This is a genomic window from Chitinophaga sp. YR573 (assembly GCF_900110995.1).
GTDB lineage: Bacteria > Bacteroidota > Bacteroidia > Chitinophagales > Chitinophagaceae > Chitinophaga.
Genome location: NZ_FOJF01000001.1, coordinates 2,736,417 through 2,794,087, shown reverse-complemented (window position 1 = coordinate 2,794,087; position 57,671 = coordinate 2,736,417). Strand labels below are relative to the sequence as shown.

At 42.7% G+C, this 57,671-nt stretch carries 52 protein-coding genes (2 of these 52 cut by a window edge); 20 read left to right on the top strand and 32 right to left on the bottom strand.

Features of this window, described 5'->3' with window-relative positions; translation table 11 throughout:
• From BMW86_RS11785 to BMW86_RS11730, 12 genes are all read right to left on the bottom strand, one after another.
• Positions 1-620, bottom strand: the 5' portion of a protein-coding gene (locus BMW86_RS11785) for an amidohydrolase (RefSeq protein ID WP_089781965.1). 175 nt of this gene lie to the left of the window's left edge; 620 of the gene's 795 nt are visible here — the first part of the coding sequence; it begins with the start codon at positions 618-620; its stop codon lies beyond the left edge, outside the window.
• 69 nt (positions 621-689) lie between these two features.
• Positions 690-1,151: a regulatory protein RecX gene (locus tag BMW86_RS11780; protein WP_089781964.1), complete on the bottom strand. Its 462-nt coding sequence runs from the start codon at positions 1,149-1,151 to the stop codon at positions 690-692.
• 56 nt (positions 1,152-1,207) lie between these two features.
• Complete coding sequence (locus tag BMW86_RS11775; protein WP_089781963.1) at positions 1,208-3,550, bottom strand: ATP-dependent helicase; 2,343 nt, start codon at positions 3,548-3,550, stop codon at positions 1,208-1,210.
• A gap of 85 nt (positions 3,551-3,635) precedes the next feature.
• The gene (locus BMW86_RS11770; protein WP_089781962.1) at positions 3,636-4,136 is read right to left on the bottom strand and encodes an RNA polymerase sigma factor; all 501 of its coding nucleotides are present in this window, start codon (positions 4,134-4,136) and stop codon (positions 3,636-3,638) included.
• Between the two features lie 563 nt (positions 4,137-4,699).
• Positions 4,700-5,158, bottom strand: coding sequence for a ribose 5-phosphate isomerase B (gene rpiB / locus BMW86_RS11765; RefSeq protein ID WP_089781961.1), 459 nt, complete (start codon positions 5,156-5,158; stop codon positions 4,700-4,702).
• A gap of 24 nt (positions 5,159-5,182) precedes the next feature.
• Positions 5,183-6,040 (bottom strand): twin-arginine translocase subunit TatC, encoded by an 858-nt coding sequence (tatC, locus tag BMW86_RS11760; protein ID WP_089781960.1) that lies wholly within the window; start codon positions 6,038-6,040, stop codon positions 5,183-5,185.
• A 687-nt stretch (positions 6,041-6,727) separates the two neighbouring features.
• Positions 6,728-7,996: a hemolysin family protein gene (locus BMW86_RS11755; RefSeq protein WP_089781959.1), complete on the bottom strand. Its 1,269-nt coding sequence runs from the start codon at positions 7,994-7,996 to the stop codon at positions 6,728-6,730.
• 78 nt (positions 7,997-8,074) lie between these two features.
• On the bottom strand, positions 8,075-8,641 hold the full coding sequence (gene gmk, locus BMW86_RS11750; protein ID WP_089781958.1) for a guanylate kinase: 567 nt from the start codon (positions 8,639-8,641) through the stop codon (positions 8,075-8,077).
• A gap of 74 nt (positions 8,642-8,715) precedes the next feature.
• Complete coding sequence (gene murA, locus BMW86_RS11745) at positions 8,716-10,023, bottom strand: UDP-N-acetylglucosamine 1-carboxyvinyltransferase (RefSeq protein WP_089781957.1); 1,308 nt, start codon at positions 10,021-10,023, stop codon at positions 8,716-8,718.
• Positions 10,020-10,751, bottom strand: coding sequence for a DUF4290 domain-containing protein (locus tag BMW86_RS11740; RefSeq protein ID WP_089781956.1), 732 nt, complete (start codon positions 10,749-10,751; stop codon positions 10,020-10,022). The genes murA and BMW86_RS11740 overlap by 4 nt, the downstream gene beginning before the upstream one ends.
• Positions 10,752-10,979: 228 nt before the next feature.
• Positions 10,980-11,906 (bottom strand): tryptophan 2,3-dioxygenase family protein, encoded by a 927-nt coding sequence (locus BMW86_RS11735; RefSeq protein WP_089781955.1) that lies wholly within the window; start codon positions 11,904-11,906, stop codon positions 10,980-10,982.
• Between the two features lie 79 nt (positions 11,907-11,985).
• Positions 11,986-12,453, bottom strand: coding sequence for an Lrp/AsnC ligand binding domain-containing protein (locus BMW86_RS11730; protein ID WP_012788686.1), 468 nt, complete (start codon positions 12,451-12,453; stop codon positions 11,986-11,988).
• Positions 12,454-12,860: 407 nt separating this feature from the next.
• On the opposite strand from BMW86_RS11730, the gene trmB reads away from it, so the two are divergent.
• The 6 genes from trmB (at position 12,861) to BMW86_RS11700 (ending at position 17,420) form a co-directional block, all read left to right on the top strand.
• Complete coding sequence (trmB, locus tag BMW86_RS11725; RefSeq protein ID WP_089781954.1) at positions 12,861-13,568, top strand: tRNA (guanosine(46)-N7)-methyltransferase TrmB; 708 nt, start codon at positions 12,861-12,863, stop codon at positions 13,566-13,568.
• Positions 13,540-13,728 carry a DUF5522 domain-containing protein gene (locus BMW86_RS11720; RefSeq protein WP_089781953.1) on the top strand — a complete coding sequence of 63 codons (189 nt, stop codon included), beginning with the start codon at positions 13,540-13,542 and terminating at the stop codon, positions 13,726-13,728. The genes trmB and BMW86_RS11720 overlap by 29 nt, the downstream gene beginning before the upstream one ends.
• Before the next feature lie 57 nt (positions 13,729-13,785).
• On the top strand, positions 13,786-14,229 hold the full coding sequence (locus tag BMW86_RS11715) for an IPExxxVDY family protein (RefSeq protein WP_089781952.1): 444 nt from the start codon (positions 13,786-13,788) through the stop codon (positions 14,227-14,229).
• A gap of 81 nt (positions 14,230-14,310) precedes the next feature.
• A complete protein-coding gene (locus tag BMW86_RS11710) occupies positions 14,311-14,541 on the top strand; it encodes a 4a-hydroxytetrahydrobiopterin dehydratase (protein WP_089781951.1) in 231 nt (76 codons plus the stop codon).
• A gap of 98 nt (positions 14,542-14,639) precedes the next feature.
• Complete coding sequence (locus BMW86_RS11705; protein ID WP_177189230.1) at positions 14,640-16,637, top strand: histidine kinase; 1,998 nt, start codon at positions 14,640-14,642, stop codon at positions 16,635-16,637.
• A gap of 27 nt (positions 16,638-16,664) precedes the next feature.
• Complete coding sequence (locus BMW86_RS11700) at positions 16,665-17,420, top strand: LytR/AlgR family response regulator transcription factor (protein ID WP_089781949.1); 756 nt, start codon at positions 16,665-16,667, stop codon at positions 17,418-17,420.
• 36 nt (positions 17,421-17,456) lie between these two features.
• Here the strand turns inward: BMW86_RS11700 and rho are convergent, their stop codons facing one another.
• Entirely contained in the window at positions 17,457-19,142 is a 1,686-nt protein-coding gene (rho, locus tag BMW86_RS11695; protein ID WP_410492556.1) for a transcription termination factor Rho, read from the bottom strand.
• Positions 19,143-19,646: 504 nt separating this feature from the next.
• Here rho and asnS point away from each other — a divergent pair.
• From asnS to BMW86_RS11680, 3 genes are all read left to right on the top strand, one after another.
• Positions 19,647-21,086 (top strand): asparagine--tRNA ligase, encoded by a 1,440-nt coding sequence (gene asnS / locus BMW86_RS11690; RefSeq protein ID WP_089783646.1) that lies wholly within the window; start codon positions 19,647-19,649, stop codon positions 21,084-21,086.
• A gap of 159 nt (positions 21,087-21,245) precedes the next feature.
• Entirely contained in the window at positions 21,246-21,782 is a 537-nt protein-coding gene (locus BMW86_RS11685) for a biopolymer transporter ExbD (RefSeq protein WP_089781948.1), read from the top strand.
• 28 nt (positions 21,783-21,810) lie between these two features.
• On the top strand, positions 21,811-22,767 hold the full coding sequence (locus BMW86_RS11680) for an isopenicillin N synthase family dioxygenase (protein ID WP_089781947.1): 957 nt from the start codon (positions 21,811-21,813) through the stop codon (positions 22,765-22,767).
• A gap of 31 nt (positions 22,768-22,798) precedes the next feature.
• On the opposite strand, the gene BMW86_RS11675 is transcribed toward BMW86_RS11680, so the two are convergent.
• On the bottom strand, positions 22,799-23,821 hold the full coding sequence (locus tag BMW86_RS11675; protein ID WP_089781946.1) for an alpha/beta hydrolase: 1,023 nt from the start codon (positions 23,819-23,821) through the stop codon (positions 22,799-22,801).
• Between the two features lie 179 nt (positions 23,822-24,000).
• Here BMW86_RS11675 and chrA point away from each other — a divergent pair, with 179 nt between their 5' ends.
• On the top strand, positions 24,001-25,155 hold the full coding sequence (chrA, locus tag BMW86_RS11670) for a chromate efflux transporter (protein ID WP_255372905.1): 1,155 nt from the start codon (positions 24,001-24,003) through the stop codon (positions 25,153-25,155).
• On the opposite strand, the gene BMW86_RS33330 is transcribed toward chrA, so the two are convergent.
• On the bottom strand, positions 25,135-25,314 hold the full coding sequence (locus BMW86_RS33330) for a Ku protein (protein WP_410492545.1): 180 nt from the start codon (positions 25,312-25,314) through the stop codon (positions 25,135-25,137). The two genes, chrA and BMW86_RS33330, sit on opposite strands and share 21 nt — an antisense overlap.
• Positions 25,315-25,352: 38 nt before the next feature.
• Between BMW86_RS33330 and BMW86_RS11660 the strand changes: the two genes are divergently transcribed.
• Positions 25,353-25,700, top strand: coding sequence for a hypothetical protein (locus BMW86_RS11660; protein ID WP_089781944.1), 348 nt, complete (start codon positions 25,353-25,355; stop codon positions 25,698-25,700).
• 522 nt (positions 25,701-26,222) lie between these two features.
• On the opposite strand, the gene BMW86_RS11655 is transcribed toward BMW86_RS11660, so the two are convergent.
• Positions 26,223-26,849, bottom strand: a complete 627-nt coding sequence (locus BMW86_RS11655) for a YciE/YciF ferroxidase family protein (protein WP_089781943.1) — start codon at positions 26,847-26,849, stop codon at positions 26,223-26,225.
• Between the two features lie 28 nt (positions 26,850-26,877).
• A complete protein-coding gene (locus BMW86_RS11650) occupies positions 26,878-27,093 on the bottom strand; it encodes a hypothetical protein (protein WP_089781942.1) in 216 nt (71 codons plus the stop codon).
• Positions 27,094-27,443: 350 nt separating this feature from the next.
• Between BMW86_RS11650 and BMW86_RS11645 the strand changes: the two genes are divergently transcribed.
• From BMW86_RS11645 to BMW86_RS11635, 3 genes are read left to right on the top strand one after another with little or no spacing between them, the layout of a single operon-like run.
• A complete protein-coding gene (locus BMW86_RS11645; RefSeq protein WP_089781941.1) occupies positions 27,444-28,883 on the top strand; it encodes a sensor histidine kinase in 1,440 nt (479 codons plus the stop codon).
• Positions 28,870-29,325 (top strand): response regulator, encoded by a 456-nt coding sequence (locus BMW86_RS11640; protein ID WP_089781940.1) that lies wholly within the window; start codon positions 28,870-28,872, stop codon positions 29,323-29,325. The genes BMW86_RS11645 and BMW86_RS11640 overlap by 14 nt, the downstream gene beginning before the upstream one ends.
• Before the next feature lie 5 nt (positions 29,326-29,330).
• The gene (locus BMW86_RS11635) at positions 29,331-30,767 is read left to right on the top strand and encodes a hybrid sensor histidine kinase/response regulator (RefSeq protein WP_089781939.1); all 1,437 of its coding nucleotides are present in this window, start codon (positions 29,331-29,333) and stop codon (positions 30,765-30,767) included.
• A gap of 55 nt (positions 30,768-30,822) precedes the next feature.
• Here the strand turns inward: BMW86_RS11635 and BMW86_RS11630 are convergent, their stop codons facing one another.
• From BMW86_RS11630 to BMW86_RS11620, 3 genes are read right to left on the bottom strand one after another with little or no spacing between them, the layout of a single operon-like run.
• Positions 30,823-31,326 carry a low affinity iron permease family protein gene (locus BMW86_RS11630; RefSeq protein WP_089781938.1) on the bottom strand — a complete coding sequence of 168 codons (504 nt, stop codon included), beginning with the start codon at positions 31,324-31,326 and terminating at the stop codon, positions 30,823-30,825.
• A 12-nt stretch (positions 31,327-31,338) separates the two neighbouring features.
• On the bottom strand, positions 31,339-32,802 hold the full coding sequence (locus tag BMW86_RS11625) for a sigma-54-dependent transcriptional regulator (RefSeq protein ID WP_089781937.1): 1,464 nt from the start codon (positions 32,800-32,802) through the stop codon (positions 31,339-31,341).
• Between the two features lie 51 nt (positions 32,803-32,853).
• Positions 32,854-33,288 (bottom strand): response regulator transcription factor, encoded by a 435-nt coding sequence (locus BMW86_RS11620; RefSeq protein WP_089783645.1) that lies wholly within the window; start codon positions 33,286-33,288, stop codon positions 32,854-32,856.
• Between the two features lie 529 nt (positions 33,289-33,817).
• On the opposite strand from BMW86_RS11620, the gene BMW86_RS11615 reads away from it, so the two are divergent.
• On the top strand, positions 33,818-34,057 hold the full coding sequence (locus BMW86_RS11615) for a hypothetical protein (RefSeq protein WP_089781936.1): 240 nt from the start codon (positions 33,818-33,820) through the stop codon (positions 34,055-34,057).
• 47 nt (positions 34,058-34,104) lie between these two features.
• Positions 34,105-35,427 (top strand): DEAD/DEAH box helicase, encoded by a 1,323-nt coding sequence (locus BMW86_RS11610; protein WP_089781935.1) that lies wholly within the window; start codon positions 34,105-34,107, stop codon positions 35,425-35,427.
• A 50-nt stretch (positions 35,428-35,477) separates the two neighbouring features.
• Here BMW86_RS11610 and BMW86_RS11605 read toward each other — a convergent pair whose 3' ends face one another.
• The 4 genes from BMW86_RS11605 to BMW86_RS11590 all read right to left on the bottom strand — a co-directional run bounded on the left by BMW86_RS11605 (position 35,478) and on the right by BMW86_RS11590 (position 41,797).
• Positions 35,478-37,004 carry a SusD/RagB family nutrient-binding outer membrane lipoprotein gene (locus BMW86_RS11605; RefSeq protein ID WP_089781934.1) on the bottom strand — a complete coding sequence of 509 codons (1,527 nt, stop codon included), beginning with the start codon at positions 37,002-37,004 and terminating at the stop codon, positions 35,478-35,480.
• Positions 37,005-37,033: 29 nt separating this feature from the next.
• Positions 37,034-40,306: a SusC/RagA family TonB-linked outer membrane protein gene (locus BMW86_RS11600; RefSeq protein WP_089781933.1), complete on the bottom strand. Its 3,273-nt coding sequence runs from the start codon at positions 40,304-40,306 to the stop codon at positions 37,034-37,036.
• Positions 40,307-40,404: 98 nt separating this feature from the next.
• Entirely contained in the window at positions 40,405-41,409 is a 1,005-nt protein-coding gene (locus tag BMW86_RS11595) for an NAD(P)H-dependent glycerol-3-phosphate dehydrogenase (RefSeq protein WP_089781932.1), read from the bottom strand.
• 112 nt (positions 41,410-41,521) lie between these two features.
• The gene (locus BMW86_RS11590; RefSeq protein WP_089781931.1) at positions 41,522-41,797 is read right to left on the bottom strand and encodes a hypothetical protein; all 276 of its coding nucleotides are present in this window, start codon (positions 41,795-41,797) and stop codon (positions 41,522-41,524) included.
• 261 nt (positions 41,798-42,058) lie between these two features.
• Here BMW86_RS11590 and BMW86_RS11585 point away from each other — a divergent pair, with 261 nt between their 5' ends.
• Positions 42,059-42,568, top strand: a complete 510-nt coding sequence (locus BMW86_RS11585) for an RNA polymerase sigma factor (protein ID WP_177189229.1) — start codon at positions 42,059-42,061, stop codon at positions 42,566-42,568.
• A gap of 176 nt (positions 42,569-42,744) precedes the next feature.
• Here BMW86_RS11585 and BMW86_RS11580 read toward each other — a convergent pair whose 3' ends face one another.
• The 8 genes from BMW86_RS11580 to BMW86_RS11545 all read right to left on the bottom strand — a co-directional run bounded on the left by BMW86_RS11580 (position 42,745) and on the right by BMW86_RS11545 (position 55,715).
• On the bottom strand, positions 42,745-44,118 hold the full coding sequence (locus BMW86_RS11580) for an efflux RND transporter periplasmic adaptor subunit (protein WP_089781929.1): 1,374 nt from the start codon (positions 44,116-44,118) through the stop codon (positions 42,745-42,747).
• A gap of 28 nt (positions 44,119-44,146) precedes the next feature.
• Positions 44,147-45,517 carry a TolC family protein gene (locus BMW86_RS11575; RefSeq protein WP_177189228.1) on the bottom strand — a complete coding sequence of 457 codons (1,371 nt, stop codon included), beginning with the start codon at positions 45,515-45,517 and terminating at the stop codon, positions 44,147-44,149.
• A gap of 179 nt (positions 45,518-45,696) precedes the next feature.
• Positions 45,697-46,359 carry an ABC transporter ATP-binding protein gene (locus BMW86_RS11570; protein ID WP_089781927.1) on the bottom strand — a complete coding sequence of 221 codons (663 nt, stop codon included), beginning with the start codon at positions 46,357-46,359 and terminating at the stop codon, positions 45,697-45,699.
• A 4-nt stretch (positions 46,360-46,363) separates the two neighbouring features.
• Complete coding sequence (locus BMW86_RS11565; protein WP_089781926.1) at positions 46,364-48,775, bottom strand: ABC transporter permease; 2,412 nt, start codon at positions 48,773-48,775, stop codon at positions 46,364-46,366.
• A 107-nt stretch (positions 48,776-48,882) separates the two neighbouring features.
• Entirely contained in the window at positions 48,883-51,285 is a 2,403-nt protein-coding gene (locus BMW86_RS11560) for an ABC transporter permease (protein ID WP_089781925.1), read from the bottom strand.
• Between the two features lie 7 nt (positions 51,286-51,292).
• The gene (locus BMW86_RS11555) at positions 51,293-53,656 is read right to left on the bottom strand and encodes an ABC transporter permease (RefSeq protein ID WP_089781924.1); all 2,364 of its coding nucleotides are present in this window, start codon (positions 53,654-53,656) and stop codon (positions 51,293-51,295) included.
• Between the two features lie 25 nt (positions 53,657-53,681).
• The gene (locus BMW86_RS11550; protein ID WP_089781923.1) at positions 53,682-54,371 is read right to left on the bottom strand and encodes an ABC transporter ATP-binding protein; all 690 of its coding nucleotides are present in this window, start codon (positions 54,369-54,371) and stop codon (positions 53,682-53,684) included.
• 96 nt (positions 54,372-54,467) lie between these two features.
• A complete protein-coding gene (locus BMW86_RS11545; protein WP_089781922.1) occupies positions 54,468-55,715 on the bottom strand; it encodes an efflux RND transporter periplasmic adaptor subunit in 1,248 nt (415 codons plus the stop codon).
• A 17-nt stretch (positions 55,716-55,732) separates the two neighbouring features.
• Here BMW86_RS11545 and BMW86_RS32500 point away from each other — a divergent pair, with 17 nt between their 5' ends.
• The 3 genes in view from BMW86_RS32500 to BMW86_RS11535 are tightly spaced (at most 9 nt apart) and all read left to right on the top strand, a layout consistent with a single transcriptional unit that may run on beyond the window.
• Entirely contained in the window at positions 55,733-55,993 is a 261-nt protein-coding gene (locus tag BMW86_RS32500; RefSeq protein WP_143056557.1) for a hypothetical protein, read from the top strand.
• A gap of 9 nt (positions 55,994-56,002) precedes the next feature.
• Positions 56,003-57,355: a sigma-54-dependent transcriptional regulator gene (locus tag BMW86_RS11540; RefSeq protein ID WP_089781921.1), complete on the top strand. Its 1,353-nt coding sequence runs from the start codon at positions 56,003-56,005 to the stop codon at positions 57,353-57,355.
• A 6-nt stretch (positions 57,356-57,361) separates the two neighbouring features.
• On the top strand, positions 57,362-57,671 hold the beginning of the coding sequence (locus BMW86_RS11535) for a sensor histidine kinase (RefSeq protein WP_089781920.1). 1,028 nt of this gene lie beyond the right edge of the window; only the first 310 of its 1,338 coding nucleotides appear in the window; its start codon is at positions 57,362-57,364; its stop codon lies off the right edge, out of view.

Below are 57,671 nucleotides of genomic sequence, written 5' to 3'. Positions count from 1 at the left end.
CCATCATTGCCCACTCTGTTCACACCAATCATGTAACACTGGTTTTCAATGGCACGCGCCTGTAACAGCGTCTTCCAGGCAATACTGCGCCTTTCCGGCCAGTTAGCCACATTGATGAGTACATCGTAAGCAGGAGCCCCTGTCTCCGGAGTAATCACATTACGTGACCATACAGGGAAACGCAGGTCGTAACAGATGGTCAGACATATCTTCCAGCCCTTCACCTGTGCTATCAGGCGGCGATCGCCTGCATGATAATGCTCATGTTCACCGGCATACCCGAACAGGTGGCGCTTGTCATAAGTTCCCGCTACACCATTGGGCTGCATCCAGATCAGGCGATTCAGGTATTCCCCGTTCTCCTCAATAATCAGACTTCCTGTAAGGATGATATTCTTCTCGGCAGCCTTCTTCCTCATCCATTGTACGGCACTGCCTTCCATTGTTTCAGCCAGCGTCTCAGGCTTCATGCTGAAACCGGTGCTGAACATTTCCGGTAATACAACTACTTCTGTACGTTCAGTAATGGCATCAATCTTTTCGTCGAACATGCGCAGATTAGCTGCGATGTCTTCCCAATGTAAGTTGGCCTGGATGAGTGTAACCTTCAGATCTGACATAAATATCTATCGATTAATAAAAAAGAAAGCCCATAAATTTACGACGACTTGGCTTAGAAACTTTTAAAATTATGCAGCGTCTTTTGCGATTTGTTCAACTATTGGCTGTGCAAGCTCTGGTTCATACCCTTTTTGCATCAGGTACTGCACCACTTTGTACTTCCTTTTGAACGACTCTTCCCCTCTCAGCGACTCATATTTCTTAGTAGCCAGCGTGGTCAATGCCTGCTCATAATCATCGGCATCTATCTCTTCCATCCCCTTTTTAATGCAGTAAGCAGATACCTGCCGCTGCTTTAATTCCGCCAATATCTTTTTACGCCCCCATTGTTTAGACCGGAATTTCCCACCCACAAAGGCCCTGGCAAAGCGTTCCTCATTCAGGAAGTTCTCAGATACCAGCGCTGCTATCGCTTCGTCTACTTCCTCTCCTCTAAGTCCCAGCTCCAGGCATTTGTATTTCACTTCGCTATGGCTACGCTCCTGATAGGCACAATAGTGCTGTAATTTTGCTATGTACGAACTACTCATATATAAAACAAAAAGGAAGAGACCGTGGCCTCTTCCTTTTTCTATTTGTGCCTTAATTATTTTTTTACAATCATTAAACGGGCATAATTCAGCATGATCTTCTTTTCACCGCCTCCTTTGGGGAATACCACATTGGCAATACGGTTATTAGGCGCCCCTTCCATTTGCAGGATGGTGCCAAACCCAAACTTCTGATGCTCTACTTCCATACCTGCTTCCATCAATGCCGGGTCATCCGGTGTAAAGTTTGGCGAAGGCACATGTGTACTGGCGGGTCCTGCTGTTCCTGCGGGTTTTGCCATAGGACGCGGAGATGCTGCCGGTGCCGGCGCTTTCTTCTGCATTTTGTCGAACATATTTCCACCACCGCCACCAGTGCTGCTGTTGCCCCATAAGCCACTACCAGGAGAGTTCCTTACAGATCCTCCACCGGCATAACTGCGGTCTATGTACTTCTCAGGCATTTCTTCCAGGAAACGGCTGGACTCATTATTCACCAGTTGTCCAAAGCGATAACGGCTATTGGCATATGTCAGCCACAAACGTGCTTTTGCACGGGTAATGGCCACATAAAACAGGCGGCGTTCCTCCTCCAGTTCTTCCCTGGAATTGATAGACATCCCACTTGGGAATAAACTTTCTTCCAGTCCTACGGTAAACACTACCGGAAACTCCAGTCCTTTCGCAGCGTGAATAGTCATCAGACATACTACATCACTGCTCTCTTCACCACCCTTATCCGCATCTGTCAGCAGGGTAATCTGTTGCAGGTAAGTACCTAATGTTTTCTCCAGCAGTTCTCCGTCTTCAGTAGGTGTTTCTGTAAATTCTTTTATTGAGTTGAGCAGCTCCTGTATATTCTCATACCGGGCCAGCCCTTCCGTAGTTTTGTCGTTGAATAGTTCCTTTACCAGGTTAGTAGATTTACCCACCTGCAAAGCAATATCGTAAGCATTGTGTTTGCCCAGCATGGCGTGGAAGCTGCTGATCATTATCACAAAGCTTTCAATCGCTTCCAGTGTACCTGCTTTAAAACCAAATTCACGGGCTCTTTCCAGCACCTGCCACATGGTAATGTTATGATCATTCGCTAACACCACCACTTTTTCTATCGTTGTTTTACCAATACCACGCACCGGGTAATTGATAATACGTTTCAGACTTTCTTCATCCTGTGTATTCATTGTGATGCGCAGGTACGCCACAAAGTCTTTGATTTCCTTACGCTGATAGAAAGAGGTACCACCAAAGATGCGGTAAGGAATTGCTTTTTTACGAAGGCTTTCTTCAAAAGAGCGGCTCTGTGCATTGGTACGGTAAAGGATAGCAAAATCTTTGTTAGCATAGTGATTGCGCAGGCGTTGCTCCGCAATAGTTTCTGCTACGAATTTACCTTCCTCGTTGTCCGTCATGGTACGCACAAGTTTGATCTTTTCTCCCTCGCCGTTATCAGTCCACAGGTTTTTTTCTATCTGTCCTTTATTGTTGCCGATTACTTCATTGGCCACATTAAGAATAGACTTTGTACTTCTGTAGTTCTGTTCCAGCTTCACAACTTTTGCATCATCATAATCCTTTTCAAACTGCAGGATATTTTCGATGGTAGCACCGCGGAAAGAATAGATACTTTGTGCATCATCTCCCACTACGCAGATATTTTCGTGTGCAGCACCCAGTAACTTAATGATCTCGTACTGTGCGGGATTCGTATCCTGGTACTCATCGATCATAATGTATTTAAACTTGTGCTGGTATTTGTGTAATACTTCAGGAAAGCCTTTCAGCAATATGTACATCTTGTACAACAGATCATCGAAGTCCATAGCGCCGTTTTTGAAACAGCGTTTGGCGTACATGTCGTACAGTTTACCTACCATAGGTCTGTTTGCACGCATGTCTTCCTGTTGTACACCGTAGTCTACCTGGTATTCTTCAGGTCCCATCAGGCTGTTTTTAGCAGCAGAAATACGGTTGTATACTAAGTTAGGTTTGTAGTGTTTATCGTCCAGATTCTGCTCATTGATGATTGTTCTCAATACACTTTTGGCATCATCTGAATCATAAATGGTGAAGTCGTTGGGGTAACCGAGGCGATGGGCTTCAGCCCTCAGCAGGCGGGCAAATACGGAGTGAAAGGTACCTATGTATAAGTTACGGGCTTCTGATCCTCCAAGGATCTTTTCCACACGTTCCTTCATTTCACGGGCAGCCTTATTAGTAAACGTTAGTGATAGTATATTAAAAGCATCCACACCATTACGTAACAAGTGTGCAATTCTCATTGTCAGCACTTTCGTTTTACCGGAACCAGCACCAGCAACAATCATCAGCGGACCTTTAATATGTTCTACCGCTTCGCGTTGCCGCTCATTCAATTCATCTAAATAATTTGCCTTCATTATTATAATTAAAATTCCTGACCTCCACCAGGAACTGGTGGAATAAAAAATTAAATTGGGAAGGCGTAAAAATACAAAAGATCGGTCAATATCTTGCAATCCGTGATTTCAGCATCTTACGTGCAAAGTGGATGCGGCTCTTCACCGTACCCAGCGGCTCATTGAGCATGGCGGCTATTTCGAAGTATTTATATCCTTCAAAATAAAGCATGAAAGGCTGTTTAAATATTACAGGCAGATTATATACTGCCATGTGAACATCTTTAATGCGCAGATTTGTTTCTGCACCATTTCCAATAACAGGTTGTTGCTGATGCAACAGGAATTCTCCTGCAGAATTATCCAGCAAACGGAATTGCCGGTTACCACGCCTGTAGTTATTGATAAAGATATTACGCATGATAGTGTAAAGCCATGCGCGGATGTTGGTACCGGCCAGGTATTTGTCCCGGTTGGCCAGCGCACGGAAAAGGGTTTCCTGGTAGAGGTCCTTTGCTGATTCAGTGTCCTTTGTAAGCGTAACAGCGTACGGTCTCAGGAAATCAGCATTTCCCAGTAGTAGTGTATTGAATTCTGTGGATGACATAACGAACAAAGTTTAAGCATCTGAAAAAAAATCATGCTTCAGCTGATAAACCAGACTTTTAAGGGAAACAATTATTGATTGCCGAAAATGATGATGTGATTGTCATATGTAGGGTATTAAAACATTCAAAAGGGTGTATGAAAAAGAAACACACTTATTAAACAACCGCTATCAGTATGGGATATACACATATACTAATTCAATGCATCAACATCACGTTATATAATCATTCTCATTATTCAAATTCTCGAATTTCAAACATACAATTGTAGAAGGTGTTTCCATCGTCGTAGATTTTATGGTTACTCAATGACTGGGGTATGAACTAGATCCTGTAATGACTGACTCTCAGATTGTAATATGGTGCTTACTTTAACAAAACATCCTATACTTAACTGTACTATTCACAGACAAAATATATATCCAACTTAATGACTCTTAACACAATTTAACAAATCAGATTGTATCCACCAAAAAAAAGCTAGTGATAACATCTAACTAAAAAGCTGATTGTCAGATATATTCCGGCAATCAGCTTTCTACTATGTAAGTCTCAATTTTTCTTATAAACAGGCAATCTTCCTCACCCTGTTCTCATGACGTCCTCCCTCAAAAGGAGTGTCAATAAATACCTCTACCATCTGCTTTGTCACGTTATCATCTACAAAACGTGCAGGCACACACAGCACATTTGCATTGTTGTGTGAACGGGCCAGTCTGGCCAGCTCTTCACCCCAGCAGATTGCTGCACGTACGCCCTGGTGTTTATTAGCTGTAATAGCTACTCCATTGCCACTTCCACATACCAGGATACCAAAAGCAGCCTGTTCCCTTTCTACCAGTGTTGCTACCGGATGAGCAAAATCCGGGTAGTCTGCGGAGTCTTTAGAAAAGGCTCCTACATCTTTTACCTTCAGACCTTTACCTTCCAGGTAAGAAATGATCTCTTCTTTATATTCAAACCCTGCATGATCAGAGCCGACAGCTACCGGCAGGGTAAGATTGAATGATGTCTGTGACATAACGTTAATTTTTTAAACATGAAATTAGGACCACTCTTCTACTTCCGGTTCGTTCTCTTTATCCTCCATGCCTTTCAATGCTCTCTTGGATACATAGATACTGATCTCATACAGCGCATATAACGGCGTAAATACGATCATCTGATCCACTACATCAGGCGGTGTAACAACAGCAGCCAGTACCAGTATAACAACGATTGCGTGGCGACGGTAAGTACGCAGGAAGGTAGGTGTAACAAAACCGATCTTGGTCAGGAAGAATATCAGGACCGGTAATTCAAACAAAATACCCATACCAAGTACTATCTGCGACAATAAATCGAAATAATCATCAATGAAGAACTGGTTAACCACTTTAGTAGTAACAGTATAACCTGCCAGGAAGTTGATCGTAAAGGGCACCATCAGAAAATAACTGAAGCCTATTCCCAAAAAGAACTGGAAAGACACCCAAAATATAACTCCACGTGCTCCTCTCAATTCCCTGTCTTTCAGTGCCGGTTTTATAAAACGCCAGAATTCCCAGAAAATATAAGGGAATGCTACAACCAGCCCAAAGATAAATGCCAGTTTGAACTGTAACATTACCTGCCCTATCATCTGGTGGTTCTGGAAATTAAAAACAACAGGCGTGATACACAATTTATCTCCCATGCCTACCAGCTGACTGATTTTGCACAATAACACATAAGAAGGGAAAGTTTTATTGGTAGGCCCGAATACTACATTATCCAGTATTTCCTGTGTGTAGATAAATCCTACAGTACTAAATACAACAATAGCGACGAACGAGCGAACTATATGCCAGCGCAGGTCTTCCAGGTGGTCAAAGAAAGACATCTCCGCTTTCTCTCCGTTATTTGCAAAAAGTTTCTTGAACATATCTGATAGTCGGGCTGAGTTTAATAAGGATCACAAATATAGCGGATGCATACAATAAAATGCAGTGAACAATCGGATAAGTGTAAAGTTTAATGGAATTTAAAGAATTGATGGGGATTCCTTCGTGCAAAACAGATACGGGAAAAAGAGAGAAGGGATTGTGGGGCTATTAAACGATTTAGCAGTTGAGGTATGTACAAAAAAAGAGCCAGCCCGAGAAGAATCAAGAGCCGGCCTTTCATCCATTGTTTGTTAACCCCAAAAAAGTTGAATTCGAGAATGTCTTTGTTTCCAGATTCACTAGCTATCCGATTGATGGCAAGCTTTCAAAATAGTTTGTGTTTCTGGTTACTTTTAATTTTCTATCACAAAAATAGAAAGAAATATGTTATTATCAATGTTGTAACAATTTTTTTTACATCCTTTTAACAAAAATCAAATCATTGTGTTACATTAACTATAGCAAATGTATAAAATTCGTGTTAATTCCCTACTACTTTTTTTAAATCGTTTTAGCAGTTGGATGCTTTTTCAACACTGCAAATATATTAAAAAAAACTTAACAATATCAACAATTGATTTCTTTTCTTTTACAAAGATTTAGTAAGTTCTCCTAAATAATTGAGATCTAAGCAAATAAAAATGTAGACTTCTACCGCTTAAAACGTCAAATTCTCTGTTTATTACTTATCCAAGCACCTTCATCTTCACCATTTCGATTCTAGTCTCCGTTACATTCAGTACATCAAACTCGTAATCGTCGATAATGATACGCTCTTTTAACCTTGGAATCGTCTCATGATGATTAATTATATACCCGGAAAGCGTTTCACTCTCATCCTCAGGAAAATCAAAACCATATTTTTCATTCAGATAATCCAGTTCCAGCCTGCCTGAGAAGATATATTCCTTCTCTGCAATCTGCTTTTCCACAAACTCTTCCACATCATGTTCATCCTTGATCTCTCCGAATATCTCTTCCAATACATCCTCTATTGTTACAATACCCGCTGTTCCTCCAAATTCATCCACTACCCAGGCAATACTCTTTCTTTCCTTGTTAAACTTACTCAACAGGTCTATAGCACTCATTGTCTCAGGTACCACCAGTATCGGATGTAAAATTACCTGCATATCTGCCGGACTCTTAAACATATCCAGCTGGTGAATATATCCCAGTATATTATCAATTGTATTTTCATATACGATGATCTTGGACAGCTTTGTTTCCATAAACTTGCGCTGCGCCATCGCAATAGGGCTCTGGATTTCCAGGGATTCAATTTCTTTCCTTGGAATCAGACATCCTCTTATTTTTACATGTGCCAGTGATAACGCATTCTCAAAAAGCTCCGTATTCAGCTCCTGATTCTCTGTTGCATGTTGTTGAGACTGCCGTATAAAATGTTCCACATCCACCCTTGGGAAGGAGGTAGCACTTTCTACGATCCGTACATTAAACAGGTACTTCAGTATCCATTCAGATACCGATACCAGTAAACTACCTACCACAAACAGTGGCTTGGAGATCGCAGAAATCGGTAATGCAAAGAAACTGAGCAACGCTTCCGGACGGGAACGGAATATAGCACGGGGTATAAAAAAACCAAAAGAAAGGAGGATCAATGTAGCCAGTAATACTTCCATTAACAGCAAAAGAGGCTGATAACTGGTGTTTTCCTGGGGAGATAATACCTTGTTCCACATAGGCTGAAAAAAGCCCACAAACAGGATCCCATAGATCACTATCACGCTGGTAAGACCTAAAAGGCTGGTTGCCAGGAAACGGGAGGGGTTATCATTGAAACTGGCCAGTATTTTACCTGTAGCACGGCCCTGTTTCTTTTTTAACTCAATGCTTAACTTATTCACATTGGCGAAAGCCGTCTCAAGGCCGGCGAAAAAGCCTGCCAGTAATACCAGTATAGCAAGGATAACGAGTGTATAAGTATCCATAAATAAATGACAAAAGTAAGGAATTTCAAATCCACACAATAAGTTCCGACAACCTTATGCAAAGATTGAACCGAACCATTATGTGTTTTGCAGAAAGGCCTGCACCAATGCTTTCACTTCTGCGTATGCCCTTTCAAGTTCATCATTCACAACGATCTCGTCAAACTCGTGGGCAAAAGACAGTTCGTACCGGGCTTTCCCCAAACGTTCTTCCAGGGAAGCCTGTGTTTCTGTTCCACGTTCGCTGAGACGTACGCGCAAAGCATCTAATGTAGGTGGGGCAATGAAAATCGTTAATGTAGATTCATGATATTTCTCTTTGATAGATAAAGCGCCCTTTACGTCAATATCAACCATCGGTATCTGAAGATTATTCCAGATCCGTTGTAATTCTGTTTTCAGGGTGCCATAATACTTACCGGCATATACCATTTCGTATTCGGCAAAAGCATGCGCTTCTATCTTATTGTGAAAATCTTCAGGGGTAAGAAAGTAGTAATCTCGTCCATCCACTTCTGTTTCCCTCGCAGAACGGGTAGTGGCAGAAATAGAAAAAGCCAGTTCCGGCATTGCTGCCAGCAACTTTTTTACGATGGTGGTCTTACCAGCTCCGGATGGAGCCGTAATAATGATGATCTTATTCATACTTAAAATAGTGACAGGCTACAAACCGGGAAAGTACCTTCCTTCAGCCCGTAGCCTGCGGCTATTAAACTAAACTATACTCTTTTTATATCCGCTCCCAGTTTTCTCAACCGTTCGTCGATATACTGGTAACCACGGTCAATCTGTTCAATATTCTGAATAGTACTCTTGCCTTCCGCACTTAGCGCTGCTATCAGTAACGATACACCCGCACGTATATCCGGCGAAGACATGGTGATACCACGTAAAGAATGCTGACGGCCCATTCCTATAACAACTGCACGGTGAGGATCGCACAATACTATCTGCGCTCCCATATCAATCAGCTTGTCCACAAAGAACAAACGGCTTTCAAACATCTTCTGATGGATCATTACACTTCCCTTTGCCTGTGTAGCTACTACCAGTACTATACTCAGCAGGTCTGGTGTAAAACCAGGCCAGGGATGATCGGAAATAGTTAAGATAGAACCATCTAAGAACGTCTGGATCTCATAAAACTCCTGGGAAGGAATATAAATATCATTCCCCCTGATCTCTAACTCGATACCCAGCTGACGGAACTTCTCAGGAATAATCCCCAGATGCTCCACACCTGCATTCTTAATGGTAATCTCACTCTTCGTCATTGCTGCCAGCCCAATGAAAGATCCTATTTCGATCATATCAGGCAACATAGTATGACTACATCCGCGTAAAGAACTAACACCTTCAATCGTTAACAGGTTCGATCCAACCCCGTTAATTTTTGCCCCCATACTGATCAGCATCTTACAAAGCTGTTGCAGGTAAGGTTCGCAGGCGGCATTATATATTGTTGTAACTCCTTCTGCCATCACTGCCGCCATTACAATATTGGCAGTACCGGTTACAGACGGCTCATCCAGCAGCATGTAAGCTCCTTTCAGACCACTTGTTTCCAGACGGAAGTAATTATCATCTGTATCATATACGAACTGTACACCCAGTTTTTCGAAACCGATAATATGGGTATCCAGCCGGCGACGGCCTATCTTGTCCCCACCTGGTTTTGGAATGTATGCCTTTCCAAAACGCGCCAGCAAAGGACCGGCTATCATTACAGAGCCTCTTAAACGGCCTGATTTCTTCTTAAAATCCGCGCTTTCTATATAAGGAAGGTCAATCTGGTCGGCCTGGAACTCACAGGTATCACGGCTGATCCTGTTTGTCTTCACACCCATATCTCCCAGCAATTCTATCAGCAGGTTCACATCCACAATATCCGGGATATTGCTGATGATCACTTTCTCTGCAGTCAGCAAAACGGCACTGATAATCTGTAAAGCTTCGTTTTTGGCTCCCTGGGGCACAATTTCCCCCTTAAGACGGTTGCCTCCTCTTACTTCAAAAGCACTACTCACTTGTTCCTGTTTTTATTGTATTTGTTGTTATTGTTGTTGTTGCTGTGCTTATTGTTATTACTCTTGCCGCTATTGCTTTTGAACTTGTTTTGCTGGAAGCTTTTGCGTTTGTTGGGACTGCTCGCACTGGCGGCAGCTCCGGTAAGGCGTTGGTATTCGCTGTTGGTATTGTAGTTAGGACCAGCAACTTCAACCACTGGTTTGGAATATCCGGGGTGGAATTCCAGTTGTCCGTTGGTAATAGTATTCAGTTCAGTCTTAATAGCATCATCATGCACACTTTCTTTGTGCCAGTTGCTATAAGCCAGTTTCATGTAATTACCTACGCACTGGGTAAATCCTTCTTTCTTTTCAGGATTTGTTTCGTTAATCGCTTTGTCAATCACCATTTCCAGGTTCTTACCAAAGTGACGGTTACGTGGATACTTCTTAGGGTAAGGCAGCTTATCCGGCTTTGCCCTTAAGGTTTCACGTGTAGGAATAGGATACGGAGAATCCACATCCAGTTTAAAGTCAGATATTAAAAAAAGGTGATCCCATAATTTATGCCTGAAGTCCTCTACATTGCGCAGATGAGGATTTAACGTACCCATCAGCTCTATCAGGGACATGGCATTCCCCTGGCGAAGATCCCTATCCTCAATATTCAGCACATATTCGATCATCTTCTGGATATTTCTTCCATACTCCTTCATTATCAGATGGTTACGGGTGGTATTGTATTCCATATCGCAATTTAAAAAAATAGTATTAATGTAATTTTGAAAGGTAAGTCATGCTCTGGCATTCACAATGAAAAACAGCTAAAGAAGAACATTTATTGTACTTAGGGTAAGTCTTAATATGTGAAAGCAACCATTCTATGCAAACTTATGAAAAATAGTTTAATTATATGAATAGTTAAAACGCCTCTGAAGCAGTTTTCACAAAACTTTACAGCCTTATTTATCAATACTTTACTCAAAAGCCATTTTACCCCAGTTGTTCATCTCATCCTCTGTCCATACTTCCGGGAAAAACACGATACGTTTGTGCTTTGGAGGAAGATACTGCTGCCAGTTGGTACCACCTGTAGCGGCAATGTCTTCCGGTTTCCTGTTCAGGTATCTTACAGCCGACTTATAATGCATCAGCGGCCATCTCACATTGATATTCAGGTCATACTCCTTCAGCAATGGTATCAGTTCTGCCTGTTCTGCTGCTGTCAGCTGTTTGTAACGGGCCTGCATATTGTAAGCCTTATAACGGGTAGCCAGCAACAGGAACTCATCCATATATTTCAGCTCAAACTGGCGGAGTGTTAACGTTTTCTTCCCTGTTGCCAGTTCAGTGGCTCCGCTGCGCCAGTAGATGTTTTCAAGTATCTTACCGGTTTCAGCACCCTTCAATGCCTCCCGCTGTGATTCATATACCAGGTTTACCAGCTCAGTGGAACAGATCTCTATCTTACGGAATTGCCCGCTCTGAAAGCCACTAGCAGGCAGCAATGCCATACGGAACTGCAGGAACTGATCTTTATCCATCCCATCTACCATGATCTCAAAAGAGTTGATCAGATTGCGGAAATAGTTATTGATCCTTTTGATCTGCGTTCTGAAAATATCAGCCGTTAACACAGGAGCAGTGCAGATTTGCTCAATCGCCTGTAAACTCAGTTTGAAATATAATTCTGTGATCTGATGATAAATGATGAAAATGTTCTCATCAGGTATAGGCGTACGGGGATGTTGCAGGTTTAATAGTACATCCAACTGGATATAATCCCAATAAGTAAGGAAATCCGCATATATCAGGCCATCAAGATATGAAGACATATCCTGGCCCATAGCGGCATACTTTTCTTCCAGCCGCTTTATTTTATCGGCAATTTCTGTTGTAACCATAAAGTAAATTAATGAATTGCCTGCTTATAGCATTCCCCGCATTGCAGGAATACCATAAGCAGGCCGAAGATGGATAACCTTATTCCACAACGTTAATCGTTCTGTAGAAGCTCTCTTCAAGAGATATCAGGGTCTCAGTCCTTTCAATACCCTTTATTTTTTGCAACTCGTCATGCAGGATCCTCCTCAACTGGGTTATATCCTTACAAATAATCTCGGCAAACATACTATAGCTGCCCGTTGTATAGTTAAGCCGGACCATCTCCGGTATTTTACGCAATTCTTTAGCCACAGTGTCGTACATAGAGCTTTTTTCAAGATAAATACCAATAAAGGCAATTACATCGTAGCCGATCATTTTTAAATCTACATGTAATTTTGTACCTTTAACGATACCCAGCTCTTGTAGCTTCTTCATTCTAACGTGGATAGTACCACCGGAAACGAAAAGTTTCTTCCCGAGGTCAGCGTAGGAGATTTCTGCATTATGCATCATTTCACTGATGATCTGCAAATCTAGTTTGTCAATATTCAAATTGTGGCTCATTTTTACAATTTGTTTTTGAATGTATTAAAACTACATGCAAATATTTGAAAAATTTCGAAATTTCAAAAATTTTTCTTGAAAAATTTGCAAGAAAATAGTTATGTCTTTAGATTTGCATCATAATAGTTATTCAAAACACCGTTTTTATACAAAGAATAACGAGCTCTTTAAAATTGTGGGGTGATGGAACTGGCAGACATGCCCTCTTGTCTCGAGGGTGGGGATCACAGGATAAACACAGCGTAATGGGTTGACCACTAATCTTATTTGTGCTGCGGCTAACTGCCTCGTGAAGGTTCGACCCCTTCCCCTACAGCTTAATAAACGGCCTGTAAGTTAATAACTTACAGGCCGTTTTGTTTTACACCCGGCAAAAAGAATAATCCGAAATAATTACTTTTGCGCCAATGGGACACAAAAAATTAATACGTTTCGCAGAAATTGAAACATTCCCGAATGTACTTATCTACCCGGAAAACATGCCGGGACAATGGCCTGCATTCTACAAAAACAACCACCCGCTTACCCTCGAACTGGCCTGTGGTAAAGGAGATTACACCGTAGCACTCGCCCGCAGATACCCTGAAAGGAACTTCCTCGGCGTAGACCTTAAAGGGAACCGTATCTGGCGCGGCGCCAAAACAGCCCTCGACGAATCCATCAATAACGCGGCTTTTCTCCGCACACAGATAGATAAACTCAACAATTATTTTGCTCCCGGAGAAATTTCAGAGATCTGGATCACCTTTCCAGACCCCTTCCTGCGTAATTCCAAAGCAAAAAAGAGACTCACACACCCGAAATTCCTTCAGTTGTACCAGCCTTTACTGGCACCCGGAGGAACTATCAACCTTAAAACAGACTCTCCCGAACTCTATCAGTTCACCCAGGAAGTCATCGCAGCAGCCGGATGTACCCTCATAGAAGATATCCCGGATGTATATGCACTCCCCGAAGTACCACCCCTCTTACAGATAAAAACCTATTACGAAGGGATGCACCTGGAAGATGGTCGTACCATCAGGTTCCTTAAATTTGCATTGCCAGCTGAACCGCTGGACTGGCGTACCATAAAACTGCCGTCAGATGAAGCAACCGTTGGTGGAGGGGATTGATTTTTATTATAATGAACAGGGTTATGTGGTATTTACGGAAGTATATCACCTCAAACGTGGCCATTGTTGTGGAAATGGCTGTAAACACTGTCCATACGCATATGAAAATGTCGCATCTCCCAAAAGAGAAGAACTCCTTGCCCAAAGAAGGGAAAATTAAATTTTAAAGACGTACTTTGGCTATCGGCCATTGCACGGACTAAAACCACCAAATAATATGTCAGTACTAAAATTAAAGCTGGATCAGGATCAGTTGCTGGAAGATTTCTTTGAGTCTACGTTTCTCATAGGCATCGTTTCTTCAGCTCGCGACTATCAGCTTTGCTGGCAGATAAACAACCATATGCATTATAATTTCCGGGTCAACAATTCCCTGGAAATAAACTTGTCTAAACATCAGAGAGCCTTCTATTTCAGTGTATTTGACTATGAAGAGCCCACAAAATCAGTATCACACTACTTTTATAATAATCACTGTAAAGCAGAATTCCTGCTCCCCGAGCTAAAGAATATAGATTATCTCTGGCTCATTAAAGGCGATTACTATCAGCAACAGGACGTGAAAAAATTAATAGATCAGTTGCGTCGTGTAGAGCTCGTACAATTAGTATCTTTATTAGACATCAGAGATATCAAAAACAAGATGAACCTCATCTTCTAAAACCCGGCACAATGCCGGATCTTCCTCACCGAATCACACACATGAACAGTAATTATTGTTTCATGCATAAATTCTTTTGTTATGTGGCAGGAAAAAAACAACCAATTGTACCGCGCTTTCGAATTTATTGATTTTAAAGATGCATTCGGATTTATGACGAAAGTCGCAATGGTAGCAGAAAAAATGGACCACCATCCTTACTGGGTCAATGTTTACAATAAGGTAGAAATATATTTGAATACACACGAGGCCGGCAGTATAGTCACCGAGAAAGATCATAAACTGGCTAAAGTAATAGATAGTTTGTTATAAAATTTTATTCATAAACAGTGATCCGTATCCATATACTATTGCTGTTGTTTTGTTACTCCATTGATGTTTTTGGGGGGATGCCAACAAAAGATACATTGATGGCAGATTTTGGAAATCTGCCTTCCCGTATTGACTTGAGGCCCTATTTATCAAGCCTTGAGGACAATGGGGGACAGCTAACACTACAACAGGTATTATCATCATCATTTACACGCAACGATCAGCTTTTCCACGAGCAAAAAAAGAACAGCGGAAAAGTGCACAATTGCTGGCTGAAGCTGCATGTCCGTAATACAGGTACAAAAGATTCCGTTCTCACCCTCTTTGCAGGCTGGCACGATTACATGTACTGGTATGCACAGGATTACACCAGTAACTACCGTCTGCTCATGACTACAGGTCTGATGCAGGACAACGCAAACGTGGAGAGGTGGGAACACTACGGGTTTAAGGTAAATGTACCTCCGGGGCAATCCCGCAGCTTTCTTCTGCACATCACCAACAAATACTACAACGAAAATCCGCTGATGCCCGTATTATACAACGCACTGCAATACGGACAGTTCCGCAACAGACAACTGGAATATTACCGCAAAGAAACCGTACTCATTCAGGTACTGCTTGGTATGTTACTGGTATGCCTCTGCATTGCCATTATCAACTACATGCAGCTGCCAGACCGCTCCTACCTTTATTTTGCGGCCTATATGCTGGGGTTGATCCTCTTCTTTGCACTCCGGCTGGAAAGTAAACCTTACCAGCTGTCTATATTCTATCACTGGCCCATGCTGAAATATTACTGGGATATCCCGGCATTATTGTTCTGCTTCTACCTCATGTACCTCTCCTTTGGGAACGCTTTCCTCAACCTACAGGAACGCTATCCCTTTATGGACAGGCTTTTTACCACGGTAGCGGCCTTTATCGGCGGCATTATTATCATCTGCTTTTATTGCATCGCACGTGAACAATACCAGGTGCCCGGCATGATTTACAGTTATGTATACCTGGCTACCCTGCTCCCGCTGCTGGCTGTATTTGCCGCACTGGCAAAACGTTCCCGCCATCATCCGCTGGTACGCTTTTTCCTCTTCGGCTCCCTCTGTTTTTACATGGCCTGCTTCGGTTCCTTCCTCATGCTGATCCGCCCTCTGGGCCTCATGAGCGCACTGGGAGAAATCTCTGCACCTTCTCTCCTCATCATCCTGGGCGTATTGCTGCAATCCATGTTCTTCCTGGCAGGGCTCAGCTACCGTAATAAACTGGTACACCACGAAAGGACCCGCACCCAGGAACTCCTGATCAAACAACTGAACCGGAACAAAGAGCTGCAACATACACTGAACGAGCAACTGGAAGAACTCGTGAAAGAACAGACCACTGAAATCCTGCGTAAAAAACAGGAACTGGACGAACAACGTAAAATCCAGCTGGAAACAGAATACGATAAGAAACTGACGGAGATAGAACTAAAAGCCATCCGTGCCCAGATCAATCCGCACTTTATCTTTAACTGTCTTAATTCTATCCAGCTGTTTGTAATGCAGCGCGATTATGAATACGCACAGAAATATTTATCCGATTTCTCTTACCTGATCCGTAAAACACTGGACTTCTCCCGTCGCAACTTCATTTCATTATCAGATGAAATTGCATACCTCAGTACCTACTTAGGACTGGAAAAGATGCGTTTCGAGAATAAAATGGAATACGAGATCATTGTAGATCCGGCTATTGCCACCGCCGAACTGGAAATTCCGGCTATGTTGCTGCAGCCCTATGTGGAAAATGCCGTAAAATACGGCATGACCAACAGCGCTCATCCTATTGGTAAACTGTTTATCCAGTTCAACCAGATAGAATCGGATATGCTGGAATGCCTGGTAGACGATAACGGGATAGGGATTACCCGCTCCAAAACAATGCGTACCCTGCCCAAACATCACCAGTCGTCAGGCATGGAAATCAGCTCCAACAGGGCTGAACTGCTCAACAAAATGTATAATACGGGAATTCACATAGACATTATTGACAAATCAGAAAATAATCCTGGGGAAAGTGGTACTATTGTGAGGATTCTTATCCCCCAACTTTAAAGGCCAACACTACCCACTTTATATAATATGATAAAGGCCGTTATTATAGATGATGAACGCAATAGCAGGGATATCATTGCCCTGATGCTGGAGAAGTATTGCCCGGAAGTGCAGATTGCGGCTACCGCATGCGACTGTGCAGATGGCATTGCTACCATCAAACAACATCAGCCACAGTTAGTATTCCTCGATCTTGAAATGCCCGATGGTACCGGATTTGACGTACTGATGGGCACACAGGAAGAAACCCCGTTCGAAGCCGTATTTGTAACTGCTTTCGAAAAGAAATTCCTGCATACCATCCGTTTCAGTGAGGTGGAAATCATACTTAAACCCATAGACAGGGAAAGCCTTACCGCTGCGGTGCATACTATTCAGAAGCGTATCATTACACAGGCAAGCAAAAACCGCTATAAAGTATTACTGAACAATTTCATCAGCGGACGCAGTATTTCCCTGAATATCCTGGTTCCACTGGCAAATGGAGAAGACAGCACCATTCCCTTAAATGAGATTACTCACCTGGAAGCCGGTGCAGAGAAATGCACCTTTCATTTACTTGACGGACAGCAATTTCAAACGGAACGGTCCTTCCGCTATTATGCAGACCTGTTCAGCACCTTGCGCTTTTACCAGGTAAATAACTTTCAGATGGTGCAGTTGTCGCAGATCAGTCAGATTAATCCCAATACAAATAAGTTGTCATTAAAAAACGGGGAGAAACTGGAAATAGCAGAGAGAAGGAAGAAAGATTTAATTGGCTACTGGAAACAATACAAATAAAAAAAACCGGCGATGTTCGCCGGTTTTTTTATCTCTTTATCCATTCATTGAAATAAGGAATTCTTCATTATTCTTAGTGCCTCTCATGTGTTGTAACATGAAATGCATGGATTCTTCTGTGTTCATATCTGCCAGGTGATTGCGGAGGATATGTAAACGTTTCAGGATATCTTTTTCAAGCAGCAGATCATCACGACGGGTAGATGATGCTGATACATCGATAGCAGGGAATACACGTCTGTTGGCCAGTTTACGGTCAAGTTGCAATTCCATGTTACCAGTACCCTTGAACTCTTCAAAGATAACTTCATCCATTTTAGAACCGGTATCAATCAATGCTGTAGCAAGTATCGTCAGGGAACCACCGTTCTCAATTTTACGTGCCGCACCAAAGAATTGTTTTGGTTTCTGCATAGCATTTGCTTCCACACCACCACTCAGTACTTTACCGGATGCAGGTGCAACGGTATTGTGTGCGCGGGCAAGACGTGTAATGGAATCCAGCAGGATCACTACATCATGTCCACATTCTACCAGGCGTTTTGCTTTCTGCAAAGCGATAGCAGATACTTTCACGTGTTTTTCCGCAGGTTCGTCGAAAGTAGAAGCAATTACTTCTGCCTTTACACTACGTTCCATATCGGTAACCTCCTCAGGACGTTCATCTATCAGTACTACCATCAGGTAAACTTCCGGGTGGTTAGTAGCGATAGCATTCGCAACTTCTTTCAGCAGCATGGTTTTACCAACCTTTGGCTGTGCTACGATCAATCCGCGCTGGCCTTTACCGATAGGGGTAAACATGTCCATGATACGGGTAGAGTAGTTATTGGAAGTAGTTGTTAATCTTAATTTCTCGAAGGGGAATAACGGAGTCAGATAATCAAAAGGAACACGGTCGCGAACTTCTTCAGGCGATTTGTTATTGATTGTTTCTACTTTCAGCAGGGCAAAATATTTCTCACCTTCTTTAGGAGGTCTTACAGAACCTTTAACAGTATCACCTGTTTTAAGTCCGAATAATTTGATCTGGGAAGGAGAAACGTAAATATCGTCTGGGGAACTTAAATAGTTATAATCAGATGAACGCAGGAAACCATAACCATCCGGCATCATTTCCAATACGCCTTCACTTATAATAATACCATCAAATTCAATATTGAAGGCAGGTTCTTTCTTCTGGAAACGCTGTTTCTGTACAGCTATAACAGGCTCTTCGAGTTCCGGCATCACAAAATCATCATCGTCTTCTTCTTCGTCGTCTTCGTCCTGTGAAGGTAAAGAAGTGATTACATCTTCTTCGTCATCCTCGTCATTTTCATCCTCTGTGAACTGGGGAATAATCTCATCATCATCATCATCAAATGTTAAAGATGGAATACTGTCCAGGTCAATATCAAAGTCTTTTTTCTTTGCTTTAGGCTCTTGTGCCTTCTGCTCTTCCTGCTCCTGTTCTTTTGTTTTGAGTCCGGCAGCGGGTTTTCTGCCACGTTTAGGTTTTTCTTCGGATGACGTGGATTCTGCTACTGGTGCTTCTTCTGCTTCATTCTTTGCTGATTTCCGTTTACGTGTCTTTTTTTCTTCTCCATTGGCCGGGTTACCTTCTGAGGCCATTACTGCCTGCTTGTCGAGAATTTTGTAGATAAGATCCTGTTTGCTCAATTTTTTGGCGTTTGGCACATCCAGTTTCTCTGCAATGTCAAGCAGCTCAGGAACGAGCATGTCGTTCAATTGTAAGATGTCGTACATCATCGTGTGTTGTCAAATTTTAGAAGTGTTGTGAGGTGGGTACCACTACATACCAACATACACCAATTACAAATAATTGTTTTTTGAGTCCAATAAATTTAATCTGGTTATTAAATCTGATAGGGAATGTTGAGTTTAGGACTGCTGATGAAGATGGAAATTAAAACTTAATCAGGCAGATTGTAACGCAAGATTAAAACAAGTTTCGCTATTATCCAAAAAAAAAGCACGTCCCGGGCGAGTTCTGATCTAGTCCAATGTAGCCTTTCCCTCAATTCCCACAGTACAAAATACCCTCCCATAGCATCTTTCGGGTGATCATTCCAAAACATACATCAACATTCCTGCCAATCAGTCATTTACAGCCCGCTATTATTTAACATTTCCTTTTGAGCCATCTCCTCAACTCCCCTCGTTTTAATCCCTATGCAGTTTCCCACTTATCACTTAAATTTGCAGTCCAAAATTGATACAGTTATGAGCCAAAGGGTGAAAGTCAAGCAAATACTGCTGGATGAAAACACAAACTATGATGTAGTAGTAAAAGGTTGGATACGTTCTTTCCGTAACAACCAGTTTATAGCCCTTAATGATGGCTCTACTAATAATAACCTGCAAATTGTACTGGAACCGGATTCCGTTACACCTGATATTCTTAAACGTCTCACCACCGGCGCTGCTATCAGCGTGAAAGGCTCCGTAATCCCTTCCCTGGGTAAAGGACAACGTGTGGAAGTAAAAGCAGCAGAACTTGAAATATTAGGCGACTGCGATCCCGAAAAATATCCGCTGCAGCTGAAAAACCGCCCCAGTCTGGAGTATCTGCGCGAAATTGCCCACCTGCGTTTCCGCACAAATACCTTTGGCGCTATCTTCCGTGTGCGCCATGCGCTGGCCTTTGCTGTACATAAGTTCTTTAATGAAAAAGGATTCGTGTACCTGCACACTCCTATTATTACTGCGTCAGACGCAGAGGGTGCCGGCGAAATGTTCCATGTAACCACACTGGACATTAAGAATCCGCCACTGGCAGAAAACGGCGAAATAGATTATAAAGAAGACTTCTTCGGCAAAGCCACTAACCTCACCGTTTCCGGACAGCTGGAAGGAGAACTGGGTGCAATGGCATTTGGTGATATCTATACATTCGGACCAACTTTCCGTGCAGAAAACTCCAACACGGCCCGTCATCTGGCTGAGTTCTGGATGATAGAACCGGAAATGGCCTTCGCTGATCTGGAAGACAATATGAACGTGGCTGAAACCTTTATCAAATCCGTAATCGGGTATGTACTGGAAAACAACCGGGAAGATCTCGAATTCCTTGCACAACGCCTGGAAGAAGAAGATAAACAGAAACCTCAGCAGGAACGCAGCGAATTAGGCCTTATTCCTAAACTGGAGTTTGTACTGAACAACGAATTCGAACGCCTTACTTATACAGAAGCTATCGACATTCTGAAAAACAGTAAACCGAACAAGAGCAAGAAATTCAATTATATCATCGAAGAATGGGGTGCAGACCTGCAAAGTGAACACGAACGTTTCCTGGTAGAGAAACATTTCAAGAAACCAGTAATCCTCACAGATTATCCTAAAGCTATCAAGGCGTTCTACATGAAGCAGAACGACGACGGTAAAACCGTACGTGCAATGGATATCCTCTTCCCGGGCATCGGTGAAATTGTAGGTGGTTCTCAAAGAGAAGAAAACTACGATAAACTGGTTACCCGCATGGAAGAAATGCACCTGCCCGTAAATGAAATGAGCTGGTACCTGGATACCCGCCGCTTCGGCGCCTGCCCCCATGCAGGCTTCGGTCTTGGCTTTGAAAGACTGGTCCTCTTCGTAACAGGTATGGGTAACATCCGCGATGTGATCCCATTCCCACGTACACCTAAAAGTGCAGAATTTTAAATAAAAAATTAATTTGGGGTTTTGCAGGGCTTCGCCCTGCAAAACCCCAAATTAAACTGAGTTACGACCCACACTTTATGGAATAATTCCCCGCCTGCATCTATACTACTGAAAGCGCTTTCATTTCACTTATTCCTTACATACCTAAAACCATTAGTCATGGCTGAAATGAACACTGGCTCTACACAGAATAGCCACAAAGGCGGCATACGTTCCAAAAAATTAAGTACCCGTGTAGATATGACACCTATGGTAGACCTGGGATTCCTGCTGATCACCTTCTTCATGCTTACCACTACCTTAACCAAGCCTAAAGTAATGGATCTTATCATGCCCCGTAATGACGGAGATCCTTCTGCCATCGCAGACAGTAAGGCCCTCACCATCCTGCTTGGTGCCAATGATAAAGTCAGCTACTATGCCGGCATGGGCAATGATCTGCAGCATCCACCAAAAATCATGAACTCCCGTTTTGCCAACACAAATGGTATCCGGGATATCATCCTCGCTAAACGCACTGAAGTGCTAAAACGCTTTGGCAAAAACGATCTCATGGTCCTTATCAAAGCAGATAATGATGCTAACTACAGGAATGTAGTAGATATCATGGACGAAATGCTGATCAGTGATATATCCAGGTACGCCATGGTAGACATTACACCGGAAGAAAAGGCTTTTCTAAAATCTTCATTTTAATCTACCTTAGTAATGTAAAACATTTACTATGGCAATAACTCATTCCATTCCGGTTGTGGACCTCGCCGCCTTTACTTCAGGCGACGCCGCCAGCAAAAATGCCTTTGTGCAGCAGCTGGGAAAAGCATACGAAGAAGTAGGTTTCGTAGCCGTAAAAAATCACGGTATCTCTGATGAACTGATCGCTGATCTTTACAAGTACGTACAGTCGTTTTTCACATTACCATCTGATGTAAAACGCTCGTACGAACTACCTGAACTGGCTGGCCAGCGCGGTTATACATCCTTCGGTAAGGAACATGCCAAAGGATATGACGCACCCGATCTCAAAGAGTTCTTCCAGTTCGGACAAACAGTAGAAGACAACGATCCTGTAAAAGCAGAATATCCGGATAACCTTACGGTAAAAGAAATTCCGCCATTCACCCCTACTTTCTACAAAGCCTACCAGGCCTTTCAAAAGTCAGGCACTTCTCTGTTACAGGCTATAGCATTGTATCTGGGACTGGATGAGCATTATTTCGACCCACAGGTACATAATGGTAATTCAATATTAAGGGCTATCCATTATCCGCCCATCACACAGGAACCCGCTTCTGCCATCCGTGCGGAACAACATGAGGATATCAACCTCATCACCCTGCTGGTAGGCGCTTCCGCAGATGGTTTGCAGATACTGGATAAACAGGATAACTGGGTACCCGTAACGTCCCTGCCGGAACAGATCGTAGTAAATGTGGGAGATATGTTGCAGCGTTTAACGAATAACAGGCTGAAATCCACGACCCATCGCGTAGTGAACCCACCCCGCGAAATGTGGAACACCAGCCGTTATTCCATTCCGTTCTTCCTGCATCCCAGATCAGTAATGCCGCTCAACTGCCTGGAAAGCTGTGTCACAGCTACACATCCCTGCGAATATGAGCCGATTACTGCCGGTGAGTACCTGGATGAAAGATTAAGAGAAATAGGATTGAAAAAATAAAAGTAAAGGCTCCTGTTTGATGCAGGAGCCTTTATTCATTACTTGTCAGCAATGCTGTTTTATTCTCTTTCAACTTGGCAATATTTCCGGCAAACAGCTGTGCGAAATACTCTTTCATGGCATCCGTCATCCTGTATTCATTCCTGGGGAAGTTAAGGAAGTAACTATGTTGTCTTCCTGCCTGGCCATGAAAATTCACGTAAGTCGCATTATCTGCCCTCGATTTTTTAATCTTCTCTCCCAGCTGAGGTCTTAAGGTAATCAGGTGCGCGCCCTTCAACTGCAGGTCTTTACGGTTATAATGGATATAAATCTTATTCGCAAAGCGGATATGTTCCACCCATTCCTTATGATTCTTCTGAGGTACACAGGCTGCATTTATCACCAGGTTATCGATAAAAGGTTCCCCGTTTAACTCTTCATACCGCTGCTGCTTCATCATCTCCATCAGGATAATATTCCCCATACTATGATAAAATGTAGAAATCCTCACATTCCTTACCCAATCCTCATCATTATGCCTTGCCTGCTGTAATGTCTTTAACAGATGAAAATAATGAGGGGCAGACAACTTTGCATTACTCCTGGCAAACTTGAAATTCCTGGAAGGCTTATACGTTGTATTAATGCTGGAATAATCGAACATCACCACATTCACATGATACTGAGACCGCATCAGTAAAGCCCGTTCCACATTGGTAGTGAATATCTTACCCATCCCCTCCGCATACACTACAATATCCCTTTTCTCGGGCAGCAGGTGCATAGCATCCTGTAAACTCGGCGCCTGGTATACATTCCATGTCCCCGCATTCTTCTGAAGAAAGAAATATTTAAGTCCTGCTGTATCCACATATTCATCTACAAAACGCAGACTGTCCGGGTGCAGGTGGCGGTTGCTAACAAATACCAGGCAGGTATCTGTCTTTGCGGGTTCGATGCAGGAAGTCTGTAAACAGAAGTTAGACCAGTAAGCATCGCTATTGTAAAAAGATAGCTGTGCATGCGCTACAGAAGATAAAGCCAGAAGCAATAGAATCATTAGTCTCTTCATATATCATAAATTTTGCTGCAAATCGTAGGTGGCGCCGAAAAAAAACAATCACAAGTATTATGCCCGTATATTTGCTTTTTTTAATAGTTTGCTATCTTTAATTTTTTGTTGAAATTCGGACACCGAATAATCTCTCATCAGTGTTTTTACGCCACATTCCTTTTCTAAAAGCAGTCTTTATGCACAGCATAACGGCTTACGGAGGCCCTCAGGGGCACCTGGCTATGATGTTGAAAACATTCGTGCAGCAACGCAGGGATGTGACGGAACAGGAGCTGATGGAGTACAATGCTTTCTGCCAGCTGCTGCCGGGGGCGTCCTCTTCACAAACACTCACTCTCATTGGCTATAAGCGCGGCGGTGTCCCGCTCGCCATCGTTACACTGCTGATCTGGATCTCACCTGCCTGTCTGCTGATGGGGTCATTGAGCTTCCTGTTACAGTATTTCGACCAGAAAGCGCTGAACACCGATATCTTTAAATACGTACAACCAATGGCGGTAGGCTTCCTGGTATACGGCAGTATCCGGGCTTTCCGCATCAGTATACGCAGTAAGGCCACTACCGCTATCATGGTGGTTGCCCTGCTGGCAGCATTTTTCCTGAAGTCCCCCTGGACTTTCCCCGCCCTCATTATCCTGGGGGGAATTGTATCAAATTTCAGTGACAAACGTATCCCGGACATTGCAGATAAACCTAAAAAGATCCAGTGGACTAACATATGGCTGTTCGCCCTCTTGTTCATCCTGGCAGGGGTATTCTCTGAGCTTGCCCGTACAAATAACTGGATCACCCGTCGTCCCTTCAACCTGTTTGAAAACTTCTACCGTTTCGGTAGCCTTGTATTCGGAGGCGGAGATATACTCATTGCAATGATGCTGGAGCAGTACGTTACCCGTGCAAAATCATCTTTTATGAGCGCAGAAGAGCTGCTCACCGGTGCCGGTATCATGAGGGCCATGCCTGGTCCTACCTTCTCCATTACAGCCTATGCTGGTGGAATGGTGATGCGTAACCTTGGCCCGGGCTATCAGTTTCTGGGCTGTATGCTGGCGCCGATCGCCATCTTCTTACCTAGTCTGTTACTTGTGTTGTTCTTCTTTCCGATATGGCACAACCTCAAGAAATATGTGATCATTTATCGTGCATTGGAAGGTATCAATGCTGCCGTAGTAGGTATTATGTGGGCAGCCACCATCATGCTCTTCATGGCTATTCCCACTAACTGGTACAACATATTAATCATGTTGTCCACCCTCTCAGTGCTTTGGTTTACGAAGCTGCCTTCTCCTTTTATCGTACTCGCCTGTCTGCTATTGGGCTGGTTGATGTAAATATCCTTTCACAATCTGTTCCGGGGGGACTTCTTTCCCCGTATCCTCATTTACACGTTGAAATTTAATATGCGCTTGATTTTTCTTATCAGGCATATCCAGCCTGCTATCCCGTACCACACTATATAACTTTGGAGGGATAAGTACATGCCATGGCATGGCTTTTGGACTTCACGTTACTATAAAAACCTTTGTTTATGGAAAAGCCAGGTGAAATGACAACCCTAAGCAGGGTGTTAGAAAAATTGCATCAGAAAGGTCTTGATCACGAATTAAAAATGAGTGATCACGGCAGAATGCAGAATAAAGAAAAGCAAAAGATCTACAACCCTGATGAGTTGAAGATTATTAAAACCTATCGGTTTGAAGGAGAGTCTGATCCGGGCGATACGTCTGTATTATACCTCATTGAAGACAAAGAAGGCGAAATAGGTTACGTGCTGGACGCCTACGGCATGTACAGTACACATGAAGAGGCAGGTTTTGACGAATTTATGCAGAAGATACCGGTAGAAGACAGAGAAGATCAGTTGATCTTTGTCTGATTAAATCATTATAGGGGGTGACTTTTTTAGTCACCCTTTTCAAATATTAGCGGTGCTCAAACGCTAATTAATTCTCCTCATTTCCTGCTATAACAATTTCCCTTATATTTTAATGTACTGTTAATCAGTATTAAAAAGATATAGAAATATTAGCTACCGCTAACAACCTGCTCATAATGCACTGATATTCAACCTATATGAGGGTATAAACCCTATATAAGCCCACTATAAGTCCTATACAATTTGTATACAAGACCACCTTATTTAGAGGGGGCTTATATAGGGGGTATATACTAGTCTATTCTCAGTTATAAAGAGTTTACAGGAGAGTTTATGCTCTTTCTTCCAGGGATATCCTTCGCATTTTGCAATAAGCGGCCCAATTAGACATGTTTTAATGTGATCCGGCCCATAACACCTTTTTTATCTTTACCCTTAAAAAAGGCCGTATTCCCGTCGATTTAAAAGGCCTCTTACATTTTTACATGCAGAGGCCCCGGAGATGCTCATTAACGAACGATATTATTCAGCAGAAGCCTCTTCATTTACGGAAGACTCAGCTATCTGCGTCAGCAGGCTGTCCGCGTCTTTTTCTTCACTCAAAGTCTGTGAGAAAATATCAGCAGCATCGGCATGTCCCATTACATTTGCAAGCGTACGTAAACTACCGTAGGCAGAAATTTCGTAATGCTCGATCTTCTGGGAACAAATGATGATACCGGCATCTCTTACAGCACTATCTTCTTCTGTATCATCTACAACTTCCTGTCCTTCTGCTATCAGTCCGGACATTGCTTCACATTTCTTCGCCTTAGGCTCCTGACCTAACAGTTCAAATACCTGTTCCAGTCTTTCAACATGTCCTTTCGTTTGTCCCTGGTGATCAGTAATTGCTTTCACCAGTTCTTCAGACGTTGCCGCCTTTTGCATTTTACCCAACGCCTTTACCAGTGCTTTTTCAGCCCAGTAAATATCTTTCAGTTCGTCCATAAACAATTTATGGAATTTGGATTCCGAACCATTAGACTTTGATTTAGGAGCAGAACGGGTAACAACGACTGTTTTCTTAGCAGTAGCGCTCTTTGCAGTGCTGCCGGGTTTTGTGGAAGCGGCGGATTTGCCGTTTTTTACCTGAGTTTTAGTTGCCATTTTATTTGGAGTTTATGTAATTAGTAAATTATTTTATCAGCGCTTCTTTATCACTATCTGCTGCTTTGGGATCAGGAGGTGTACGGTGAATATCATGGTCCGGCACTTCATTGGGCACTGGTGGCGGTGGCCCCTGTGGTGAAGGTGGGGGCGTAATTTCCGGCCCCGGATCAGGTGGCTGTTCTCTCACAGGAACGCCGATCGGTTCAGGATTACCTGTTGATAAATAAGTATGATCTTGCATGGCTAAATTTTTATTTGAGTATTGCTGTTTATTGTCTGCGTCTTTTAACTTTTTCCGCAATTAAAAAGACAAAGTTCATTCCATCAGATAAACAATCAGAATATCACCCGCAATATGCACAAATTATATTCCGCTGTAAGTTCGCTACAATAAAGCATCCCATCAATTCACTACTCACGTATATGGTTATATGAATATAAACAGCGATCACGACCTTAACATACTTTCATAGTGTAGAAATTGTTGCATACTTTATCAATTATTCCCCACATTATCTAAGAATAATTCATGCTGATTATTAATAATATAGTAAATTCGAATGCGTACTTATTATCTAATAGTTCAGGCACATGCACATTCCAGTACAGAAAAAGGTAAGGTTAGGCTTCTTTATAGCATGCACTGTAGTAATCGCCGCCTCCATATGCTCTTATCTTGTAACAAAAAACCTACTCGACAATGCAAAATGGATGAATCATACCATCGAAGTATCCAAACGTCTTGAAGTAATTACCCGACAGCTCAAAGATGCAGAATCAGCTATCCGTGGTTACAACATCACAAAAGACACTTCCTTTCTGGTACCAAGTATGCAGGAGCGCAGTATTAAAATAGCCGAACAATACCTTATTCTCCGCCGGGTAACTGCCGATAACCACCAGCAGCAATTACACCTGGATACGCTCAAATCATTGCTGGATAACAAATACCGGCAGCTGATGGAAGGAGAACAACAGGAAACTTCTTTACAGAAAGATACTTCTGCCGTGCAGCAGGGAGAAAAATCCATGTCTAAAATAGAACGCAAAGTGCAGGACATGATGTTGATAGAAGAAGGCCACCTGCATGAAAAATCAGAATTGTACGATTTCTTCTCTGCCATCTGGGTGCCTGTGATATTCATCTCGTCACTTGTAGCTATCCTTATCGGCATCTACTCATATATTACACTCACCCGGGAATTCCGTTTACAGCTACATATAGAAACAAGGCTCAAATCTTACCAACGTAATCTGCAACAAAACATTCTCCTTTTAAATAAATCAAATGAGGAATTAGAGCAATTTGCCTACGTTGCCTCACACGATCTGCAGGAACCTTTACGCAAAATATCCACCTTCAGCGACCGGCTACAGATGAAATACGGAGAACAGCTACCCCCCGAAGCCAGTCAGATGCTGGACCGTATGGTAAGCGCCGTATCCAGAATGCGTGTGCTGATCAATGACCTGCTGCTTTTCTCCCGTGCAGGACGTATCACGCCGGAAAGTATTACGCCCGTAGATATGGATGCACTGCTACAGGAAGTAATCAGCGACCTTGAAGTAAGTTTACAGGAACATAACGCTTCCGTAACAGCAGACCCGCTCCCTTTTATTGAAGGCAGCGCCACATCCTTCCACCAGCTTTTTCAGAACATGCTGGCGAACGCTATCAAGTTTGCACATCCCGACCGTCAGCTGATCATCAATATCACCAGTCAGGTACTCAAAGGAAAAGAACTTGAAAACAGTATAAATGAAAACCGCGCAGAAGATTCCTTCTGCCGTATCTATATAGAAGATAACGGCATAGGATTTGACCCCGTTCATACCGAAAAAATCTTTCAGCTCTTCCAGCGGTTACATGGTATGAGTGAATACTCTGGTACCGGTATAGGACTTGCTATATGTAAAAAAATCGTCGATAGCCATCATGGGCAGATCATGGCTTACGGCTACCCCGGTAAAGGCGCCACCTTTGTCGTCATCTTACCACTCACCCAAACCCAGCAGAATGACTCAAATTAAAACTGCTGAAAAGATTAGCATCCTTATTGCTGATGATGATGCAGATGACAGAGACCTGATTAAGGCAGCTTTTGATGAAAACAGTACACAGCACCACATTAGCTTCGTGGAGAACGGGGAAGAATTGTTGCATTACCTGAAACGTAGCGGGCATTATGCGGATGAAACGCTACACCCATTTCCACAAATTATCCTGCTGGACCTGAATATGCCTAAGAAAGACGGACGCCAGGCGTTAAAGGAACTGAAAACCGACCATGCACTAAAAAGCATACCGGTAATCATCCTAACCACGTCAGTAGAAGAAAAAGATGTCATTAAAAGTTACGAGCTGGGTGTAAACAGCTTTATTATCAAACCAGTCACATATTCAGGGCTGGTAGAATTTACCCGTGTATTGGGGAAATACTGGTTTGAAATTGCAGAACTGCCAAATGTATAAATGAGATGACCGATTTACCTGTTCACATCCTGATGATTGATGACGATGAGGATGACTTTTATCTGGTGAGCCAATTATTACAGGACATTTCTCCAGGACAATATCAACTCGACTGGGCTCCTACCTATTCCAAGGCGTTAGAGGAAATAGATAGAAAAGAACATGATATTTACCTGGTAGATTATCGTCTCGGCCCTTACACAGGTATAGATATACTCCACCATTTCCAGCAATTACAATTCAACGCCCCGGTAATCATGCTTACCGGTAAAGGCGATTATACAATAGATAAAGAAGCCATGCAGGCCGGTGCCTCTGATTACCTTGTAAAAGGGGAAATCAGTGCAGATCTGCTGGAACGCTCTATCCGTTATGCACTGGACGAAGCACATCACCTGCGTGTTATCGAAGAAAAAGAAAAGAAATATTTCAGTGTTTTCGAAAAAGCACATGATCTTATTATACTGGCAGACTGTAATAAAAATATCATAGACGCCAACCCCTCTGCTATCAGATCTTTACAATACAGCAAAGAGGAAATATTACAGTTAAATCTCAAACAACTCTTTTTCCAGGAAGAACAAAGCAAACATTTTTTTGATCATATCTGCGGAGAAGATTCCAGCCTGCAAACAGAATATAACTTCATTACCAAAGAAGGCAAAAAGCTGGATGTACTGGTAAGCGCTGTAACACTGGATGAAGCAGAACATGTATTCCTTTGCGTGGTACAGGATATCACAGAAAGGAAACGCGAAGAGCTGGAAAAACAACAACAGCAAAAGTTTGTAATCACAGGCCGTATTGCCCGTGTGATTGCACATGAAGTAAGAAATCCTCTTACCAATATATTACTGGCCGTAAGCCAGTTTAAAGGGGAACCGGTAAGCGTGGAAGAAAGCCAGGTATATGTTGATATCATTGAACGGAATTGCACCCGTATCAATCAGCTGATCACGGAACTCCTGCATTCTACCCGTATGATAGAACTGAACATCCGTCCTCATGGTATCAATGAATTAACAGATAAGGCACTGGTACTGGCCCAGGACCGTCTGCAACTGAACGAAATAAAAGTGCAGAAAGGCTATGTGAAACCAGATGTAATGATTCCTGCTGATGATGAAAAAATAGTGATCGCACTATTGAATATTATCATCAATGGAATAGAAGCAATGACACCATCCAAAGGTTTACTGACCCTTCGTACAGAACGTCAGAAAGATAAAGCCCTCATCATGATCACGGATAATGGTCCGGGTATTCCTGAAGATACAAAAGCCAGGTTGTTTGATCCGTTCTTTACAAATAAACCAAAAGGAACGGGGTTAGGACTTACCAGCACACAGAATATCATTATGAATCACAAAGGAACAGTACATGTAGAAAGTGAGATAGATAACGGCAGTACATTTACAATTGTATTACCCGTAAACTTATAAAAACAGAAAAGCTCCTGAAATGATCAGGAGCTTTTTTTATCTGAAAGAAATAATTTTAAGACAGAGGATGGTCTCCTTTTTTCAACGACTTACTTATCGGCTCCAGCTTCATTTTCTCATCCGTATTCTCTATTGCTTCTTCCACTGAATGAGATTCTTTCATATTAATTTTCTTCTTTGTTTCTTCTGCCAGCCTGCTATAATAATTGTGCAATACATCCAGCTCCTCTTCAGATAAATCTTCTACAACTATCAAACGGTTACTCGCATATTTATTAGCAGCTATCAGCTCATTCAATTTTAACTGTACAGATTTCGAATCTTTATTCTGCGATTTCTGAATCACAAATACCATCAGAAAAGTGATGATAGTAGTACCCGTGTTGATTACAAGCTGCCATGTATCCGAATAATTAAATAATGGGCCGGTAATACCCCACACAATAATTGTTACCATCGCCAGAACAAAGGCCATGGGAGAACCCGTAGCATGACTTACCTTACTGGAAAACCGCTCAAATACATTTATCTTTTTATGTTGATACTTTTCTGACTGCATGACATATAATAACTAATAATTTATATTGAGTAAACGCAATTTATTATACAACGTTTTACGGTCTATATTCAGCAATTGCGCAGCTTTTGTTTTATTATACTTTACCTCTTTCAGCACATTAATAATCTTATTATATTCTGCCTGTAAAGCAACTGTTTTAAGATCATTCTCATTGGTAATTGAAATCAATTCACCTGTCATATTCACCTGATGATCTTCTTCATAAGAAAGTTGTGCAAATGACTCTTTCATTTCCAGTGGCAGAGTAGACAATGTAATGTCTTCATGTTCCGGCGTCAGCAAACAGGCACGACGTATCACATTTTTCAGCTCACGTATATTACCCGGCCAGTTGTACTTATTGAAACATTCCCACACATCATTATCAATCTTTCCACAGTTCTTTTGCAATTCCCTTTCCACCTGTCTCATAAACGCATTTACAAACAGTGGCAGGTCCTGTACTCTCTCACGTAATGGTGGAATATAAATGGTGAATTCGTTAAAGCGATGGAATAAATCCTCACGGAATCTTCCCTTCTGTACAGACTCTGACAACTTTTCATTAGATGCCACGATAATTCGTACATCAATAGGAATCTCTTTCAGATTACCTACACGACGGATTACCTTTTCCTGTATCACACGCAGTAATGCTATCTGTATGTCGTAAGAAAGATTGGAGACTTCATCCAGGAACAAAGTCCCACCATGTGCCTGTTCAAAAGCACCGATTTTGGTGTTGATGGCTCCTGTGAAAGAACCCTTCTCATGACCAAACAATTCACTTGCTGCCAGTTCTTTGGAAAGACTACCACAATCCAGTGCAACAAAAGGTTGCGACTGACGTTTACTATGGTGATGGATTAAGTGAGCTACTGATTCTTTACCGGTACCCGTTTCTCCAAAGATGATTACACTGTAATCAGTAGGAGCAACCAGTTTAATCTGACGTAACAGTTCCTTTGCACCGGCACTTTCACCATATACATATTTATGGCTTTTATCAAGCACTTCGCTGCCTATATCTTCTGTTTCTTCCGACCCGTTATTTCTTTCAGTTCCGTTACTCACAGAGCGCATTGGCATAGATGATTCTCTTTCTCTTTCCGCGTCCATATGTGCAAATGCTTTATGTACCAGATTCAGGATCTCATCCGGATACAGTGGTTTGGAAAGGTAATCATATGCACCATTCTTCACCATATCCACAGCAACTCTTACGTCCGTATAACCAGTAATAATAATAACAATTGTACGTGGGTTGATCAATCGTATGTCCTGAAGCAACTGAGCACCATCAGTATCTTTTAAACGGTAATCACACAACACCAGATCAAAAGTCTTTTCCTTCATCATTTTCAGCGCTGTAGCACCGCTCATGGTAGTATCTACCTTAAAGCCGTGTTTACCTAAGAACTTACTCAGTAACGTACAAATATTGATCTCGTCGTCAATAATCAGGATATTTCTCATAATATTTATATGTGGTGTTAGACAACAGCTAATTTAAATTTAATAATAGTTTTACTTCTTACTCAACATAGTACCCATCAGTTCGTCCAGATTCTTCACATTAAAAGGTTTAGCCAGGAAATAACTGGCGCCTGCTTTTAATGCTTTCTGTTTCTCCATCCCATTGTCATACGCACTGATTGTTATTACGGGCAGCGCAGGGCACTGCATTTTTATATCCGGAATTGCTTCAAGGCCAGAACCATCCGGCAGGTGAATATCCAGGAAAAGAATATCAGGCTGCTGATGTTCCTGCAGGTATTGCATACCTTCTGTAAGAGCATGTACATATTTTACACTATACCCATGTTTCACCAGGCTCAATTGCAATAGTTTACAGATATCGGGTTCATCATCGATAATCAGAATAAATGGTCCTTTCTTCCCTCTATTTGCTAATACTGAGTCGGACGGAAGTTCCACATCCGGTTTTATATCTTGTGACATGCTTACACTTGTTCCATTAAGAAATTGATTACCAGGCATTAAAGAAGTATACTTTCCTCACTTTCAATCTATCTGCGTCAAATAGCCGATATACCTCTGTAAGTACAGGTAACCAATCATTACTTTCAAATATCAATCCATTATAAATGTATTGGTTTCCAGAACCCGAATATTTCAAAACTGTAGAATAAATTCCACAGTGCTTATAAAAACTCCCCATCCAGCAGTATTACATATGAGGAATTATGCATTTCCGGCATATGGTATACTAATTGAAACCCTATATATGTCGTAGAAATTTTTTTTCATTCATAGCTGTTGTTTAGTTATTTGTCCCGGGGTAGTAGCCGGGACATTTTTTTTGCCGTTAACAATTCATTCACACTTTTGTTATTATTACCCCATACATTTGAAAGACAATATATCAGCATTTCATATTACAGTCTATACTTATAGGGGATATGCCACACACTTGCCACTAGTCAGCATAGTCGTGCGATTCTTAATATCATGTTTAAACTAAACCATCATGCGTACGCTTGCTTGTACCTTTCTGATCAATGGTGTAAATACTAAAGTTGCACTAAGAAAAAGGGGACGGGAAAAGAGATTCCAGATAGTTGTGAGGGGACACGTACTGGAATACACCTACACAAATGAAAGCGAAATCCAGCAGGTAGATGGGCCAGAACTACCGGAAAGCGCCCTCCTTCCTCACATAGAATGGATGATAAGACATTACTTTACAGATGCAAAAAAAGAACAATAAGCAGGCTTCTTTTGTGTAGCTTGGGGAACTCCCGTACTTTTGCCCCAATGCAAAACGAATCATACTCTCTTACAAACATCCTCTCTGCTTTAAAAATCGATGCACTGAACGAAATGCAACTGGCATCCATCGAAGCAAATAAGCAGGCAGACAACGTCGTACTACTCTCTGCCACAGGCTCGGGCAAAACATTAGGTTTCCTTTTACCCGTACTGGATCTGCTGGATATCAGCAATCCTAAAACCCAGGCACTGATAGTAGTTCCTTCCAGAGAACTGGCACTCCAGATAGAACAGGTATTCAAAAGCATGGGAACAGGCTTTAAAGTAACCTGCTGCTATGGTGGACACCTGAGAGAAACAGAAGAAAACAACCTGATAGAAGCTCCAGCGCTTATCATAGGTACACCAGGCCGCCTGTGTGACCACCTTCGCCGGGAGAATATTAAACCAGACGGTATCCATACCCTCGTACTGGATGAATTTGATAAGTCCCTGGAACTCGGCTTCCAGGAAGAACTGGCATTCATCCTTAACTCTCTTAAATCCCTGAAGAAAAGGATCCTTACTTCCGCTACCGATGCGGTAGACATCCCTGAATTCGTAGGATTGACAGAACCGGTTGAACTCAACTTCGTCACAGAAGAAACTTCCAAAGCCCTCGCTATTCAATACCTGGAAAGCGATGGTAAAGACAAACTCGATACCCTCTTCCGCCTTATATGTATGCTGGGCAACCGCTCTACCATCGTATTCTGTAATCACAGGGAAGCTGTAGAACGCACCAATAACCTGCTCAAAGAAAACGGACTGGTGAGTGTATTCTATCATGGCGCCATGGAACAACAGGAAAGGGATGCTGCCCTGGGCAAATTCAGGAACGGCTCTTCGAATATCCTGGTAACAACAGATCTCGCTGCACGTGGACTGGATATTCCACACATCCGCTACATTATCCATTACCACCTGCCTAATACAGAAGAAACATTCACCCACCGTAACGGTAGAACAGCCAGGATGGATGCGAGTGGTACTGCTATCCTGATTATTGGCCCGGAAGAGAAACTCCCTGCTTATATTTCAGAAGAAGCTACCGCCATTACCTTACCGGACGAGATAGAACTTCCCGAGAAACCAAAATGGACGACCTTCTTTATCAGTGCAGGTAAAAAAGACAAAGTAAATAAAGTAGATATAGTAGGTTTCCTTACCAATAAGGGACAGTTGAAGAAAGAGGAAATAGGACTGATAGAAGTAAAGGATTTCTTCTCCTTTGTAGCTATCCGTAAATCAAAAGCCAGCACAACATTGCAACTTGTACAAAATGAGAAGATCAAGAATAAGAAAGTAAAGATCGATATCGCTAAATAAATGATCTAAAAAAGAAAGCTCCTCACGGAGCTTTCTTTTTTAGAATAATATTACTTTATCAACCAGGGTTTCGTATTCAGATTATCTACTCCTTGTCTTGCAACAGCAGCAGCTCTGTTAACTCCATTCAGTGATTGTTCCTTCAATGGATAAATAAATCTTACAGGTACTTTACCATCGTTCAGGTTAGATGGACCAGGTACTATTTCCGGCATACCGGTACGGCGCCAGTCGAACCATGCTTCCAGTCCGTTAAAATAATACGCTATCCACTTTTGCAAAGCAATCTTCGCCAGTCTCTCACTTTTATCTCCGCTGTAAACTACACCCGTCTGTGTAAGATAACCTGCCGGCATGCTTACATCAATACCATATGCGGAAGGAACAATTGCTTTCCAGTAATCAAAATTGGCCACCACCCCATTTGTATAATAGGTCTCGGCAGTTTCATTAGTGATCAGTCCCATTTCAGTCGCTTCTGCCAGTGAAAACTCCAGTTCTGCATAAGTCATCAGTAATCCTCTTGCTGCTGCAGGATCCGGCGCAGCCTCTCCCTGATCATTACACACCAGGCAGGCAAAAGTATAACCTATCCTGGAAACGCCCTGTACTCCACCGTTATAAGCCAGTGCATCTACGTCGCTCAGTCCATTGGGGATGCCTGCTATTACAGGTGTACCTGCTGCTACAGACTTCTGTGTAGGGCGGCCAAATACTTTTAACCGTGGATCACCCAAAGCGGTTAAGCGATCGCTGAGTGTTTTACTCACACGGAACTCATCAAAGGAACCTACACGGCTACCATATAACGGCCACTGATTAGGTGCAGCAGACTGGTATTCCAGTTCTGCATTATCACTGTTGTTTTCAAAAATGGGGTTGTTCATGCGGTCGCTCACAATAGCTTCCATTGCAGCGCTTACATCTTTCTTTTTAGACATACGCAGCAGGTAGCGGATACGCAATGAATTGGCCAGCTTACGCCAGTGAATAATGGAAGAAGCACCACCACCATAAAGGATATCTCCATCCAGGTTGATAGTACTACCTGTAGCCAATATCTTGTTGGCCTTTTCCAGATCCGCCAGTATGCCTGTATAAATATCTTCCTGTTTGTCATATACCGGCTGATACAAACCTTCCAGCTTGGCTTTGCCAGCCTCGGAATACGGGATGTCTCCATATGCATCTGTTACCTGTGCAAACATCCACGACTTCAATATCAGCGACACGCCATAATAAGGATTGGTTTCATCAGTTCCTACAGCAGCAAAAATATTCTGCAGGTTACGATAATTATTATACACATCGTCCCATACACTGTTTTGCTCTCCCCACAGATAACGGTCCTCATTCACAAACTGGATCTTTGCATGATGCTGCACAACGATATTACCAATACCCCAGGCAGTATTCACTTGTCTGTTCATCATATTACGGATCACACCACTCAGCAACAGATCCGGTGTTACATTGGTAGGATTATTTTCATCTGTATTCGTTCCACTGAAATCGCGGGTACAGGCAGACAAAAGTCCGGCTATCAGAACAAACGTTATTATATTAAGTAGTTTCATTTTTTCTCTTTTTTAAACGTAAGGACTCATCATAATTTGAAGCTCAGGTTCACACCATAACTGCGGGAGCTGGGTAAACTCATATACTCTATACCAGGTAATGCAGTACCACCGGAATAAGACATCGTCTCCGGATCCACATGCGGAACATGATCCCATAAAAGCAGGTTACGTCCTACCAGAGAAACACTTAATCCTTTAATCAGTCGCTTCCCAAAAACACCCGGAATACTATAGCCTATCTGCAATTCACGCAGCTTCACAAAAGAGGCATTGTACATTACGCCTTCCGCAATACTACGGCCACCTGTCCAGGCGCTGTGCCATTCACGTACAGCTACCTTGGTAGTATTGGTACTGAAACTGCCATCTCCGTTTTGTACAGCTCCTGTACCTATCACGCCATTACCCGGTTTGCTCATATCATATCCATCTGCGCGTCCTTCCAGCGTTTCTTTTATAATACCACCTTCACGTCCTACTGTTTGTGTATGAGAATATAATTTACCTCCCTGACGGATATCAAACAGGAAACTCAATCTTACTCCCTTATAACTAAAGTTGTTACCAATACCCATCAGCCAGTCAGGGTTATAATTACCCAATTTTATTTTTTCTGTAGTAGCTATAGGGCGGCCATTCGCAGCAAATACCATTTGTCCAACATACTTACCTGATTTATCATAATAAGCAGCTGCCGGATCTGTATTTTGTACCCTCGCAAAACCAATTCCGTATAAATCCCCCATGCGCTCACCTACCCTTGCTTCCACACTTACACTACGATCAGCCATCACATAATTATCCAGGCCATCACTCAGCTCTATTACTTTACTGCGGTTTGCAGAGAAGTTCACATATGCGCTCCAGGTGAAATGTTTTTTCTGGATAGGAGTTACGTTCAGCATTACTTCCACGCCACTGTTCCTGATAGATCCTGCATTGATCACACGGGTTTCATAACCACTGGTATTGGAAAGAGGAATATTGAGGATCTGGTTTTTAGTATTACTCTGATAATAAGTAATATCAATGCCTGCACGATTATTTAAAAAACGCAGATCTGTTCCGAATTCATAAGCAGAACTTATTTCCGGTTTCAGGTTAAGATTGGAAAGTCGACTGGTTTCTCCATAAACCTGTGATGCACCGTAAGGATCGCTTCTGTTATAGGTTTGCGTAAATGCAAAAGGATCGGTATCATTACCTACCTGTGCAAAACTGGCTCTCACTTTTGCAAAGCTGATAGCAGCAGGCAGTTTTATCATATCACTGATAACAGCACTTAATGCTATGGAAGAATAGAAATAAGAATTCTTCTCTGTACCCAATGATTTCAGGGCTTCCGGTAAAGTCAATGCACTGCTGCGATCATTACGGCCTGTAACATCCAGGAACAGTTTATTATCATAAGACACCCCGGCAGAACCATAGAAGCTGTTAATACGTTTCCCTACATTATTCTGATTAGCTACCAGTGCAATGCGCGAGTTTGTCAATCTATAAATGTCCGGTATATTCAGCTGCCCTGCAGTTGACTCGTTAAAGCGGGAAGTCTGGCGCATCTGGTTACCACCCAGTGTAGCATTCACAGAAAACTTAGTATTGATTTCTTTATCTGCAGCAAACAGGAAGTCTGTATTACGTTCTTCATTGATGATATTTACTTCACGGTATTCACCATAAGGGTAACGCTGTGTGCTGAATGCACGGCGATATTCCCTGCGTTCACTACTCCAGTCTGTAGCAGACCGCAGCTGTACATTTAACCAGCTGCTAATATCATATCTCAGGATCACGTTCCCTATCAGACGATCATAATACTGTCCGTTCGTATTTTGATAAACGTTCATATAGGGGTTATCATGATAATTGTAGTTCCAGTTATACTGTTGTTTGTTGTCTAAACCCTTTTGCCACAGACGACGCAGGTCACTCACTTTTACAGATGATGGCAACCAGCAGTTAAACAGATACATAATACTTTCTGTACCATAACTGATAGAAGGACGGTTGCCACTTTCACTTTTGATATAAGACACGTAAGATTTAACAGAGAACTTAGGAGTGAGATTGTAACTACCGGAGAAAGTAGTGGTATTCCTTTTTAGATCAGTATTAGGCACCATTCCTTTCTGATCCAGGTTGGTGTAACTTACACGCAGATCTCCTTTATCATTACCACCGGTAATCGCCACATTATTAGTAAATGTGCGGCCTGTTTCAAGGAAGTTTTTCAGATTATCTTTATCAGCTTCCCATTTGGTGGGAGTAATAACACTACCTGCCGGTGCATTCATATCACCACCTGTATATGGTATAGCTGTTCCGTTTAATGTACGGGGAGAATTAAACTGAGGAAACAATTGTCCTTTATACGCGGGGCCCCAGCCTTCATCTGTACCATCAGACAAACCGCTGCCAGCACCATTTACAAAAGCAAAATCTCCGCCACTGCTGTTTCCCTGTCCATATACTTTCTGGTATTCAGGTAATTTAAGCGGTGTTTCCAGTGTAAAGTTGCTGTTCACATCAATACCTAACCCCTGTTGTTTCCTACCGGATTTGGTCTTGAACATCACAACCCCATTAGCAGCCCTTGAACCATATAATGCAGCTGCGGCAGCACCTTTCAGCACTGTCATACTTTTTATATCATCAGGATTGATAAAGCTGGCCCCATTCCCGAAATCCACTTCCTGGTTATTACCGCCTGAACCACTATTAATAGCATTACTGATAGGTACTCCGTCAACCACATACAGTGGCTGATTCTTATTCAGATCGACTGAACGTTCTCCACGGATTGACACCCTGGAAGAGCCTCCCACACCAGACGGACTGCTCACCACCGTTACACCGGCAACTTTACCGGCCAACTGATTCACTATATTCGTTTCACGGGCAGTAGTAAGTTCATCCCCTTTCATTTCTTGCAGGGCATAACCCAGCTTTTTTCTCTCTTTTTTAATACCCAATGCAGTAACCACTACTTCACCCAGCCCTTTTGTATCTATGGCCAGTGAAATAACTGCAGCCTGTGAAGCGGGCACCTGTAGTGTAGCAAAACCGATATTACTGATGATGAGTACATCACTGTTCTCTGCAGCCACTGTAAAGGATCCGTTAGTATCAGTAACCGTCTTTTTAGTAGTACCCTTTACCTGGATAGTTGCTCCTGGTAGGGGTTGTTTATCATCGCCGGACAATACTTTGCCGCTAATGGACTGAGCCATCGCTGCAAATGAAAATAAAAACAGGAAAACGCCTGTAGCCAGGCCTTTGAGGCATAAGTTGTGCATAGCAGAATACAGATTGATTTATAGGTTACTTTGATTCTGCTGCGAAGATTACAAACTTACTTTATGCCCGTTTTAACAGAAGGTTAACAGTTGGTTAATTATAAAAATCCTTTCTCCAGTGCAAGGAAGGCTTCTCTCGAATTCAGTTGTTCCCACAGTATAGTATACACGGCCTGTGCCACCGGCATATAAGCACCTACTTCCCGGTTCATTTCAAACAGGCATTTACTGGCATAATAACCTTCTGCTATCATGCTCAGCTCCAGTTGTGCGGCCTTTACACTATATCCTTTACCGATCATATTACCGAAGGTACGGTTACGGCTATGCAAAGAATAACAGGTTACCAGCAGGTCTCCCAGATAAGCGCTGGCATTGTAATTATGTTCTGTACCGGCTTCAATATGTTCCTGCCCGTAGGTTTCGAGGAACTGTTGCATTTCCCGGAAGCAGTTGGTAATATAAACACTCAGGAAATTATCGCCGTATTCCAGGCCATGTGCAATACCTGCACCTAATGCATAAATATTCTTTAATACAGCCGCCAGTTGCACACCTATTACATCCCTGTTAACAATGGTTTGCAGATAGCTGTTGCCAAACATGTTGGCGATCTCCTGGGCAGGTTCTTCCTGTAATCCTGAAAATGTAAGGTAAGAGAGCTTTTCATTGGCTACTTCTTCCGCATGACAAGGCCCTGTTATAGTGAAATACCTTTCCAATGGAAGGTCAAACATATTAAACAGATATTCATTGATCAGGAGGTTATTGCCGGGGACCAGCCCCTTGATAGCATTCACAACTTTCTTCCCGTTCAATGCACCGGGAGGTAACAACAGCATCACTTCTTCCAGGAACGCAGAGGGTACGGCCAGTACCAGCAAATCGCTGGCGGCTACTACCTCTTCCAGGTTGCTGCTTAACTGTACCAGGTTAGTATCAAAATATACAGAGGTTAGATAATGCTTGTTATGATGACGCTGCTGCATATACCGGATCGTGTCTTCATTCCTGATCCACCACATGATCTGTTCCCCGTTATCCGTTAGTATTTTAGCTAATGCTGTAGCCCAACTGCCGCTGCCTATAATGCCTGCTTTCAAGTATCTCTTTTTCTTGCAAAGTAAGGAATTTTACCATGCTGCACACCGAACCAGAAGTAATAACGTTAAAAGCAGCGGGAGTTACAGAGACTTCTGCTGCTTTTAAACTATATTATTTTTCAGCGTCAGGTGTTGCAGCAACTGCAGCTTTCTTAGTAGATACTTTCGTTTTCTTTGCAGCCTTCTTCTTTGCCGCTACAACCGGTTTCTTTGTTTTGTCCAATCCCTTGCTCAACAATTTCGCAGCTTTCTTAATCCTGTTTTTGAATTTACTTTCCCCCAGTTCTTTTTTCAGATCAACTAAGAGAAGATTCAACTTTTCTTCTATTGTATTGCGGGCATCTTTACGGGAAGATTTAGCTGCCTTTGGAGCATTTGTAGTAGCCATAATATTAATGAGAGTGGTTTAATGTGATAACATAAAATTAATGGTAATTTAACACAGGACAATGTTAAGTTTTGTAAAAACGCCTCTAACAGACTATTAAACAATGATTTAAGTAAATATTAAATATAAAAACCTGTTATATCATGTTGCCCCGTATTTGTAATTGATTAAGCAAGCATGTTAAGCCTGTATGATGCTTTAATCCACCCTGTTTTTTCACCTTTTCCAACCCCTAACTTTAAGGCCCATTGTAGTATCCTTATGCCTATTCAGAAACCCGATGGATTTGAAGCCATCTTTACCTTGTACCGGGAAGCGTTATACCAGTATACTTTCCGTATTTTATTAAATGATGCCGATGCCCAGGATATAATACAGGAGCTGTTTACAGACCTCTGGGAAAAACGCGGCTCACTGCAGATCCACACACATATCCGTATTTATCTTTTCAACGCTGTGAGAAAACTGATCCTTCGCAAATTCAGGGATGGTGAACTGAAAGAAAAACATCCGGAGATGTTCGTATTAAACGGAGATCCATATTACGAACTAACACTTAGTACGATTATTCATGAAAACATACTCTCCCTTTTGCAGGAAGATCTGCAACACCTGCCTGAAAAAGAAAGGCAGGTATTTACCTGGTATCATATCGATGAACTGAGTATAAGGGAGATAACCATCCGTAAGGGTACGACTGAACAAACCGTCCGGAACCAGTTAAATAATGCTTACCGGAAAGCCCAGGGCATCATCAGTAAACTGATATAAAAGAACCGGCCCGGCAATGCCGGGCCGGTATATTCACTGTCCTATACATCTATAACAGTTGTAGAAACAGGTAATAGATGTTATAACATACATGCAAATACCCTACCAGCATTTACGAAAAGAGCTACCTGCTGATCAGCAGGTAGCTCTTTTATATTTAGCTTGCCATATGTCTCTTACTTCTTCGCGGTACCTTCAAACAGCTCTTTCTTCTGTACAATGATCACCTTTTTCTTCTCATCCAGGTCTTTAGACACTGCGGAATAAGGTGCACTGATCACCTCATCACCCGGCTTCAATCCGGAAAGCACTTCAATATTAATATCATCCTGCACCCCTGTTTTTACTTCCACCATCTTCACTGTCTTATCCGGCTGTAATACAAAAACAACTTCCTTGGTCACTTTGTTTTCTGTTTCAGCAACAGATCCGTCATTTGTTGTTTTCTTAGCCTCTCCAACCTTTCTTCCGGAACCGGTACTGTCCACCACTTCCCTGGTAGTAACTGCATTGATAGGTACAGCCAGCACATTATTTTTTCTGTGCGTTTGTATATCCACACTGGCACTCATGCCCGGGCGGAAAGGAAAATTCTTTGGATTTTTAGGATCAAGAAGGTCCTGATAGCTTTCCTGCAGAATGCGGATATGCACTATATAGCTGGTTACCTGTTCCGCAGAAGAAGTAGAGCTGGAACTGGCAGTAGCAGATCCTTTACTGGAGCTGGCTATCTGCGTTACAATCCCTTTAAACTTACGGTTATTATAGGCATCTACTTCCACTACAGCCGTATCATTATATTTTACACGGGGAATATCATTTTCTCCAACATCCACCTGTACTTCCATCACATTCAGGTCTGCAATACGCATGATCTCTGTACCTGTCATCTGACCGGTACCCACTACCCTTTCACCTCTTTTAACCGGCAGCAGGGATACCACTCCGTTCATAGGAGAAGAGATAGTAGTACGAAGCAGGTTCGTATTCGCTTCTGTTAATCCCGCTTTGGCATTCTGCACAGCAAATCTGTTACTGTTCACCAGTTCTGCGGCGGCATTATAATCTGCCAGGGCAGCACGGTAAGTACCTTCAGCAGTTTCAAACTCACTGCGGGATACCACTTTTTGTGCCAGCAGCTCTTTATTACGTTCGTAAGCAGCTTTATTTTGTTCCAGACGGGCTTTGTAAGAATTGAGCGCCGCTGCCGTATTGGCCAGTTGTGCCTGGGCCTGACTGAGAGACGCATTCGCTTTATCTCTTACAGAACCATAAACATCCGCATAAATGCGTACCAGTACCTGTCCCTTTTGTACAGAATCCCCTTCCAGCACAGGCAGCTCTACTATTTCACCGGAAACGTCAGAGCTTACCTTCACTTCTGTTTCAGGATATATCTTCCCACTGGCAGACACCACCTCTATAATATTCTTTTCGGCGGCTTTGTCAACGGCCACCCTGATTCCCTCTTTTTTGTTGGCTTTAAGAGCGAATCCTACAATAATTATTACCAGGAGAATTCCTAATATCCAGAAAAGTGTTTTTTTCATACAGGTTAATTTCTATGGGTAGGAGCAGCTACAAAGTGATCTTCTGATCCCTGTAAAACTCCAGCAGCTTCATTTTAAATATATAATCATATTGGGCCGATACTTTATCTACCTGCGCCTTAAATAAGTTACTTTGAGTTGTAATATAATCAATCGTATTCATCAATCCCAGATCAAACCTTTTAGTGGCAAAATCATAGGCTCTCTGGGATGCTACTACCCCTTTTGAAGAAGCAGAAAATTTCTGAATGGCAGCTACTGCATTCGCATGGGCAGTATAAATATCCTGCCGAAGCTGCTGATTGTCTTTGTCACGTACAAGCTGCTGATTGGTAATGTTTAATTTTGCTTTCTGCACATTGGTACGTGCCTGCCAGCCATTAAGGATAGGTACATTTAGTGATAATCCTATTACCTGTTTGAAGTTATTACTTACCTGATCACTCAGGGAGATTGTTTTCGGCTCAGTTTGTCCTGTCGGTATATACTTAGCGCTGCTGGCATAGAAGCTATTCAGGTTGCCGGATGCTGTTAATTTTGGGTATAGCTGTCCTTTGTAAGATGCATAGGACCGTTCCATTGACCTGATCAGCAATTCATCTGCCTTAATCAGCGGATTGGAATTTAATGCAGCACTATATACCATCTCAGGGTCTACTTCATCCAGACGCGGCAACGGAATATCTGCAATCTTTTCAGGAATTTCCGGTACATATGGCACTTCAAATCCAAGGTTCAGCAGTGCCTTCATTTGTAAAACAGAAAGGATTACCTGGTTTTGTGCTGTTACCAGTGTAACGCTGTCACTCGCCAGTTTGGACTCAAGGTCTGCCTGGTTACTTTCAGGAACAGAACCGGCAATTACCAGCTTCTTGGTGTTTTCCAGCTGGGAAGTAGTCAGCTTTACCTGTAGCTCACTGATATGCACCTGTTCATTATTCAGCAGGATTTGCAGAAACGCGCTGGCAATGTTAAATGCCACATCATTCCTTGCCTTCTCCAGCAAACGGTCCTGAGCCTGTGCCTGATATTTATTGGATGCGATGAGATTCTGCTGGGAAAACCAGTTGAAAATGGTGGCTCCGGAAGAAAGACCTGCGCTTGAAGAAAAATAACTCTGGGTGATATAGGCATTGTTGCTGGGATCAATACTACGACCGGAGCTATAACTCCCGTCAACCCCCACATTCACAGTAGGGATCTGGGATAACTGACTTTGCCTGAAAGTCAGATTGGCTAAACGTTTTTGTACGTCCTGTTGCTTGATCGTTATATTATTAGCCAGTGCATAATCTACAGAACGTTGCAGGCTCCAGGTATCCTGTGCCTTTACGGTAACTACGTTAGCAAACAATAAACAAAGTGCCAGGACAAATCCGGGCTTTTTGGATAATTTCATGACATTCCAAAAATATAATAATTGTAATGATAACATAAACATTTTCTTTAAGAAAGGCGAAAAATAATATCGGGGATATGCTACTGGTTTTTAAGTTTAAGGTTTGATCACTACGGATGAGCCATTACACCCGTATTAATCAAACCTCAAACTTAATTCATCAAACCGGTAAATTGAAATTATGCGATTTTCCCGTCCCGGATCTGTATAATTCTGTGACCGTACGTTGCGTTTAACTCGGAGTGAGTTACCTGTATAATCGTAATCTTATCCTTCTCATTCAGGTGCTTGAAAAGTTCCATGATTTCCTTTGCCTGGTCGGAATGCAGGTTACCGGTAGGTTCATCTGCCAGTATCACACGGGGTTCAGCCACAATAGCACGGGCAATACCTACCAGCTGCTGCTGACCGCCAGATAACTGACTCGGGAATAAATCTTTCTTGGCAACAATGTTAAACCTATCCAGTACATCCGCCACACGACTTTTGCGTTCAGCAGAGGGTATATTTTTATACAACAGCGGTGTTTCTATATTCTCATATACCGTCAGTTCATCAATCAGGTGATAAGCCTGAAAAACAAAACCGATAGTCCCCCTGTGCAACTGTGTGCGTTTCTTCTCATTCATCTTAAACACCGACTCCCCCTCAAAAAGATATTCCCCCTGGGACGGCTCTTCCAGTAATCCCAGCACATGCAGCAAAGTGGATTTACCTGAACCGGAAGGCCCCATGATAGACACAAATTCTCCTTCAAATATAGTCAGGTCGATATCTCTTAATATTTCATTCTTCCCAAATCCTACCGGATAATGCTTTGAGATGTGTTTGAGTTGTATCATTTTATTATTCTGTTTTTAGAGATTTTACCGGGTTCATTAATGCCGCCCGTATAGATTGAAAACTGATGGTAAAAAAAGCAATGATCACAGCAACTATACCGGATAATACGAATGTCCACCACTGAATATGGATCCTGTAGGCAAACTCCTGCAGCCAGGTGTTCATTAAATACCAGGCTACCGGTGTGGCTATCAGGATAGCCACCGCTACCAGCTTAAGGAAATCTACGGAGATCAGTGTAACAATACTGGCTGCAGATGCCCCCAGTATTTTACGTACCCCTATTTCCTTATTCCGCTGTGCAATCACCAGCACTGCTACCGCAAACAATCCCATACAGGAGATAATGATAGCCAGTACCGCACTGCTGATAATAATACTCGCCAGCCTGGACTCTGTTCTGTACATACGGTTCGTATTGTCATCCAGGAAGGTTCCCTGGAAAGTTCCCTGCGGATTAATTTCCTTCCAGACCTTTTCTATCATTGCCATAGATCCCGGAAGATCTGCAGGCTGTACTTTGATGAAAATATAAGAAGCCTGTAAAGCAGGAATCAGTTGCATCGTTAAAGGTTCAATATCCTGGTGTAATGATTTAAAATTAAAATCTTTTACAACACCAACTATCTTCACCGGATGCGCATCGCCCCATGACAGCTCCTTCCCTATCGGGTCCTTCTCTCCCAGCTGTAATGCCATCTTTTCATTAATAATAACCACTCCGGAATCTGCATAGTTTTTAGTAAACTCCCTTCCGGAAACTAATTGCAGGTCCAGTGTTTTTACATAATCATAACTCACTTCCTGCATAGCCATTTTAACCCCACGCCCCTTATAGTCAAAACCAATATGCCAGTTAGACTCTGATCCGTCCAACCCCTTCCCCAGATTCATAATGGAAGCGCTCACACTCAATACACGCGGATTGTCAGCCAAACGGCTACGCAACGATTCCAATGCCTGTGCCGCATTCACATTACCGTTCACCGGTAAACTGATTACCTGATGCTGGTTATATCCCAGGGGGCGGGAACGCAGATATTGCAATTGCTGCCACAGAACAAGGGTACAACTGATCAGTAATACCGCTACAATAAACTGTACAATAATAAGTGTATTCCGCATAAAACTGCTTTTCCCCAAACGCAGCTTACCCTTCAGCACTTCCACTATATTAAACCCTGATATCAGCCAGGCGGGATACCCTCCTGCCATTACAGTTACAAAAAGGAAAATCGATATCACTCCGCTTATTACACGCACATCTCTCAATATGTTCAGTGTAAAATGATATTTAAACATAGCATTAAACCAGGGTAATAATAATCCCGCCAGTACAATACTCATCAGCAGTGCAATACAGCAGATGATAAATGCCTCACTCCAGAACTGGAATATCAGTTGCCCCCGCAATGCACCCAGCGCCTTTCTCAGTCCTATCTCTCCGGCACGTGTAAAAGAACGGCCCATAGACAGGTTAATAAAATTAATGGCCGCAATAGATACGATCATAAAGGCCATAATCACCAGCATCCAGGGATAAAACCGGCTGATAGCATTTCCTATGTTGCTGATTTCATTAAAATGAATGTCCCGCAATGGAATAGTATGGAGAGATAACACCTCACCGTCTTTATCAGGAGTTGCTCCATCCCTTATCTGGTCTTTTATACGGCCCGGGTAATATTTATGCACAACAGTTCTGCTCTGCTTTTCAAACGCGGCTGCCGATGCATTCTTTTGCAGCTGAATAAATGTACGATAAGATTCATTGGTCCAGGAATCCGGCTCATCAAGCATCTGTATTACATTCTCGAAACTGGTCAGTATTTCAAAATCAAAACTGGAACTCCCGGGTACATCAGCCATTATACCAGCCACTGTATACGACCTTAACTTATTATCCATTTTAATCTGCACAATCTTTCCTATCGCATTTCCATCATTAAAAAGATTATGCGCTGTCTTTTCCGTGAGTAATATCTGGTCTGCTCTGCGTAAGGCATTCACGTCTCCCTTTAGTACGGGGAAATTGAACATGGATAAAAAAGAAGGGTCTACAAATCTCACCAGCAGGTCCATACTCCGCTCTCCGTATTGCACATTTTCTTCTTCTCCGGCATAACGTGTCACCTGTTGCACAGCAGCACACTCCTTTTGTAATACAGGAGCCAGTGGTACTGCCTCACTTGACGATGGAAGCGACTTCCCGCCTGGTACACGTTCTTCTGTATATATCTGGAATAAACGATCACTATCCTTATGAAAATTATCGTATGACCATTCGTGATAAGCGGCTATTCCCAACAATAATGCAGCACAGAATGCCACTGTCATCCCCGTGATATTCACGGCAGCAAACACCTTTTGCCTTCCCAGGTTACGCCAGGCTATCTTTAAATAATTGCGGAACATATGTAAAATATTATGCTAATTACTCTAAAATTCGTAACTTAAAAGTGTGGGCTGGTGGATACCAGCCCCAGTATCATCTTTCACTTGTCATTTTAAAACGTAACATCTTATTCTGTTTTCAACGAGCGGACTGGATTCATCAACGCCGCTTTTACCGATTGAAAACTTATAGTCAGCAATGCTATAAATATCGAAACAATACCCGCCATCAACAACATCCACCACTCTACATTAATGCGGTAAGCAAAATTCTCCAGCCATTTGCTCATAACGAACCAGGCCAGTGGAGTAGCCAGCACAATAGCTACACCAATCAGTTTCATAAAGTCTTTGGATAACAGGGCAGTAATACCCATTACAGAAGCACCCAGTACTTTGCGGATACCGATCTCCTTCATACGCTGACGCGATATCAGGATAGATAATCCAAACAATCCCATACAGGCAATGAAAATAGACAACATGGAAAAGATGCCAAATAATTTCGCCACTCTTCCGGCCTCCACATACTGTTTAGCCAGATCATCTGCCACAAAGGAAGTTTCAAACGGATAAGCAGGAACCAGATCTTTCCACAGCTTCTGCATTTCCGCCATCTGTTTAGGTACATCTCCCGGATTTAACCGGACATTAATCACATTACACCTTTCCGCCGGAGCTACAAAACAAATAGCAGGAGATACCGGTACCACTAACGTCTGGTAATTAAAATCTTTTACAACACCAATGATCTCTCCTTTGCGTATCGTCCAGCCAGGCTCCCACTTGATAATAGTTCCTACCGGATCTTTCAGCCCCATAGCCTTTACAAAGGCCTGGTTAACAATAAATGTATTGGTGCTGTCTGTAGAAAAAACAGGAGAGAAATCCCGTCCTTTCAGCAGCTTAATATCCATCGTTTTCAACAGGTCAAAGTCTCCCGTAATAATGCTGGTGGTAACAGATTTATCATCTGTATCTCCATCCTTTACTACCGGATTTATAGAGTTACTGATACCCATCGCCATATTTGACAGCGTTACACTCTTTACATTATGAGACCTGAGCAATTCTGTCTTTAACACAGAAGCAACTTTCCCGGTTTCTTTATAATTCAGATAAATATTTACCAGACGATCTTTATCAAATCCAAGATCTTTATGTTGCCAGTAGCGAAGCTGTGCTTCTGTGACAATGGTAGCAATGATCAATACGACCGTTACAAAAAACTGTGCGATCACCAACCCCTTACGCATCCATATCCTGCTACCGGAAGATTTAAAGTTCCCTTTCAGCACGGCTATCGGCAAAAATCCGGATAAATAAAATGCAGGATAACTGCCTGCTATTACACCTACCAGTAAGGCTACTACAAATAATCCACCCAGCATAGGTAACTGTTGCCAGCCAAACAGGTACAGGCTCTTATCTGCAAATGCATTGAAGAACGGTAATATCAGTAATGCCAGCAATATGGAAATGATGAAAGATAATATACTCAATAAGATAGATTCTGACAGGAACTGAGCTATCAGCGTTTTACGCGCACCACCCATCACTTTGCGCAAGCCTACTTCCAGGGCTCTTTCATTTGCCCTCGCAGTAACCAGGTTCATAAAATTGAAACAGGCTATCAGCAGAATAAAAGCAGCAATGATCATGTAGAAATAAATGAGTTTTGATTGAGCGCTCTTATCATTTTCTCCATGTGGTCGCAGATGCGTATGTAATAATGGCTGCAACTCATATGCAAATTCTAACCCTAAACTTTTCGCAATTTTGTCAATGTGCCTGGCCTTTAGCTTTACCAACTCCCTGTTGGCTCTTCTTATATCAGCATGTTCGGTCAACTGCACATAGGTAGTTGTATTGTTAAAGAAGAACCATGCATCATCGAACTTATTCCCCGCTGCTTCTTCCATCTGTTTGTAAGTAGCAAAAGAGATGATCACATCATGTTTTACTTCAGAGTTCTGCGGCATGTCTTTAGCCACACCACTTATCTGGCAGTCAAACTTGGTGCTGACTCTCATTATCTTTCCTACCGGATCTTCTGATCCGAAATATTTTTTAGCGATCTTTTCTGTGATCACCATTGTATAAGGCGCTTGCAAAACTTTAGCAGGATCACCTTCCTTTAAAGGGAAACTGAACATTTTGAAATAGTCCACATCCGCATACACTACATCTTCTATTATCTGTTTATCCTTATAGGAAAGTAATGTACGTCCATCATCCTGTATACGTACTGTAGTTTTAACATCTCCCAGCTCTGCCTTTAATGCAGGCCCTGCGGGCAACTGTGAACCACCAAAAAAGTCGCGGTCATTATCTTTTACAATAGCGCTGTTTAGCCGGTAAAGGCTCTTCGCATTCACATGAAAAGTATCATAACTGCGCTCATCTTTTACAAACAGAATGATGAGTATACAGCAGGCCATTCCGATTGATAATCCGGCAATATTAATTGCTGTGATTACTTTCTGCTGACGCAGGTGACGAATAGCTATTTTTAAATAATGTTTCAGCATATAGGATCTATTCTGATTTGAGTGATTTTACGGGATTTAACAAAGCAGCTTTTATAGCCTGGAAACTAACAGTAAACAACGCTATCAACACAGCAAGACTGCCCGCCATTACAAATACCTTCCAGTCAATACCAATTCTGTAAGCGTAATCTTCCAGCCATTTATGCATGGCCAGCCAGGCAATAGGAATAGATAACAGAATAGCAATAAAGACCGTCTTCAGGAAATCAGAAGATAGCAGTGTAACTATATTTGTAACAGAAGCACCCAATACCTTACGGATACCGATCTCCTTCACTCTTTGTGTAGTAGCAAAAGTGGCCAGTCCGAAAAGCCCAAGACAGCTGATAAAGATGGCGATAAAGGCAAAGTAATTAAACAGGCGGCCGGTACGCTGGTCTGTACGATATATTCTGTCAAGTCCTTCATCCAGGAAAGAATATTCAAAAGGATGATCCCCGTTATAACGTGCATATATTTTCGCAGCAGCATCTATAGCCTTTTGCGCATCTTTACCACTGGTTTTCACGTACATCCTGTAACCGGTTGGCACATTGGTTCCACCACCATAATAGAACACCAGTGGTGCGATCTTTTCATGCAATGATGCAAAGTGAAAATCCTTTACCACACCAATAATAATCCCGTCATTCTGCCACAATTTGAACCGTTTACCAACCGCATCCTTCATACCCATCATCTTCGCAGCCGTTTCATTAACGATATAATGTCCTGAATCTGCTTTAGAATCGGTAAAATTAACGCCACTGACCAGCTTGAAATTCATGACTTCAAGAAATGCCTTGTTAATACCTGCCACATGAACTATCATAGACTGATCATGTGTTTCCTCATCCCAATGAGTATCACCTGTACTATTATCTATATTCAGTAAGTCCTGGGTGGCACCGGCCACCCCATGTATACCAGCTATAGCGGACATTTCCTGCGCTACACTGCTAAAATGTGGTTCTGCATCTCCAAGGTTAAACTGGAATATATTTTCTTTATCATAACCTAATGCCTTTGACCGGATATACTGCAACTGCTGACCAACAATCAGCGTACTGATGATCAGTACTGTGGCAATCACAAACTGTAATATCACCAGCGCCTTACGGAAAGAAATATTACTTCTGCCAAGTGTGATACGGCCTTTTAATGTTTTTAAAGGGTCAAAAGATGATAACAGTATTGCGGGATAAATTCCCGCTACGAGTAGTGTTAGTAACATAGCCATGCCTATGGCTATGATCATCTGCATATTATTTACACTTAAAGAAAGATGCTTGTCAGTAAGATCATTGTAGAATGGAATAACCACCAGCATAATCAACACTGCTAATGCTAATGCCATTACAAATACCAGCGCAGATTCCCACAGGAATTGCAGGAATAACTGTCGGCGTGCTGCGCCCACCATCTTCCGGATACCGATTTCACCTGCCCGCTGCATAGCCCTGGCAGTAGAAAGATTCACATAATTTACACAGGCGATCAGCAATATTACAATAGCCACTATCAGGAAAATGCGCACTATTTTAATACCACCTTCACTCTGATCGGAGTTATACAAATGCACATCATACAAAGGCTGTACATTATACTGCACTTTTGTATCATATTTACTTCCGGGACGCAATAATGCAAGCTGTTGTCCAACTTTGTCCGGCCGGGTACCCGGAGCCAGTTGAAGATAAGTAGAATAGTAAAAATCTCCCCAGTCATCATTTAATGTCTTCCAGTGATCTCCCGGGGTGAAGTTTTTTGTAAGAATATCAAAGGGAAAAAGAAAATCATAATGAATACTTGAATTCAGCGGAAAATCTTCCATTACTCCACTGACCATATAATTATCCTTTTTGTTCGCTTGTATCACTTTGCCCACAGCCTCTTCAGTGCCAAAATATCTTTTAGCTGCGCTACGGGTAATCACAATCGATTGATTATTGGAAAACGGGTTTCCCTTTAGCATAGGAAAGCTAAACATCGTGAAGAAGCCGGGATCTACATAAGCGGCTTTAACATCATAAAAATCTTTATTACCATAGGTATATTGACCAATATCATATGCGTCGTTCATCCTTACACCACCCTCTACTCCGGCAATATTCTTTACAGCAACAGGTACAATAGGAGCAGGCATCGCACCCCATGTCTGCACATCAGTACCTGATTTAAACGTTACGCTTAACTTATAAATACTCGCACCATTCTTATGAAACCTGTCAAAACTCAATTCATCCTGCACCCATATCAGTAATAAAATGCCCACAGCAAGCCCCAATGCCAGTCCGCCGATATTAATCCCGCTATACAGCTTATGCCGGCGGATGTTGCGCCAACCGATACGCAGATAATTACTGATCATGATTACTCATTTTAAATTGACATTTCTAAATATGGAACTGCTCCTTGATATTCTCAGTGACTACTCTACCATCAAACAGGTTAATTACACGATGCGCAAAACCGGCATCATAAGGACTATGTGTTACCATGATCATGGTAGTTCCCGCTTCATTTAATTCCTGTAACAGCTTCATTACTTCTTCTCCATTGGTAGAATCCAGGTTACCGGTAGGCTCATCCGCCAGTATCATTTTAGGTTTGGCAACTACGGCACGGGCAATCGCCACACGCTGTTGCTGACCACCGGATAACTGCTGCGGGAAGTGATTACGGCGATGCATGATATTCATACGTTCCAGTACTGCTTCTACTTTTTCCTTACGCTCACTGGCAGGCACCTTCAGGTATAACAACGGTAACTCCACATTTTCAAAAACGGTCAGTTCATCAATGAGGTTAAAACTCTGGAATACGAACCCTATAGATCCTTTCCTTAACTGCGCACGCTGACGCTCACTCATGCGGGCTACTTCATGATCCCAGAAATGGTATTCCCCTCCACTTGGATTATCCAGTAATCCCAGGATGTTCAGTAAAGTAGACTTTCCACAACCGGAAGGTCCCATGATAGCTACAAACTCCCCGTCTTTCACTTCCATGTTAATGCCATTCAGGGCTGAAGTTTCAATCTCTTCCGTGGTAAAGATCTTTTGCAGATTTACGGTACGTATCATTGATTTGAGTTTAATAAATTTAATGTATGATGCTGGCCTTCGCGCACCTTCGTCCGTGGACGAAGGATGGGCGACAGGACTAAAACAACTGTAACTTTAGAATACTAAAACTTCTTTATCCCCGAAGTTCTCATAAGAGGAAGTGATAACCTGCTCACCTTCCTGCAAACCTTCCAGCACTTCAAAGAACTGAGGGTTTTTCTGACCCAGAGAGATCGTACGTTTCACTGCACGTTTGCCACTCTTATCTACCACATACACCCAGTTTCCGCCTGTATCGGAGAAGAACCCGCCTACAGGAAGCAATATCGCTGATGAAGACTTGCCCAGTTCCAGACGGATAGGAGAAGACTGCCCCCTACGGATACCATCCGGTGTTTCACCTTCAAATTTCAGGTCCACATTAAAACGGGCATTCTTTATCTCAGGATAAACCTTTATAGCAACTAACCCATAGGTCTTATTGTTGAACTCAAACGAGGCTTTCAATCCCGCAAATACACGGGAAACATAATGCTCATCTATCTCTGCCCGCATCTTAAACCCATTCAAATCATCTATCTGACCAATATTCTGACCAGCTGTGATGCTTCCTCCCACTTCTGCATCTACAGAAGATAACTGCCCATCACTTGGCGCTCTTAACACCAGGTTGTTCAGGTTCTCTTTCATCATCTGCAGATTACGCTGTGTGCGGGCAATGGTAGATTCCAGGCGTTCTATCTGTATAGCTGCATTTTCCATCTGAAACTGCTGACTTTGTACTTCAATCTGTTTCTGCTTTACAAGCCGTTCGTAATCAATCTTGTACTTCACATAGTCCTGACGGGCTACGATCTTCTCGTCTACCAGTTGTTTGTTACGGTCGTACAGGTCTTTTGCCTGGTCTATCTGGTAATCCAGGGTGGCAATAGTCTGCTGCATAGTGAACTTATTCTGTTTCAGCGACTGCCTGGTATTCTGCAGTTCATTGATCAAACGGTAAATCTCCGTTTCATGGTTTACAAAGTCCATCATCAGGTTCTGGTTTTCCAGTCGCAGAATGCTGTCTCCCTTTTTCACATTACTACCCCCTTCCAGGTATTTCTGACTCACATATCCTCCTACTATCGCATCCAGGCGGATGGTCTTCAGCGGAAGTACAACTGCTGTTACAGCTATATACTGATCAAAAGTGCCTTTTGTAACTGTAGATATCGAGATCTTGTCTTTCTCCACGTTCAGCTTGGAACGGTGATCGGCAAATATGAGGTTATACCCAAGCAGCAATGCCACCAGCACTCCTCCACCAATCAGTGAAATCCGTTTCTTAGACCAATACTTTTTTTCTATTTTCTTGTCCATAGGTTATATTAATAACTTTGCTTCTCTGGTTAGGCAACCCGCATGCCAAAGCACGAAAACAGCCACCACAAAGGAATTACAAGGATTACCCTCCATTTAAAACGTCCTGTACCGCACACCGCACGTCCATTTCCGGACACTTCTCCCTGCACCAATATCCGTTAGCAGAAAACCGAAATCTTTTTATAATATTGCCTGTGGCCGCATTCACTACCACCACAAACATCTGCTGCCCGTCAGGAACGTTGTTTGCAGCTACCGTTACAAATTATATATAAGAAGTTGTTATGACCACACAGTTGCCAGGAAAAATTTTGATTGTAGATGACGATATGGACGTGCTTCGTGCCGCCCGCCTGTTACTGAAAAGGCATTTCGGACAGGTGGACTTTGAACGCAATCCCCAGAAGATCCCCTACCTCGTGTCCAACTTTGAATACGATGTGATCCTGCTGGATATGAACTTTACCCGCGACCTTAACACCGGTAAGGAAGGCTTCGAATGGCTGGACCGTATCCTGGACCTGCAACCAACAGCTGCTGTAGTCATGTTCACCGCCTATGGCGATGTGGAAATGGCCGTACGTGCTATCAAAGCCGGAGCAGCCGACTTTGTACTGAAACCCTGGGAAAATGAAAAGTTGCTGGCAACCATGCAGGCTGCTTATAACAAAAAGAACAGGACCCAGGAGAAACAGGCAGCCCCTGCCGCACAAACACAAGCATCTTCTTCCATTATAGGCAGCAGTCCTGCCATGTTACACGTTCTCGATACCGCGCAGCGGGTAGCGGCTACAGATGCCAATATCCTCATCCTGGGAGAGAATGGTACCGGTAAGGATATGCTGGCCCGTCACATTCACCAGCTGTCGCACCGTACCGCACATCCTTTTGTAAGTGTAGACCTGGGGGCCATCAGCGAAACGCTTTTCGAAAGCGAATTGTTCGGCCATGTGAAAGGCGCCTTTACAGATGCCCGTGACGACCGTTCCGGCCGCTTTGAAGAAGCCAGTGGCGGCAGCATTTTCCTGGATGAAATCGGGAATATCTCCCTCCCCTTCCAGGCGAAACTGCTCACCGTACTGCAAAACCGGGCCGTTACAAAAGTAGGCAGCAATAAGGCCATTCCCCTGGATGTACGCCTCATCTGCGCTACCAACCGTAACATAGAACAGATGGCAGCACAACATCTCTTCCGTCAGGATTTACTGTATCGCATCAATACGATCGAAATACAACTGCCCCCTCTGCGTGAACGTGTGGAAGATATCATTCCACTGGCAGAACATTTCCTGCAATTATACCGCGAACGATACAAACGCTCCGCTACCAGTCTCCACGAATCACTGGTATTGCAGTTACAGCAATACGAATGGCCGGGTAATATCCGTGAACTGCAGCATGCCATGGAAAGAGCGGTCATCCTTTCACAGGGAAAAGTACTGATGCCTAAAGATGTATTCGTAAAAACCCCTGCACAGGATCAGCAGCTCAATACCGGTTACAACCTGGAAGAGATGGAACGTAATATCATCACCCAGGCCATGAAGAAAGTAAACGGTAATATCACTGAGGCCGCCAAAGAACTTGGACTCAGCAGAGCCGCACTATACAGAAGACTGGAAAAATACAATATATAGCTCCCAATGAACAACTTCAGTTTCACCATTTTTCTACGCATCATACTGCTTACGGCTACCACCATAGCAGGTGTATGGGTGTGGAATAAACTGGGGGTATTACCCGGACTGGCCATCATTGTGCTGATGGGTGTCCAGATCTATGGCATGTATTATTACATCAACAGGGTAAACCGTAAACTCACCCTGTTCCTGGAATCTATCCGTTATGAGGACTTCTCCATCCGTTTCAGCGCAGACAATAAACTGGGAAAAAGTTTCCAGGCACTGAATCATCAGTTTAACGAAGTACTGGAAGCCTTCCGGCAAACACGTG

Bases quoted from the DNA above. Each gene is read 5' to 3' on its own strand.
- BMW86_RS11780 (WP_089781964.1), bottom strand. From the start codon at position 1,151: ATGAGTAGTTCGTACATAGCAAAATTACAGCACTATTGTGCCTATCAG.
- BMW86_RS11775 (WP_089781963.1), bottom strand. From the start codon at position 3,550: ATGAAGGCAAATTATTTAGATGAATTGAATGAGCGGCAACGCGAAGCG.
- BMW86_RS11770 (WP_089781962.1), bottom strand. From the start codon at position 4,136: ATGTCATCCACAGAATTCAATACACTACTACTGGGAAATGCTGATTTC.
- rpiB (WP_089781961.1), bottom strand. From the start codon at position 5,158: ATGTCACAGACATCATTCAATCTTACCCTGCCGGTAGCTGTCGGCTCT.
- tatC (WP_089781960.1), bottom strand. From the start codon at position 6,040: ATGTTCAAGAAACTTTTTGCAAATAACGGAGAGAAAGCGGAGATGTCT.
- BMW86_RS11755 (WP_089781959.1), bottom strand. From the start codon at position 7,996: ATGGATACTTATACACTCGTTATCCTTGCTATACTGGTATTACTGGCA.
- gmk (WP_089781958.1), bottom strand. From the start codon at position 8,641: ATGAATAAGATCATCATTATTACGGCTCCATCCGGAGCTGGTAAGACC.
- BMW86_RS11740 (WP_089781956.1), bottom strand. From the start codon at position 10,751: ATGGAATACAATACCACCCGTAACCATCTGATAATGAAGGAGTATGGA.
- BMW86_RS11735 (WP_089781955.1), bottom strand. From the start codon at position 11,906: ATGGTTACAACAGAAATTGCCGATAAAATAAAGCGGCTGGAAGAAAAG.
- BMW86_RS11730 (WP_012788686.1), bottom strand. From the start codon at position 12,453: ATGAGCCACAATTTGAATATTGACAAACTAGATTTGCAGATCATCAGT.
- trmB (WP_089781954.1), top strand. From the start codon at position 12,861: ATGGGACACAAAAAATTAATACGTTTCGCAGAAATTGAAACATTCCCG.
- BMW86_RS11720 (WP_089781953.1), top strand. From the start codon at position 13,540: ATGAAGCAACCGTTGGTGGAGGGGATTGATTTTTATTATAATGAACAG.
- BMW86_RS11715 (WP_089781952.1), top strand. From the start codon at position 13,786: ATGTCAGTACTAAAATTAAAGCTGGATCAGGATCAGTTGCTGGAAGAT.
- BMW86_RS11710 (WP_089781951.1), top strand. From the start codon at position 14,311: ATGTGGCAGGAAAAAAACAACCAATTGTACCGCGCTTTCGAATTTATT.
- BMW86_RS11705 (WP_177189230.1), top strand. From the start codon at position 14,640: ATGGCAGATTTTGGAAATCTGCCTTCCCGTATTGACTTGAGGCCCTAT.
- BMW86_RS11700 (WP_089781949.1), top strand. From the start codon at position 16,665: ATGATAAAGGCCGTTATTATAGATGATGAACGCAATAGCAGGGATATC.
- rho (WP_410492556.1), bottom strand. From the start codon at position 19,142: ATGCTCGTTCCTGAGCTGCTTGACATTGCAGAGAAACTGGATGTGCCA.
- asnS (WP_089783646.1), top strand. From the start codon at position 19,647: ATGAGCCAAAGGGTGAAAGTCAAGCAAATACTGCTGGATGAAAACACA.
- BMW86_RS11685 (WP_089781948.1), top strand. From the start codon at position 21,246: ATGGCTGAAATGAACACTGGCTCTACACAGAATAGCCACAAAGGCGGC.
- BMW86_RS11680 (WP_089781947.1), top strand. From the start codon at position 21,811: ATGGCAATAACTCATTCCATTCCGGTTGTGGACCTCGCCGCCTTTACT.
- BMW86_RS11675 (WP_089781946.1), bottom strand. From the start codon at position 23,821: ATGAAGAGACTAATGATTCTATTGCTTCTGGCTTTATCTTCTGTAGCG.
- chrA (WP_255372905.1), top strand. From the start codon at position 24,001: ATGCACAGCATAACGGCTTACGGAGGCCCTCAGGGGCACCTGGCTATG.
- BMW86_RS33330 (WP_410492545.1), bottom strand. From the start codon at position 25,314: ATGCCATGGCATGTACTTATCCCTCCAAAGTTATATAGTGTGGTACGG.
- BMW86_RS11660 (WP_089781944.1), top strand. From the start codon at position 25,353: ATGGAAAAGCCAGGTGAAATGACAACCCTAAGCAGGGTGTTAGAAAAA.
- BMW86_RS11655 (WP_089781943.1), bottom strand. From the start codon at position 26,849: ATGGCAACTAAAACTCAGGTAAAAAACGGCAAATCCGCCGCTTCCACA.
- BMW86_RS11650 (WP_089781942.1), bottom strand. From the start codon at position 27,093: ATGCAAGATCATACTTATTTATCAACAGGTAATCCTGAACCGATCGGC.
- BMW86_RS11645 (WP_089781941.1), top strand. From the start codon at position 27,444: ATGCACATTCCAGTACAGAAAAAGGTAAGGTTAGGCTTCTTTATAGCA.
- BMW86_RS11640 (WP_089781940.1), top strand. From the start codon at position 28,870: ATGACTCAAATTAAAACTGCTGAAAAGATTAGCATCCTTATTGCTGAT.
- BMW86_RS11635 (WP_089781939.1), top strand. From the start codon at position 29,331: ATGACCGATTTACCTGTTCACATCCTGATGATTGATGACGATGAGGAT.
- BMW86_RS11630 (WP_089781938.1), bottom strand. From the start codon at position 31,326: ATGCAGTCAGAAAAGTATCAACATAAAAAGATAAATGTATTTGAGCGG.
- BMW86_RS11625 (WP_089781937.1), bottom strand. From the start codon at position 32,802: ATGAGAAATATCCTGATTATTGACGACGAGATCAATATTTGTACGTTA.
- BMW86_RS11620 (WP_089783645.1), bottom strand. From the start codon at position 33,288: ATGTCACAAGATATAAAACCGGATGTGGAACTTCCGTCCGACTCAGTA.
- BMW86_RS11615 (WP_089781936.1), top strand. From the start codon at position 33,818: ATGCGTACGCTTGCTTGTACCTTTCTGATCAATGGTGTAAATACTAAA.
- BMW86_RS11610 (WP_089781935.1), top strand. From the start codon at position 34,105: ATGCAAAACGAATCATACTCTCTTACAAACATCCTCTCTGCTTTAAAA.
- BMW86_RS11605 (WP_089781934.1), bottom strand. From the start codon at position 37,004: ATGAAACTACTTAATATAATAACGTTTGTTCTGATAGCCGGACTTTTG.
- BMW86_RS11600 (WP_089781933.1), bottom strand. From the start codon at position 40,306: ATGCACAACTTATGCCTCAAAGGCCTGGCTACAGGCGTTTTCCTGTTT.
- BMW86_RS11590 (WP_089781931.1), bottom strand. From the start codon at position 41,797: ATGGCTACTACAAATGCTCCAAAGGCAGCTAAATCTTCCCGTAAAGAT.
- BMW86_RS11585 (WP_177189229.1), top strand. From the start codon at position 42,059: ATGCCTATTCAGAAACCCGATGGATTTGAAGCCATCTTTACCTTGTAC.
- BMW86_RS11580 (WP_089781929.1), bottom strand. From the start codon at position 44,118: ATGAAAAAAACACTTTTCTGGATATTAGGAATTCTCCTGGTAATAATT.
- BMW86_RS11575 (WP_177189228.1), bottom strand. From the start codon at position 45,517: ATGAAATTATCCAAAAAGCCCGGATTTGTCCTGGCACTTTGTTTATTG.
- BMW86_RS11570 (WP_089781927.1), bottom strand. From the start codon at position 46,359: ATGATACAACTCAAACACATCTCAAAGCATTATCCGGTAGGATTTGGG.
- BMW86_RS11565 (WP_089781926.1), bottom strand. From the start codon at position 48,775: ATGTTCCGCAATTATTTAAAGATAGCCTGGCGTAACCTGGGAAGGCAA.
- BMW86_RS11560 (WP_089781925.1), bottom strand. From the start codon at position 51,285: ATGCTGAAACATTATTTAAAAATAGCTATTCGTCACCTGCGTCAGCAG.
- BMW86_RS11555 (WP_089781924.1), bottom strand. From the start codon at position 53,656: ATGATCAGTAATTATCTGCGTATCGGTTGGCGCAACATCCGCCGGCAT.
- BMW86_RS11550 (WP_089781923.1), bottom strand. From the start codon at position 54,371: ATGATACGTACCGTAAATCTGCAAAAGATCTTTACCACGGAAGAGATT.
- BMW86_RS11545 (WP_089781922.1), bottom strand. From the start codon at position 55,715: ATGGACAAGAAAATAGAAAAAAAGTATTGGTCTAAGAAACGGATTTCA.
- BMW86_RS11540 (WP_089781921.1), top strand. From the start codon at position 56,003: ATGACCACACAGTTGCCAGGAAAAATTTTGATTGTAGATGACGATATG.